The organism is Streptomyces sp. NPDC088354, assembly GCF_044753585.1.
Taxonomy (GTDB): domain Bacteria; phylum Actinomycetota; class Actinomycetes; order Streptomycetales; family Streptomycetaceae; genus Actinacidiphila.
Genome location: NZ_JBIVNJ010000018.1, coordinates 1 through 57671 on the forward strand (window position 1 = coordinate 1; position 57671 = coordinate 57671).

The following is a 57671-nucleotide window of genomic DNA, read 5'->3' on the forward strand; positions in this document are numbered from 1 at the left end:
GCGACCTGGGCCTGTCCGCCGTCCGCGGAGATCAGGGTGGAAAGGATCTTGACGGCGGTGGTCTTGCCCGCGCCGTTCGGCCCGAGCAGAGCGAAGATCGTTCCTTCCGGGACGGCCAGGTCGATCCCGTCGAGGACGGTCTTGTCGCCGTAGGACTTGCGCAGCCCGTTCGCCGCGATGGCCACGTTGGTCATGAGGGGTGCTCTCCTTTACAGGCTGCGGGCGGTGATGTCGCCGTAGGCGGTGGTCGCGTGGATGGTCAGGCCGGCGGTGCCGCCGTCGGTGTTCTTGAGCGTGTTGTGGATCCGCCCGTGGGCGGTGCCGGCGTCCAGGGAGGCGGAGACCCCGTGGGCGGCGCCGACCGAGATCTCGCCGTGCTCGGTGCGCAGGGTGACGGTGCCCTGGACGGCCTCGGTGATGTGGATGTCGCCCTGCTGGGCGCTGATCTCCGCGGGGCCGCCCAGGCGGCCGACCGAGATGTCGCCGGCGAGGACGGTGAGGCGGGCGCTCCCGGTCTCGTCGAGCTTGACCGTGGCCTGCTGGCCGTCGAGGACGACGTCGCCGAGCCGGCCGACGCCCCGGAGTTCGGCACTCGCCGCCTTCGCCTCGACGCGTGAGCCGGCGGGCAGTTGGACGGTCACCTCGACTGATCCGGAGGCGCCGAGGACCCGGTTGCCCGCGGCCCGGGCGTCGATGCGCAGGACGCCGTCGCCGTAGGCGACCTCGGTCCGCTCCGCCGCCTTCACGTCGCGGCTCTTGGAGGCGTCCGCGGGCAGGATCTCGACCGTGGTGTCGGACCGGTCGGCGGCGATGAACCGGACGCGTCCCGCGGGGACGTCGAGGACGACGGAGACGGGGGCGGGGGTGTCGAACTTCTGCATCGTGCGCTCCTTGATTCGCTGTTTCCGATGTGGGAAACGCTACGTTGCATTCATTAATTTTGCAATGAAGTTGTTGCACCAAATCGGCGTTGTTGCAGGTAAAGTCAGGGAAATTGTTGCAATGGATTTGATGTCAATGCAACGGGGTTGAGAGCACACTTGTTGCAATGGATGAGAAGTGAACGCTCTGCGCGGACCAGCCCTCAGGAGTGCAGCATGAGTCCGATGCCCGCGACGACCACCAGGGACGCGACGATCCGCGGGCGCCCGAGGCGTTCGCGGAAGAACACCGCGCCGATGACCGCGCCCGCGATGATCGACGTCTCGCGGAGGGCGGCGATGGGGGCCAGCTCGCCGCGGGTCTGGGCCCACAGGACGAGCCCGTAGGCGGAGACGGAGAGGGCGCCGCTGAGGAGGCCGCGCCCGGCGACGGGGCGCAGTTGGGGCAGCAGGGCCGCGCGGCGCACCGCGAAGGCGGTGCCGGCCAGCACGATGCCCTGGAGGAGCAGGAGCCACGCGACATAGCCGAGGGCGGTGCCGGAGGCACGGACACCCACGCCGTCGACGACGGTGTACGCCGCGATCGTCAGGCCGGTGCCGACGGCCGCGCCGAGCGCGGGCCAGTCGGGGCCGCGTCCGCGCATGCCCCACAGGGCGGTGCCGGCCAGCCCCGCGGAGGCGACGGCGACGCCCGCGGCCTGCCAGGCGTCCGGCACCTCGCCGATGAACACGGCCGCGAGCAGGGTCACCACCATGGGGGCGACGCCGCGGGCGACGGGGTAGACCTGCCCGAAGTCGCCCAGGGTGAAGGACTTCATCAGCAGGTACATGTAGGCGAGATGGATGCCCACCGACGCCAGGAGGCAGAGCCACGCCCCGGACGCCGGCACCGGCGCGAACAGGGCGATGAGGGCGGCGCACAGCCCGCCGCCCGCGCCGACGAGGGTGAAGGCGGCGAACCGGTCGCCGATGCCGTGGGCGAGGGCGTTCCAGGAGGCGTGCGTCACCGCGGCGACCAGGACGGCCGCCGCTATGAGGGGGGTCACGCGGGGCGTTCGCGGACGTCGGCCAGGGTGGCTCCGGCGTGCCGGACGAGGTCGCCCGGGGCCATCGGGAAGACGGTGTGCGGGGTGCCGGCGGCGGCCCACACGGTCTCGTGCCGCAGCAACTGCCGGTCGGCCAGCACGGTGGTGCGGGTCCGGTGCCCGAAGGGGGGTACGCCGCCGATGGCGTACCCCGTCGTCTCGCGCACCAGGTCCGCGTCGGCGCGGCGGACGGCCGTCGCGCCCAGCTCCGCCCGGACCAGCTCCACGTCGACCCGCGAGGCGCCGTCCATGAGGACGAGCACCGGGGCGCCGTCCGCCTGGAAGATCAGCGACTTGACGATCTGACTGAGCTCGCAGCCGATCGCCTCCGCGGCCTGCGCCGCGGTGCGGGTCGCGTCCGGGAAGGAACGTACGGGGACCTCGAGCCCGAGTCCGGCGAGGGCCTCGGCGAACCGGGGGTGGGCGGCGGTGGCGGGGGTCTGCATGCCCGGAACGCTAGCCCGGTACGGGGGCCGGACGCCAAACCGTTTACGAGGAGGCCTTGAGCACGGACGCCACGATCGGCCCGGCGGAATCGCCTCCGTGGCCGCCCTCCAGCACCATGCCGGCGGCTGCGACGTCGTTGCGGTAGGCGAGGAACCACCCGTTCGGCTTCTCCTGGCCGCCGACCTCCGCCGAGCCGGTCTTCGCGCCGACGTCCCCGTAGACGCCGCTCATCGCCCCGGCGGCGGTGCCGCTCGACGCGGTGAGCCGCATCATCGACTTGAGGTTGCTCCGCACGCCGTACGGCAGCGAGCTGCCGGCCTTGGCGAGCGGTTCGCCGATGAGGCCGGCGGAGACCAGCCGGGGCTGGCGGAAGGTGCCGGTGTCCGCGGTCGCCGCCACGGCGGCCATGTTGAGGGGGCTCATCTGGATCTGGCCCTGGCCGATCATCTCCTCGGTCATCTCGTCGCCGCTGCCTCCGGGCACGCGGCCGTCCCAGGCCGGGACGCCGACGTTCCAGGTCTGGCCGAAGCCGTAGTAGCGCTGGGCGACGGTGGGCACGGAGGACTCGCTGAGGTTGCCCGCGAGCTTGATGAAGCCGGTGTTGCAGGAGATGGCGAAGTCCCGCTGGAAGGTCGCCGAGGGGTCGGACGAACTCTCCACGTTGTGGAACATCTTGCCGTTGTCGTAATTGGCGGTCGCCGGGCACGGCGCGGCGGTGCCGGGGCTGACGCCCTTCTCCAGCAGGGCCGTCGCGGTGAGGACCTTGAAGGTGGAGCCGGGCGCCACCTGGGCGTTGAACGCGTTGTTGTTGTCGGTGGACGGGTTGTTGGCGAACGCCAGGATCTCGCCCGTGCTCGCCTGCACCGCCGCGACCGACGACTGCGGCTTGCCCTTGACGGCCTGTTCCGCGGTCGCCTGGAGCCGCGCGTCGAGGGTGGTCCGCAGCTTGGCCGGGGTGCCCTTGGTGATGGTGTGCAGGGTCTGCCCGGGGCCGTCGCCGCCGTTGACCCAGGTCTCGATACCGGCCTTGCCGCCGCTGAGCTTGCTGCCGTACCGCTCGCGCAGTTGCGGCAGGACGGAGGCGAGCGAGGGGAGCTTGGCGGCGTCCAGGGTCTTGCCGGACCGGTCCACCACGACCACCTGCGGGGAGGGGGCCTCCCCGGTCACCAGGGACTGGCCTGCCGTCAGTTTCGGGTTCAGCACCGACGGTTCCCAGTCCACCAGTGGCTTGTGGGTGGTGGCGCCGCGGAAGACCGTGAGCGCGGAGCCGTACTTCCACGTGGAGGTCTTGCCCTGGTACGAGAGCGTGGCGACGACATTGAAGGGCACCACGCGGTCCACCGGGGTGCCGGGCGTCAGCTTCACCCGGGTCACGTGGGCCTCGGTGCGGTAGGCGGCCAGGGCCTCGCTCGCCGCGGTGGCGTCGTTGGTCAGGCTCCCGGCGGCCGCGGTGTCGCCCTTGGCCCAGGCAGCCAGGAAGTCGGCCGCCGTCTTGCGTACCTCGGCCGCGGACGGCGGCCCCGTTTCGACAGGCGCGGCCTGGGCCGTGAAGCCCCCGCCGCCGCCGTTCAACCCCTGGTAGAGGTTGTACGCACCGTAGCCCGCGACTCCCACCATCCCCGCGAACACCGTGCCGATGATCCCCGCCTTCACGCCTCGGCGCATGGCCGACCCTCCCCGTGATCCTCCTGAACGCGTTCAAAAAGCTGTGCAGCAAGCGCACTCTACGCTTCGCGGGTGACAACCGGGGCTTCTATCGGGTCACAGGTTCACCATCCGTCGCACGCCGGTAGGGCTCGTACGGCCCGGCGGAGTGCCCTGCCGGTCGGGGCACCGGCGGGGACATCCTCAGCACGGCGGGCCGGTGTAGCCGGGCGGCAACTCCAGTTCCGCCCAGACGCTCTTGCCCTCGGGGAAACTGCGGACGCCGAACCGTGAGGACAGTGCCGCGGCGACGGCGACGCCGCGTCCGGACTCGTCGGCCGGGGACGCCTTGTGGTGCTGCCGCGGCATGGAGCATCCGTGGTCGAAGACCTCGCAGACCAGGACCCGGTCGCGGATCAGCCGCAGCCGCACCGGTGCCAGTCCGTGGAGCACGGCGTTGGCGAGCAGTTCGCCGACGATCTGCTCCGCTGCGGGCACCAGGCGTTCCAGGCCCCAGTCGGTGAGCGTCCGCACGGCCGCGGCACGCAGGCCCGCGACCGCCGCGGGGTCCCGCGGCACCTGCCAGGTGGCGAACCGGCTCGGGCACAGCGTCCGGGTGCGGGCGATCAGCACCGCCACGTCGTCGTCCTGGCGGTGGTCGCCGAGCGTGCCCATCGCCATGGCGCACAGGTCCTCCAGCCCGGTCCCGGGCGGCTGGGTGAGCGCCCGGCGCAGGCGCTGCAGGCCGTGGTCGATGTCGTGCTCCCGGGTCTCGACCAGGCCGTCGGTGTACAGGACGAGGACGCTGCCCTCGGGCAGCTGGTGCGCGACCGGCAGGAACGACCGGGTGCCGATGCCCAGCGGCGCCCCGGAGGGGATGTCGAGGAAGGACACCTCGCCCGACGCCGGGTCGATGACCGCGGGCGGCGGATGGCCCGCCCGCGCCCCGACGCAGTACCGGGTCACCGGGTCGTAGACCAGGTACAGGCAGGTCGCGCCCATGAGCGCGGTGGGCGGCGCCCGGTCGTCGGACTCCTCGGTGAGGCGCACGAACAACTCGTCGAGGTTGGTGAGCAGTTCGTCGGGCGGCTGGTCCAGGGCGGCGAGGGTGATCACCGCGGTGCGCAGCCGCCCCATGGTCGCCGCCGCGTTGATGCCGTGCCCGACGACGTCCCCCACCACCAGGGCCACCCGGGCGCCGGACACCGGGATCACGTCGAACCAGTCGCCGCCGACGCCGCCCTCCGCGTCCGAGGGCAGGTAGCGGGACACCACGTCGACGGCGTTCCCGCCGTCCGGGTTGCTCGGCAGCAGGTTCCGCTGCAGCGCCAGGGCCGCGGTGTGCTCACGGGTGTAGCGGCGGGCGTTGTCCAGGCTCAGCGCGGCACGGCTGACCAGCTCCTCGGCGAGCGTCCGGTCGTTCTCGTCGAAGGGCAGCGGGTTGTCGGTACGGACCATCACCGCGATGCCCAGGATCTCGTCGCGGGCGTGGATGGGCAGGATCAGCAGCGTGTGCATCCCGAGGGTCAGGATCCGCTCCCGGCGCCGCGGGTCGTGGTCGAGCCAGTTGCCGGGACCGGCGTCCAGGACGGTCTCCATATGGGACCGGCCCGAATGCAGGACCTCGATGAAGGGGGAGTCCGGCGGGACGAAGACGGCGCTCCCGCGCGGCCAGAGCGATTCCCGGAAGTCCTCGTGGATGGACATCTGCCCGGCGCGGAAGAAGGCCGGGACGTCCCCCTGCGCCGAGCCGAGCCGGGCGAGCGGGGCGTCGCCGAGCTCGACGGACTCCGCCAGGTCGACGGTGACGTAGTCCGCGAGCACCGGCACCAGCACGTCGGCCAGGTCCTGCGCGGTCTGCATGACGTCCAGGTGCGCGCCGATGCGCCGGCTCGCCCGGCTCAGCAGGGTCATCCGCTCCCGGGTCCGCCGGCTGCTGGTGACGTCCACATTGAGGGAGCAGACCCCCGGCCGGCCGTCGCGGGCGTTGGCGACGGGGAACACCGACAGCGCGTAGGCGCGGTGGCGGTAGTGGTCCAGCTGCTCCAGCTCGTGGTCGATCTCCGGTACGCCGGTGTCCAGCACCTTCTGCAGCAGCCGGGTGACCTCCCGGGTGTTGCGGTAGAGCGGCGACTCGTCCAGCCGCCGCCCGAGGCGCTGCTCGCGGGGCGTCCCGTAGGACCGGGCCAGGGCCTCGTTGAGCCAGGTCATGCGCAGGTCGGCGTCCCACACGGCCATCGGGAAGGGGCAGGCCTCGCCGACCGCCTCCAGCACCGAGGCCTCGGTGGTCGTCGTCGAGACCAGCCAGTCCACCTGCCCGTTCCGCCCTGGCAGCGGGGAGACCCGCAGCCCCACCGGGAACGGCCGGCCCTCGCGGTGCCGCAGCGCGACCGTGCCGGACCACCCGCCGGTGAAGTCGTGCGGCAGGTCGTCCACCTCGGCCAGCAGGTCGATGGCGGGGGTGCTCAGTACTTCCTCGGCCCGGTAGCCCAGCAGTCGGCGCGCGCTGTCGGTCCACCGGCTCAGGCGTCCGGCCGGGTCGATCACCGCCAGCGCGGTGCCGCCGCCGGTGTCGGCAGCGGCCGCATCGATTGCCTTGTCGTCGGGGCCTGTCATATGAGGTGGTCCAGTGGTCCCCGTGCCGGGGTTGAGCGCCTTTCCACGCTAGGGCGGCGGCGAGGGCGCCGCAAAACGGCCCGGCGCTGACCCGCTGGGGTGGGCGGGGGGCCGCTCCCGGTGTGGGAGATCAGTAAGACAGTCGGATTGTCGTACGTTCCCGGTCTCGATGGTCGCGCGAGGGCGCGCGCCGGTGTGACGGGAGTACGCATGCGGACCAGGCGGTCGTTGACGTGGGCACGTGGGGCGGACGTGGCGGCCCCCTTGGTGGTGGGCGCGCTGCTCTCGGCGTTCGTGCCGGGTACGGCGGGCGCGGCGGACGGCCCGGCCGCGCAGTGGATCGTGATGCTCAGGGCCACGGCGGGCGACGTCCGCACGCTGGCCGCCGAGCACGCCCGCCCGCACCACGCCACCGTCGGCCGGGTCTACGACGTCGCCGCCGCCGGCCGCACGCTGAAGGCGTACACGATCCGGGCGACCGCGGCACAGGCCGCGGCCCTCCGTGGGAACCGCCTGGTCAGCTCCGTCGTACGGGACGGGGTCGTGCACGCGCCCGAGCGCATGGGGCGGCCCGCGGTGGTCACGCCGCTGCCGCCCCGCGCCGCGGACCGGCCCGCGCCCGGCGAGGGGGGTGTCCTGCCCGGCAAGGACCGCGTGCCGCTCGCCGGGCCGGCCGGCGGGTGCGTGCCGAACGACCCGTACTACACCTCCGGCAACCAGTGGGGACTGCTCGCGGTCAAGGCCCCCACCTGCGGCGCCCGCAACGACGTCACCGTCGCCGTGCTGGACACCGGCATCGACGCGCGGCACGAGGACCTGGCCGGCGTGGTCGCCGGGTCGGTCAACTTCTCCGACAGCGCCACCGCCGACGACCACTACGGGCACGGCACCCACCTGGCCGGGATCATCGGGGCCGTCACCGACAACGGCATCGGTGTCGCCAGCGAGGCCATGGGCACCCGGCTGTGGAACGTCAAGGTCCTCGACGACAACGGAACCGGCTCCGTCTCCCAGGTCGCCGAGGGCCTGCTGTGGGTGGCCGCCAACGCCGCGACGCACAACATCGGCGTCGTCAACATGAGCCTGACCTCGCCCGACGACAGCCCGCTGCTGCACGCGGCCGTCCAGATCGCCGCCGCCTCCGGGGTCACCCTCGTCGGGGCCGCGGGCAACGACGGCACGACGGCCCGGGAGTACCCGTCCGGCTACCCCGAGGTGATCTCGGTCGCCGCGACCGGCTCCGACAACTCCCTGGCGTCCTTCTCCACGCGCGGCGACTGGGTCGACGTGGCCGCACCCGGGGTCGACATCGTCTCGACCTACGCCGGCAACACCTACGCGACTCTGTCCGGCACGAGCATGGCCACCGGCTTCGTCAGCGCCACCGCCGCGCTGTGCCGTACCGCCGGCGTGTGCACCGGCGCCCCCGGGCAGACCCTGGCCCGGCTCGGCGCGTGCTCCCAGCCCATCCCCGCGACCGGCCACGGCGTCCGCTACGGCCTCGTCCGGGCCGACCGCGCCGGCCTGGACTGCGGCGAGGGCTCCGCCGCCGCCCCGCGCGTCCCGTCCGGCACGGCCGCGCTCCGCCCCGCCGCCCGCCCCGAACCGGTCGTGAACGACGGCAATGGCAACGGCAACGGCGGCGGCGACGGGCAGGGCCGGGACGGCGGGAACGGCGAGGACCTGGGCACCGCGCCGATCGACTCCTTCACCGCCGTCCGCCCGGACCGGCCCGGCGACGACGGCACCGATCCCGTCGGCGAGTTCGTGGCCGCCCTCGTCGAGGACACCCTCCGCGACCTCGGCCCCTGGGGCCCCGACTGCTGACGGCCCGGCGCGCCGTGGCCCTGTGGGACCCCAGCAGCGGGGGCGAACCTTCGTGCCGTCCGGCGCAGTGACCGTCGCGGTCCCCGTCGGGCGGCTGCGCAAGGAGTCTTCGGAGGGCGTGTACGGCGACAGGGCCGCACGAGCGGAGCGCGCCGGCGGGGTCCTGACCGTCATGGTCCGCGTCGGGCGGGCTCCGCCGCGTCCGTACGTGCGCCGCGCCACAGCCCGCGAGGCCCCAGCAGCGCGGCGCACCTTCGGTCGCCCGTCACCGGAACCGGCACCGTCACGGGCGGTTGCGCCAAGGCTTGCGGGGCCCCGGCAGCGGGGCCGAACCTCCGTGCCGCCCGGCACGGTGACCGTCACCGGACCGGAACCGTCACCGACGGGCGGCTGCGCCGTGCCCCGGGCGGCCCCAGCAGCGGGGGCGGGCAATCGTGCCGACCGACAACGCCCGCACCCGCACCGGCACCCGCGCCGCCGAGGCCCGTCCCGCGGGCGGGTCAGATCCAGGTGTCGAGCCACATCCGCTGCCGCCAGGCGTCCAACGGGATGGTCTGGCCGGTGTAGAGCGGCCAGAAGTAGATGAAGTTGAAGACGATCAGCAGCACGAGAGTGCCGGCGCCCACGGCGCCCCACATGCGGCGACGCTCGCCCGCGCCCGGTGGGCCGAGGATCGCGCCCAGCATCATGGCCAGGGCGAGGCAGAGGAAGGGCAGGAAGACAACCGCGTAGAAGAAGAAGATCGTGCGGCCCTGGTAGAGGAACCAGGGCAGGTAGCCGGCCGCGACGCCGCACGCGATGGCCCCGGCCCGCCAGTCGCGGCGGAAGGCCCAGCGGTACAGCACGTACAGCAGGGCGAAGCAGGCGGCCCACCACAGCGCGGGCGTGCCGATGCCCAGGACCTCGCGCGCGCAGCCGCCGACGGCGGTGCAGCCGTCCTGGCCCTCCTTGGGGGATTCGTAGAAGTACGAGACGGGCCGGCCCAGCACCAGCCAGCTCCAGGGGTTCGACTGGTAGGTGTGCGGCGAGTGCAGGTTGACGTGGAAGTCGTAGACCTGGGTCTCGTAGTGCCACAGGCTGCGCAGCGCCGCCCAGGCGTCGGAGAGGAACCCACCGTCGCCCTTGGCCCAGTTCCGGTCGTAGCCCTTGTCGGTGGTGAACCAGCCGAGCCAGGACAGCAGGTAGGTGCCGAGGGCGACGGCCACCATGGAGAAGCCGGCCCACAGGCCGTCCAGCCACGACGCGGTCAGCCAGGGATGGCGGGCACCGGCGACGCGGCGGGCGCCGGCGTCCCACAGTACGGTGAGGACGCCGAAGGCGGCCAGGACGTACAGGCCGTTCCACTTGGTGCCGGCGGCCAGGCCCAGGCAGACCGCGGCCGCGATCCGCCACGGCCGCACGCCCAGCCACGCGAAGGACGCGACGCGGTCGTCCGGGCGCCCTTCGGGCAGCGCCGCCGCCAGGCGGGCGCGGGCCTTGTCACGGTCGATCAGCAGGCAGCCGAAGGCGGCCAGCACCCAGAACATCACGACGAGGTCGAGCAGGGCGGTGCGGCTCATCACGAAGTGCAGGCCGTCCACCGCCATGAGGCCGCCGGCCAGGCAGCCCAGCGCGGTGGAGCGGAACAGCCGCCGGCCGATGCGGCACAGCATGAGCACCGACAGGGTGCCCAGGACGGCCATCGCGAACCGCCAGCCGAACGGGTTCAGCCCGAAGATCCACTCGCCGGAGGCGATGACCCACTTGCCGACGGGCGGGTGGACGACGTACGACGGCGCCGCCGACAGCGGGATCGTCGGCGGGTGGGCGAGGATCTGGTCGTTGGCCTTGTCGGGCCAGCTGCCCTCGTAGCCGTACTGCAGCAGCGACCAGGCGTCCTTGGCGTAGTACGTCTCGTCGAAAATCACCGCGCGCGGTGAGCCCAGGTTCCAGAACCGCATCAGTCCCGCGAGGAGCGCCACCAGCAGCGGACCGCCCCAGGCCGACCAGCGGGCCAGCCGGTTCGCGAGCACCGGGCCCAGCCCGAGCGCCGACCAGGCGCGCGTCCCCGGCTCGGGGAACGGCGGGACCAGCCGCTCGCGCAGGCTCGTGCGCGGACGGTCCACGTGGCCGAAGCGGCGCAGCCGCCGCTGCCAGGAGTCCTGCTCCGCGGGCTCGGAGGAGGCGTTCTCGGCGCCCTCGGCCGGGTCTGCCTGCGTAGCGGTGTCACTCGTCACCGGGCCATCGTAGGGAAGCCGCTCGCGGATGCGCTGAGGACCGGGCCATCCGAGGGTCGGGCCGGGTCCGACCGGGTGGGAGACTGGGTCGGTGACCACATCGACCGGACCGGCGGACGCAGGCGTACTCGTGCTCGCGGGCACTCCCATCGGCGACGTCACCGACGCACCGCCCCGGCTGTCGGCCGAGCTGGCCGCCGCGGACGTCATCGCCGCCGAGGACACCCGGCGGCTGCGCCGGCTCACCCAGGCGCTCGGTGTGACGACCACCGCGCGGGTCGTGTCGTACTTCGAGGGCAACGAGTCGGCCCGCACCCCGGAGCTGGTCCGCGCCCTGGAGGACGGGGCGCGGGTGCTGCTGGTGACCGACGCGGGGATGCCCTCGGTGTCCGACCCCGGCTACCGGCTGGTCGCCGCCGCCGTCGAGCGGGACCTGCGGGTCACCGCGGTGCCGGGCCCGTCCGCCGTGCTCACCGCGCTGGCGCTCAGCGGCCTGCCCGTCGACCGCTTCTGCTTCGAGGGCTTCCCGCCCCGCAAGGCGGGCGAGCGCCGGGCCCGGCTGGCCGAGACCGCGGCCGAGCGGCGCACGCTGGTGTGGTTCGAGGCCCCGCACCGGCTCGCGGAGACGCTGACCGCGATGGCCGAGGTCTTCGGCGCGGACCGGCGCGCCGCCGTCTGCCGCGAACTGACCAAGACCTACGAGGAGGTCCGCCGCGGGCCGCTGAAGGAACTGGCGGCCTGGGCCGCCGACGGCGTGCGCGGAGAGATCACGATCGTCGTCGAGGGCGCCCCGGAGACCGGCCCGCAGGAGCTGGACCCGGCCGAACTGGTACGCCGGGTGCAGCTGCGCGAGGAGGCGGGGGAGCGGCGCAAGGAGGCGATCGCCGCCGTCGCGGCGGACGCGGGGCTGCCCAAGCGCGAGGTCTTCGACGCCGTGGTGTCCGCCAAGCACGCCGCGGCGACGAACCCCCCCACAAAGGGCTAAACACGGCGTCGGCAAAGTACTGTCGTGGGGTAGGGAAAGGGTGTTGGCCGCTCTGTCGGCCCCGCGTCACATACTTCCCAAAACTGGCTCAAGAAAGGGCACCCCCGCTGTCACCGCCGCCTTCGCGGGCGTTCTCTGTAGTGGGAAGTCCCGCTCCGGACGCCTCGTCCGGAGGGCAACAGGAGCTGCCATGAGCGAGACCATCGGAACCGATGGCACGGTTCGTGAGGCGTACGCCTTCGTCTGCATCAGCTGCGGTCGCGGCTGGGAGCAGGCGTACGAGATAGAGCACCACGTCGACGCCCAGGGCCGCGAACTCGTCTGGTACATGGTCGAGGGCAAGCGGGTCCCGTCCCCGCTGACCCGCCCCACGTGCGTCGAGTGCGAGGGCCACAAGGTCCGCATCATGCGGGCCGGACAGGTGTCCGATGTGACCGGTACGTGGTCCAGCACCGCGACCGCCGGCCCGCTTCCCTGCGCCGCCCCCCGGCGCCCGGTCGCCGCCGCCACCCCCGCCGAGGGCACCGAGCGCCGCGGCCGGCACTGGTCGCCGCTGCACCTGCTCCACCGCAGGAGGGGCCAGGCGTAGCCGTCACGGCCGCCGCCTAGGATCTGGGGCATGCCCCAGAAGCCCGAACGCCAGCAGAAGGACCAGCGCAAGGACGGGTCCGCCGCCCCTCCCCTCCCGGAACCGCTCGCGGTCCCGGTGGCGGACTCGCACACCCACCTCGACATGCAGGAAGGCAGTGTCGAGGACGCGCTGGCCAAGGCGGCCTCCGTCGGTGTCACCACCGTCGTGCAGGTCGGCTGCGACGTGAACGGTTCCCACTGGGCGGCCCGCACGGCCGCGGCGTACGACACCGTCTGGGCAGCCGTCGCGCTGCACCCCAACGAGGCGCCGCGGATCGTGCACGGGGATCCTGGGGGAGGGGGGTCCCGTCAGGGGGCCCGCGAAGGGGGCGGCACCGCCGCGCTGGACGCCGCGCTCGCCGAGATCGACGCGCTGGCCGCGCTGCCGCACGTACGCGGTGTCGGTGAGACCGGCCTGGACTACTACCGCACCGGGCCGGAGGGCGTGGAGGCCCAGCACTACTCCTTCCGGCGCCACATCGACATCGCCAAGCGGCACGGCAAGGCCCTGGTCATCCACGACCGCGAGGCCCACGCCGACGTCCTGCGCATCCTCGACGAGGAGGGCGCGCCGGACACCGTGGTCTTCCACTGCTACTCCGGCGACGAGGAGATGGCGCGGACCTGCGCGGACAAGGGCTACTACATGTCCTTCGCCGGCAACATCACCTACAAGTCCGCCCAGAACCTGCGCGACGCGGTCGCGGTGGCCCCGGCCGAGCTGCTGCTGGTCGAGACCGACGCCCCTTTCCTGACCCCGGTTCCGTACCGCGGTCGGCCTAACGCTCCGTATCTCGTTCCGATAACGGTGCGTGCCATGGCGGAGGCGCGGAAGGCGGCAGAGGACGAGGTCGCGGCGGCGATCGGCGCCAACACGGCGCGCGCCTTCGGTTACTGATCCGCGACACGGGGTCACCACGCAGCGATGGATCGCGACGAATGTCGGTTATGGTCCCGGTTCGGTTCCGACCGGACCCGCCGGAGGTACGTCGTGAGTCATTCGTATGCCGAAGCCGGGCTGTACGGCAGCGGGCTGCCGCTGCAACGCCCGGCGCCCGCCGTGGGCGGCCGCGCGGCCGCCCGGATCGCCGCACGCGCGGAGGCCCGCAGGCGGCGCGCGGCCGAGCGCCCCGACGCGCTGGCCAGGCTGCTGCCCCGCGCGCTGGTCGTCGCCGTCCTCGCCGGCGGCACCGGTGCCTACGTGACGGGCGGCAAGGCGGTCCAGCTGTCCGTCGACGGCCAGGTGCGCACCCTGCACACCTACGCCGGGGACGTCGGGGAACTGCTGCGCCGGCAGGGCGTCCGGGTCGGCGACCACGACATCGTCGCCCCCGGCCGGCACGCCGAACTGCACGACGGCGACAGCGTCGCCGTCCGCTACGGCCGCCCCGTCTCGCTCACCCTCGACGGCCGCCCGAAGCGGCTGTGGACCACCGCCCGCACCGTCGACGAGGCCCTGGGCCGGCTCGGCGTGCGCGCCGACGGGGCGTACGTCTCCACCTCGCGCTCCGAGCCGATCGGGCGCCGCGGCCTGGACCTGAACGTACGGACCGAGCGGCAGCTGACCTTCCTCGTGGACGGCAAGGAACGCACCGTCCAGACCAACGCCGCCACCATCGCCGAGGCCGTGCGGGACGCCGGCATCCGGCTGAGCGGCGAGGACACCACCTCCGCCGCCCCCGACAGCTTCCCCCGGGACGGCCAGACCATCTCCGTCATGCGCATCCGCGGCCGCGAGGAGACCCGCGAGCAGCCGATCCCCTACGAGGTCGTGCGGCGCGAGGACCCCCGGCTCTTCCAGGGCACCACCGCCGTCGACTCCCGGGGCCGCAACGGGCTCCGGCGCGTCACGTACGCCTACCGCACGATCAACGGGGTCCGGCAGAAACCCGAGCCCATCGCCGAGGAACTGGTGCGCGAGCCGGTCCAGGAGGTCGTGCGGGTCGGCACCAAGCGCCTCCCCGAGTCCGTCGACGGCGCCGACCACCTCAACTGGCAGGCCCTGGGCAAGTGCGAGGCGGGCGGCAGGCCCAACGCGGTCGACTCCAGCGGCACCTACGGCGGCCTGTACCAGTTCGACCGCCGGACCTGGCACGCCCTCGGCGGCAGCGGCCGCCCTCAGGACGCGCCGGCGAAGGAGCAGACCTACCGCGCCAAGCGGCTCTACATCCAGCGCGGCGCCACTCCGTGGCCGGTCTGCGGCCGCAAGCTCTACCGCTGACGCGGGTGGCCGTGGGGTAGGTTTTTTCCCCGCCCGCCCTCCCGTGTGCCCTGTGAAGTCAGTGACCCCGGCGCGCGTTTCGTGGGGGCCGGGTGCGGGGCCTCCGGGGCTGGCCATTCTGGACAGCACATTTAGGTGCCTCGGGCGCTCTCAACTGATCACCCCGGGTCATGCACCCAAATATGCTCCACAGTCCAGAACGCCCACCCCTACGACCCCGCCCCCTCCGTAGGTTGTCGCGCCTGATCCCCGGTGGGGGGTAGGAGCGGCACCGTGCCTGGGGCCGCCCGCTGGCGCAGCGCGGTCCGAGGGGGCCAGCGCTCGCGCGGCAGGCCGCGGGGGCAAGAGTGAGGCGACCGCGGTCACCCCGGACCGCCCCCACCCCCTCCGGTGCGGTCCGCGGGGCCAGCGCTCGCGCGGCAGGCGGGCGGGGCGGAGTGAGGCAACCGCGGTCACCCGGACCGCCTCTTCACCCCCCTCCGGGGATCAGGCGCATATGGAGACGGAGGGGGCGGGGTCGGAGGGGTGGATGTTCTGGACGGTGCGGGATATTTGTGCGCGCCATCCGGGCAGGGACGGGATGAGCAGGTGCTGGAAAGGCGCGTAAATATCCCAGTCCAGGACGTGCAGCCCCGGAGGCCCCGCACCCGGCCCACCCCGCACGCGCGTCGGGGCGCCCTGACTTCACGGGCGGGCGGGCGGGGAAAGAGCCTGCCCGGTCGCGCCGTCAGGCGCGGATAGGCTGGGACGGTGAGCGAGACCGACCGTAACGATCATCAAGACGACGCACTGCTGGGGCCCGGGGACGTGAGGGCGCTCGCCGCAAGGCTGGGCGTACGCCCGACCAAGCAGCGCGGGCAGAACTTCGTGATCGACGCCAACACCGTGCGCCGTATCGTCCGGACCGCGGACGTGCGGCCGCAGGACGTGGTGGTGGAGGTCGGGCCGGGGCTGGGCTCACTGACGCTGGCGCTGCTGGAGGCCGCGGACCGCGTGACGGCCGTGGAGATCGACGACGTGCTGGCCGCGGCGCTCCCGGACACCGTCGCCGATCGTCTGCCCGGCCGGGCGGACCGCTTCACGCTGGTGCACAGCGACGCGCTGCGGGTGGCGGAGCTGCCCGGGCCGCCGCCGACCGCGCTGGTGGCGAACCTGCCGTACAACGTGGCCGTGCCGGTGCTGCTGCACATGCTGGCGACGTTCCCGACCATCGACCGGACGCTGGTGATGGTGCAGGCGGAGGTAGCCGACCGCCTCGCCGCGAGCCCCGGCTCCAAGGTGTACGGCGTGCCGTCGGTCAAGGCCGCCTGGTACGCGGAGGTCAAGCGGGCCGGCGCGATCGGCCGCACGGTGTTCTGGCCCGCGCCGAACGTGGACTCCGGTCTCGTCTCGCTCGTGCGCCGCACCGAGCCGCTGAAGACGACCGCGACCCGCGAGCAGGTCTTCGCCGTCGTGGACGCGGCCTTCGCGCAGCGCCGCAAGACCCTGCGGGCCGCGCTGTCCGGCTGGGCGGGCTCGGCCGCGGCCGCGGAGGAGGCCCTGGTGGCCGCCGGGGTGTCGCCGCAGGCGCGCGGGGAGTCGCTGACGGTGGAGGAGTTCGCGGCGATCGCCGAGCACGGCGCCCAGCGGTAGCAGAAGGCACAATGGGGGCCGCCGCCGTGCGGCCCCGTCCCGTTCCCCGAGGAGAACCACGCCCGTGACCAGCCGATCCGTGACCGTCCGCGTCCCCGCCAAGGTCAACGTCCAGCTCGCGGTGGGCGGTCCGCGCCCGGACGGTTTCCACGACCTGGCCAACGTCTTCCTGGCCGTGGGCCTGTACGACGAGGTCACCGTCACCCCGGCCGACGGGCTGCGGATCACCGTCGAGGGCCGCGACGCGGACCAGGTGCCGGCGGACGCGAGCAACCTCGCCGCCCGCGCGGCGCTCGCGCTGGCCGCGCGGCGCGAGGGCGTGACGCCGGACGTGCACATCCACATCGTCAAGGACATCCCCGTCGCGGGCGGCATGGCGGGCGGCAGCGCCGACGCTGCCGCCGCCCTGCTCGCGTGCGACGCGCTGTGGGGGACCGGGGCCGGCCGTGAGGAGATGCTGGAGATCTGCGCGGAGCTCGGCAGCGACGTGCCGTTCAGCCTGGTCGGCGGCGCCGCCCTCGGCCGGGGCCGCGGCGAACTGCTCACCGCGCTGCCGGTCGGCGGCGCCTTCCACTGGGTCTTCGCGGTCGCCGACGGCGGCCTGTCGACCCCGGCCGTCTACCGCGAGTGCGACCGCCTGCGCGGCGACGCCGCGGTGCCCGAACCCGAGCCGGCCCCGGCCCTGCTGGACGCACTGCGCACCGGCGACCCCGTGGCGCTCGCCGCCTCGCTGGTCAACGACCTCCAGGCCGCCGCGGTGTCCCTGCGCCCCTCGCTCGCGGCCACCCTGGCCGCCGGCACCGACGCGGGGGCGCTGGCCGGTCTCGTCTCCGGCTCCGGGCCGACCTGCGCGTTCCTCGCCAAGGACGCGGAGTCCGCGCGGTCCGTCGCCGCCGCGCTCAGCGCCTCCGGCACCTGCCGGGCGGTCCGCGTCACCTCGGGACCGGCCGAGGGAGCGACCGTCGTCCGGCAGTCGTAGGTACGCGTACTCAGCGACCCCGTACGGGAGTTGAGTAGCCCGCCGCTGCCGGGCCACGGCCGTCCGGCGGCATCGTGGGCCGCATGGTGGAGACGAACGCCGCGGCACTGGCCGCGGCCACGCCCGCGAGCCGGGACCGGTACGTGGACTTCCTGAGGGTGGCATCGCTGGCCACGGTCGTGCTGGGGCACTGGCTGATGGCGGCGGTCACCACCCGCGACGGCGGCGGCATCGAGGTCGGCAACCTGCTGGCCGTACGCCCCGCTCTCCAGCCGCTGACCTGGGTGCTCCAGGTCATGCCGGTCTTCTTCTTCGTCGGCGGCTTCTCGCACGCCCTGTCGTACCGCTCGGTGGTGCGCGCGGGCGGCGGCTACGCGGCGTTCCTGCGCGCCCGGTCGCACCGGCTGCTGCTGCCGACGGCGGTCTTCACCGTCGTCTGGGGCGCCGCGGCACTGCTGCTGTCCGTGCCGGACGCCGCGGCACGGCTGGTGGCGCAGCCGCTGTGGTTCATCGGGGTCTACCTGGGGATGGCGGCCTTCACGCCGCCGCTGCTGCGGCTGCACGACCGGTACGGGTGGGGCGCGTTCGCGGCCCTGTGCGGTGCGGCCGCGGCCGTGGACGTGCTGCGCTTCGCCGCCGGGGTGCCCTTCGTGCCGTTCCTGAACTTCGCCTTCGTATGGCTGGCGGTGCACCAGCTGGGCTTCCTGCGGGCCGACGGCCGGCTGCGGCGGCCCGCGGTGATGGCGGTCGGCGGGTCGGCGGCCGCGGCGGCGCTGGTGGCGCTGGGCCCGTACCCGCTGTCCATGGTGGGGATGCCCGGCGAGCGGATCTCGAACATGGCGCCGCCCACGCTCGCGCTGCTCTGCCACGGCGTGTGGCTGGTCGGCGCCGTCGAGCTGCTGGGCGGCCCCGCCGGACGGTGGCTGCGGCGGCCGCGCGTGTGGCGGGGAGTGGTCGCGGCGAACGGCGTCGCCATGAGCGCCTTCCTGTGGCACCTCACGGCCATGCTCGCGGTCTACGGTGCGCTGATCGCCCTCGGCGGCGACCTGCCCGCCCCCGCATCCGCCGCGTGGTGGGCCCAGGTCCCGCTGCGGATCGCCGTCGCGGCGGCCCTGACCGCCGCCTTGGTCGCCGTCTTCCGCCGCGCCGAGCGCCCGCCCGCGCCCCGCCCGCCGGCGGCCCCCGGCCGGCTCGGCGGCCCCGGCGCCGCCCTGGGTGCGGCCCTCGCCCTCCTCGGCGTCCTGGGCCTGTCCACGGTGGGCTTCGGCGGCCTCCTCGACGGGCACTCCGCCGTCCTCGTCGCCGTCCGCCTCACCGCCCCGGCCGCGATCCTCATGGCCGCCGCCGGCTGGGCCCTGGTGGAACGCGCGGGCCGGAGCCGGGGGTGAGGCCTCACTTCACCCGGCCGACCTCGAGGACGACCACGGTGACGGCTCGCTCATCAGGATCAGAGCGGCGGCGGGTTTGCCGTATTCGCTGATGAGGACGGGTTCGTGCCCGTGCCGGAGGCGGCCGACGAGCGGCCCGGGCGGGTTGCGGGCTTCGACGAGCGGATACGCCTCCAGGGGGAAACCGCGCAGACCTGCGGCCGCGTACCGTGCCCGACATGCCGGATTCGGCCATCGGGGGCGGGGAGCCCGAGGCGCCCGCGCCGTGCGGGCGGACGCCGGAGCCCGATGGGCGTATTCGGGGGCGGCAGGCGGCAGCACTACTCTGGGAGGTCGTTCTTCCGTATCGACAGGAGTCCCATGGCCGTCAATCTGGTCAACGTCGAGTCCGTCAGCAAGGTGTACGGCACCCGTACCCTGCTGGACGGGATCTCGCTCGGCGTATCGGAGGGCGACCGCATCGGGGTCGTCGGCCGCAACGGGGACGGCAAGACGACCCTGATCCGGATGCTGGCCAAGCTGGAGGGCCCGGACAGCGGCCGGGTGACCCACACCTCCGGGCTGCGGCTGGGCGTGCTGACCCAGCACGACAGCCTGGACCCGGCGGCGACCGTACGCCACGAGGTGATCGGGGACCGGCCCGACCACGACTGGGCAGGCGACGCGAAGATCCGGGACGTGCTGACCGGCCTGTTCGGCGGGCTGGACCTGCCCGGCTTCCCGCAGGGCCTGGAGACGGTGATCGGTCCGCTCTCCGGTGGCGAGCGCCGCCGCATCGCGCTGGCGAAGCTGCTGATCGCCGAGCAGGACCTGATCGTGCTCGACGAGCCCACCAACCACCTCGACGTCGAGGGCATCTCGTGGCTCGCGGGCCACCTGCGGGCGCGCCGCTCGGCGCTGGTGTGCGTCACCCACGACCGCTGGTTCCTGGACCAGGTCTGCACGCGGATGTGGGACGTGCAGCGCGGTGACGTCCACGACTACGAGGGCGGCTACAGCGACTACGTCTTCGCCCGCGCCGAGCGCGAGCGGATCGCCGCGACCGAGGAGGTCAAGCGGCAGAACCTGATGCGCAAGGAGCTGGCGTGGCTGCGCCGCGGCGCCCCGGCGCGCACCAGCAAACCGCGCTTCCGCATCGAGGCGGCCAACGAGCTCATCGCGGACGTGCCGCCGCCGCGCGACAACGCCGAGCTGATGAAGTTCGCCACGACCCGGCTCGGCAAGACCGTCTTCGACCTGGAGAACGTGACCGTGCAGGCCGGTCCCAAGGTGCTGCTGAAGCACCTGACCTGGCAGCTCGGCCCCGGCGACCGGGTCGGCCTGGTCGGCGTCAACGGCGCGGGCAAGACCTCGCTGCTGCGGGCGCTGGCCGACGCCGCCACGAGCGACGGGGAGAAGCAGCCGGCGGCGGGCAAGGTCGCCGTGGGCAGGACCGTGCGCCTGGCCTACCTGTCGCAGGAGGTCGCCGAACTCGACCCGGCGATGCGTGTGCTGCAGGCCGTGGAGTCGGTGCGCGGCCGGGTGGACCTCGGCAAGGGCCGAGAACTGACGGCAGGTCAGCTGTGTGAGAAGTTCGGCTTCACCAACGAGAAGCAGTGGACGCCCGTCGGCGACCTGTCCGGCGGCGAGCGCCGCAGGCTCCAGTTGCTGCGGCTGCTGATGGACGAGCCGAACGTGCTCTTCCTCGACGAGCCCACCAACGACCTGGACATCGAGACGCTGACCCAGCTGGAGGACCTGCTCGACGGCTGGCCGGGCTCGATGGTCGTCATCTCCCACGACCGGTACTTCCTGGAGCGGACCACCGACCGCACCTTCGCCCTGCTCGGCGACGCGACGCTGCGCATGCTGCCGCGCGGCATCGACGAGTACCTGGAGCGGCGTCGCGCCGTCGTCGAGGCCGCGGCCCCCGCGCCCGCCCCGGCCAAGCCCAAGGGCGGTGGCGACAGCCGTGCCGCCAAGAAGGAACTGCAGCGCATCGAGCGGCAGCTGGACAAGGTCGGCGAGCGGGAGTCCAAGCTGCACACCGCCATCGCCGAGAACGCGACCGACTTCGAGAAGGTCGCCGAACTCGACATGGAGCTGCGTTCGCTGAGCGCGGAGCGTGAGGAACTGGAGATGCGCTGGCTGGAGTTGGCCGACGAGGCGTGACGTGGGAACGGGTGTAGCAGTGCCGTAACGGTCGCCGGGCGCGAGCTCGGAACGGTGTGTCACCGGTGGTACAAAGAGGGTCACCGTCCGCCCCCGCACGTCTGTGCCCGAAAGGTGCCCGCTGATGTCGCAGCCGCCGCCCCCGCCCGGCCACCAGCCCGGTTTCGGGCCGCAGCCGCCCCAGTACGGTTACCCGCCCGCGCAGCCGAACCCGTACGCCGCACCGGTTCCGCCGCCACCTCCGGGCCCCGGTCCGTACGGACCCCACCCGTACGCGCAGGCGCCGACCCAGCCCGTACCGCCGTACGGCTACCCGCAGTTCCCGCCCCCGCCGCCGCCCCGGAAGGGCAACGGCAGGCTGGTCGCCGTCGTGGCGGCGGCGATCGCGGGCGTCCTGGTCGTCGGCGGCGGTGTGTTCGTGGCGCTCAACGCCGGCGGGGGCACGGGCAAGCCCGGCACGCCGTCGGACAGCCGCGGCGGCAGCGGCGGCCAGGACGGCCGTGGCGGCGGCGCGATCCAGGCGAAGGCGCTGTGGGACAAGGACGGGGTGCGCCCGCCCAAGTCGGAGATCCTGGCGGCGATTCCCGACGCCTGGTTCACCGGCAACGCGGTGGTGAAGACGACGCCGGACGCGGTGCGCTCCTACGACATCGGCAGCGGCAAGGAGAACTGGTCGGTCCCGCTGTCCGGCGAGTCCTGCCCGGCCTCGCGCGAGGCGTCGGGGGACCGCGTGGTCGTCACGTACGGCACGGACTGCGGCCAGGTGATGGCGATCGACATCGCCAAGGGCGTGAAGCTGTGGGACAAGCAGCTGCCGGACCAGAACGGCCAGACCTCGCACGACTACACGCAGGTCGCCGTCACCGGGGACACCGCCGCCCTGGCGTGGCTGGGCGGCTCGGTCGGCTACCGGATCGGCAGCGGCGAGGTCCTGTGGACCCCGAAGGCCGGTTCCGACTGCAACGACAAGGGCTACAAGGGCGGTACGAAGCTGGTCGCCGTCGTCCAGTGCGGCGGCTACAACGGCGACATCTACGTCCAGGGGCTGAGCGAGAGCGGCCGCAAGCAGTGGTCCTGGCAGGTGCCCACGGGCAGCGACGTGCAGAACATCCTGTCCACCGACCCGGTCGTGGTCGGGCTGTCGGCCGGTGCGAGCGGTCTGATGACGGATCTGGCGTACCTGGAGGACGGCAGGATGAAGAGCCGCATCTCCCTGGGCGCCGGCGGCTACCAGGGCACGTACGCGGTCTCCTGCCCGCCCAACGGCGAGGCGCACTGCTCCAACTTCGCGATCGACGGCACCACGATCTACCTGCCCACCAAAAGCCATGCCGGCACCGGCGACTCGTACACGCAGACCAACGAGATCGCGGCGCTCGACCTGCGGACCGGCAAGCCCCAGTGGCTGGCGGAGCCCGGCGAGGAGCGCGAGATGAAGGTCGTCGGCATGAGGGACGGCAAGGTGATCGCCTACCAGCGCAACACCTACGACAAGCCGGGCCGGCTGGTCTCCCTGGACCCCGGTACGCGCAGGACGACGGACTTCATGGAACTCCCCGCCGGCGGCAAGGAACTGGAGAACCAGTTCCTGGACGGCAGTTCCTACTACTGGCTCTACAAGGACCACTTCTTCGTCAACCCCGCCAGCATCTCGGCCAACACCAGCCTCACCGGCAAGGCGATCGCGGCCTTCGGCTGAGCGGTCGATTCCTGGGTATGTACGGTACGGAACGAGCGGTTTCGGGTGAGAAGCAGCCAGGAACGCCGGTCATTTCGGAATTGCTGGAGGCATCTGGCCGGTAGGGGGCGCGCCGCGTCGAACAAGCGTGTACCTTCCCGGGCATGACCCGGACCGCTGTGGGCCACTGTGGGGGTACGCGCGGGACGCCGGGCCGTGGCCGCGCTACGGCATGTGAGGGGGGACCGGCTTGGACTCGGTGGGCAGGCCCGCACCGGTCCATGGGGGGATGAGGGGGACGCCCATGGGCGTACGGCTCGTCGTCGTCGACGACCATCGTCTGCTGGCCGAGGCGCTCGCCTCGGCCCTGAAACTGCGCGGGCACCGGGTGCTCGCCGCGGCCGCGCCCGCGTCGGGAGCGGCCGATCTGGTCCTGAGCCGGGCACCCGAGGTGTGCCTGATCGGCACCGCCGCCCCGGCCGAGCCGGGCGCCTTCGACGCCGTCGCGCGGATCAAGCGCGAGCGGCCGGGGGTGGCGGTGCTGGTCCTGGGACCGGTGCCCAACCCGCGTGGCATAGCCGCCGCGTTCGCCGCCGGCGCCTCGGGCTACGTCCGGCACGACGAGCGGATCGAGGGGGTCGAACGGGCGATGGCCAAGGCCCGGGCGGGCGAGGTCGCCGTGGCCCCCGCGCTGCTCCAGGGGGCTTTCGCGGAACTGCTCAACCCCGTGGTGGAGCCGGACGACGAGGGCACACGGCTGCTTCAGATGCTCACCCCGCGCGAGGTCGAGGTGCTGATGCGGGTCGCGGAGGGGGAGGACACCCGGCTGATCGCCGCGGGAATGGCGATCGCGCCGAGCACCGCCCGTACGCATGTGCAGCGGGTGCTGATGAAGCTGGGCGTCGGGTCGCGACTGGAGGCGGCCGCGCTGGCCGCCCGCACCGGACTGCTGGACCGCGTCACGCACCGCCCTCCGGGCGGGGTCGTGATTCCTCAGCAGGTGTCGGGTCCGGGGACGGCGGGGGAGGGGGCGGGCTGAGCCTCATCCACAGCAGGAAGGCCAGCCCCAGCACCAGCATGCCGATGCCGGCCCAGAGGTTGATGTTGATGCCCTGGGCCTTGGCGATGTCGGCGTCGGAGGCGGTGATCCCGGCGATGGTGACGAGCACCCCGTAGACGACGAAGAGACCGCCGATGACGCGGCGTACGTCGAACAGCCGGGCCGCGGTGGCCGACTTGCGCTCCAGGCTCCCCATGTCGTCCTGGAACTCGGACTCGTTCCCGAAACTGGTCACGACAGGTCACCTCACAGGGAGAAGGGGATGTAGCACAGGGCGGCGAGGACGACCGCGCCCCAGCCCAGCAGGGCGGGCCTGCGGTACCAGGCGTCGTCGCCCTTGGCGGGCGGCTCGGCCATGCCGGGCGAGGTGGTCCCGTAGACCAGGCCGGCCAGCGACTCGGTGGGCTTGGGCCGGGTGAACCACGAGACCAGCACCATCACGACGCCGCCCACGACGAACGCGGCGATGGCGGAGACGAAGTTGGCGCCCTGGTCGCTGGGGATGGAGATCAGGCCGCCCTTGTAGAACCAGAAGTAGTTGATCATCGCGGCCACCGTGCCGCTGAGCAGTCCCCAGAAGCCCGCCGCCGCGGTCGAGCGCTTCCAGAACATGCCGAGGATGAAGACGCAGAACAGCGGCACGTTGAAGAACGAGAAGAGCGTCTGCAGGTAGTTCATGATGTTGCTGAAGGACGAGGCGATGAAGGCCGTGCCCATGCCGATCAGCACGCCGATCGCCGTCACCACGCGACCGGTGGTGACGTAGTACGCGTCCGGCCGGTCCCGCCGCACGTAGCGGCCCCAGATGTCGTACGTGAAGACGGTGTTGAACGACGAGACGTTGGCCGCCATGCCGGCCATGAAGGCGGCCAGCAGGCCGGTGACGGCGATGCCGAGGACGCCGTTGGGCAGCAGGTCGCGCATGAGCACCGGGATCGCGTCGTTGTACTGCAGTCCGCTGCCGTCCTTGCCGATGTCCGGCTCCATGACGAGCGCGATCAGCCCGGGCAGGACGACGATCAGCGGGATGAAGATCTTGGGGTACGCGGCGATCAGCGGGGTGCGCTGGGCCGCCGAGAGGTTCTTGGCCGACAGGGCGCGCTGCACCTCGGCGAAGTTGGTCGTCCAGTAGCCGAAGCTCAGCACGAAGCCGAGACCGAGCACGATGGTCAGCCAGTTGGCGCCGAGCGGGTTCTGCGAGCCGATCCCGGTGTCCTGCCAGGCGGAGAGGAACGCCGGGGAGTGCGAGTCGGTCAGCGAGTCCCGCAGGCCCGACCAGCCGCCGACCCGCTTGAGGCCGACGACGGTGAGCGGGATGAGCGCGGCGAGGATGACGAAGAACTGCAGCACCTCGTTGTAGATCGCCGAGGACAGTCCGCCGAGGGTGATGTAGAAGAGCACGAAGAGCCCGGCGACGACGATCGCCACCCACTGCGGCCAGCCGATCAGCGCCTCCAGCACGATCGCCATCGCGTAGAGGTTGACGCCCGCGATGAGCAGCGCCGAGACCGCGAAGATGATCGAGCTGAGCAGGTGCGAGGACGGCCCGAAGCGGTGCAGCAGGAACTCCGGCACGGAGCGGACCTTGGAGCCGTAGTAGAAGGGCATCATCACCAGGCCGAGGAAGACCATGGCCGGAATGGCGCCGATCCAGTACCAGTGCACGGTGTACACGCCGTACTGTGCGCCGTTGGCCGCCATGCCGAGGATCTCGGTGGCGCCCAGGTTGGCGGCGATGAACGCCAGGCCGGTGACCCAGGCCGGCAGCGAGCGCCCCGACAGGAAGAAGTCCAGGCTGGTCTTCACGGAGCGGCGGGCCGCGAAGCCGATGCCCAGGACGACGACGAAGTAGATCGCGAGGATCGAGTAGTCGAGGGCGTTGGTCGGCAGCCGTAGGCCCTCTGCCAGCAGGTTCATGGTGTGATCACTCCCCGCAGCGCCTCATTCGTTGACGTTGCTGTTTCGTTGTGGTTCATTGTGTTCGGTTCTGTTGGTTGGGGTGTGTGTGAGGAGCCCGCAGGGTGAAGAAGACATCGACCCGGCTCGCCGACGGGCGCGAGCTGATCTACTACGACACCCGGGACGACGCGGTGCACGACGCCGTCGACCGGCGCCCGCTGGATCCGGTGTCCTCGGTCTCCGAGATCCGTCACGACGTCCTGCTGGGCGACTCCGTCGCCGTCGCCTCGCACCGCCAGGCCCGTACGTACCACCCGCCCGTGGACGAGTGCCCGTTGTGTCCCACGCGTGACGGTCACCTCACCGAGATCCCCGACGACCACTACGAGGTCGCCGTCTTCGAGAACCGCTTTCCCTCACTCTCCGGAGAACATGGCCGTTGCGAGGTGGTCGTCTTCACCGACCACCACGACACGTCGTTCGCGGGTCTGAGCCCCGAGCGGGCGCGGCTGGTGCTCGACGCGTGGACCGACCGCACGCGCGAGCTGTCGCAGCTCGCCGGGGTCGAGCAGGTCTACTGCTTCGAGAACCGCGGCGAGGAGATCGGCGTCACCCTCGGCCACCCGCACGGCCAGATCTACGGCTACCCCTTCGCGACCCCGCGCACCGAGCTGATGCTGCGGTCGCTGGAGCGGCACAGCGAGGCCACCGGCGGGCGCAACCTCTTCGACGACGTCGTGGAGCGCGAGCGCGAGGACGGTTCGCGGATCGTCCTCGAGGGCGAGCACTGGACCGCCTTCGTCCCCTACGCCGCCCACTGGCCGTACGAGGTGCACCTCTACCCGCGCCGCCGGGTCCCCGACCTGCTCGGTCTGGACGAGGAGGCGCGCGCCGAGTTCCCGGCGGTCTACCTGGAACTGCTGCGCCGCTTCGACCGGATCTTCGGTCCGGAGGAGCCGCCGACCCCCTACATCTCGGGCTGGCACCAGGCACCCTTCAGCAGTCCGCTGCGTCGGGAGTTCGCGCTGCACCTGGAGCTGTTCACGATCCGCCGCACCAAGGGGAAGCTGAAGTTCCTGGCCGGTTCTGAGTCCGGCATGAGCGTCTTCATCAACGACGTGCCGCCGGAGGCCGCCGCGGCCCGTCTGCGCGAGGTCGCCACCCCATGAGGCCCTCCACGGCATGCGCGCGGCACGCCCTCGTCCGTCCCCACTACGGTTGCTCCGAGACGGACCCGAGAAAGGCTGAGACCTCATGAGCGACACCCCCAGCGCCGGTGCCCCCGAGACCGGCGGGAAGAAGGTCCTGGTGACCGGCGGCGCCGGTTACGTGGGCAGCGTCGTGGCGGCCCACCTGCTGGAGGCAGGGCACCGGGTCACCGTGCTGGACGACCTGTCCACCGGCTTCCGGGCCGGCGTGCCCGGCGGCGCCACGTTCGTCGAGGGCCGCGTCCAGGACGCGGGCAAGGTGCTCGACTCCTCGTACGACGCCGTGCTGCACTTCGCGGCCAGCTCCCAGGTCGGCGAGTCCGTGGTCAACCCGGAGAAGTACTGGCGCAACAACGTCGCGGGCACCCTGGAACTGCTGGGCGCCATGCGCGAGACGGGGGTGCGCCGGCTGGTCTTCTCCTCCACGGCGGCCACCTACGGCGAGCCGAAGTCCGTCCCGATCACCGAGGACGACCCGACCCTGCCGACCAACCCGTACGGCGCGTCCAAGCTCGCCGTCGACCACATGATCACCAGCGAGGCCGTCGCGCACGGCCTGGCGGCGGTGTCCCTGCGCTACTTCAACGTGGCCGGCGCCTACGGGGAGTTCGGCGAGCGGCACGACCCCGAGTCGCACCTGATCCCGCTGGTCCTCCAGGTCGCCCAGGGCCGCCGCGAGGCGATCTCGGTCTTCGGTGACGACTACCCGACCCCCGACGGCACCTGCATCCGCGACTACATCCACGTCACCGACCTCGCCGAGGCGCACCTGCTCGCCGTCGACGCCGCCACCCCGGGCGAGCACCTGATCTGCAACCTGGGCAACGGAAACGGCTTCTCGGTCCGCGAGGTCGTCGAGACCGTACGGCAGGTCACCGGCCACCCCGTCCCCGAGGTCGTCGCCCCGCGCCGGGCCGGCGACCCCGCGGTCCTGGTCGCCTCCGCCGAGCGCGCCAAGGAGCGGCTGGGCTGGCGGCCCTCACGCACCGACCTCGCGGAGATCGTCCGCGACGCCTGGACCTTCACGCAGGCCCTGCAGAACCGGGAGTAGAGCGACAGTGACAGCGGACGCCTTCCGAACGACGTACGGCACCGGGCCCGAGGGCGTGTGGGCCGCCCCCGGGCGGGTCAACCTCATCGGTGAGCACACCGACTACAACGACGGCTTCGTGATGCCCTTCGCGCTGCCGCACACCACCGTCGCGGCGGTGGCCCGCCGCGCCGACGGGCGGCTGCGGCTGCACAGCGCCTCGCCGGACGTCGACGGCGGCGTGGTCGAACTGCACGTGGACGAACTGGAGGCCGGCGGCGGCGCGGGCTGGGCCGACTACCCCGCCGGGGTGGTGTGGGCGCTGCGCGACGCAGGCCACGCGATCACCGGCGCCGACATCCACTTCGAGAGCACCGTCCCGACCGGTGCGGGCCTGTCGTCCTCGGCCGCGCTGGAGGTGGTGACGGCCGTCGCGCTCAACGAGCTGTACGGGCTGGGCCTGGAGCCCTGGCGGCTGGCCCGGCTGTGCCAGCGCGCCGAGAACGTCTACGTGGGCGCCCCCACCGGCATCATGGACCAGACCGCCTCGGCGTGCTGCACCGAGGGGCACGCGCTGTGGCTGGACACCCGCGACCTGTCGCAGCGTCAGATCCCGTTCGACATGGCCGCGCAGGGCCTGCGGCTGCTCGTCGTCGACACCCGGGTCACCCACGCCCACAGCGAAGGCGAGTACGGCAAGCGCCGGACCGGCTGCGAGCGGGCGGCAGCCGTACTGGGCGTCGAGGCGCTGCGCGACATCCCCTACGACGGTCTCGACGCGGCCCTGGAGCAACTGGCCGGCGAGCCCGAACTGCGGCCGCTGGTACGGCACGTGGTGACCGAGGACCGGCGCGTGGAGCGGGTCGTCGGGCTGCTGGAGGCGGGCGACGCCCGTGCCATCGGGCCGGTCCTGACCGAGGGGCACGCCTCGCTCCGCGACGACTTCCGGGTCTCCTGCCCCGAACTCGACCTCGTGGTCTCCGCGGGCAACGAGGCCGGAGCGCTCGGCGCCCGCATGACGGGCGGCGGATTCGGCGGCTCGGCCATCGTGCTGGTCGAGGAGCCGGCCGCGGAGAAGGTCGCCGACTCGGTGGTGGCCGCCTTCGCCGACGCGGGGTACCGCGAACCCCGCGTCTTCACGGCGGTGCCCTCGGCGGGCGCGCGGCGGCTCGCGTAGCGGAACGACCCCCGGCGCACGGGACACGCCGCGCACCGGGGGTCACACCCGCGGACCCGGGCCGGCAACTGGGGCCGCCCAGTTTTTCCATTCGGGCGCCTTTGTCTGCTCCTGCCCCTAGGCTCTTGAACACCGCCGGTGGGGGCCGGTGGCATCAGGGGGCGAGACACAAGGGTTCGGCACCTGGCGGAGGACGACGGCTAGCCCGGCGGCATGCGGCGTCCGCTCCAGGTGCCGGGCCTCAGTGCACCTCAACCTCGTCCGTTGGGGGGAAACCGCCTAATGCCGGGAGTGGGGCCCGTGGGACGAATCCGTGTTCTCGTCGTGGACGACCACCGCATCTTCGCCGAGTCGCTCGCCGCGGCCCTGGCCGCGGAATCCGATGTGGACGTGTCGGCGGCCGGCAGTGGCGCGGCCGCCCAGCGCTGCCTCGAACGCGCGGCGGCGGACGGCCGCCGCTACGACGTACTGCTGGTGGACGCCGACCTCGGGTCGGCCGCGGGCGCGGCGGGCGTGCGCACGCTGAACGCCGTGGACACCAACGGCTCCGCAGCCGTCGTCTCCGGCGGTCCCGCCGCTCCGGGCGGCACGCCGCCCGGTGTCGACGGCATCGCGCTGGTGGAACGCGTCAGGAACGAACACCCCGCCACTCGCACGGTGGTGCTCGCCGAGCGTGACGACGCGCGCCGCGCCGCCCGCGCGTTGCAGGCCGGCGCCTCGGGATGGGTGGCCAAGGACTGCTCGCTGTCCCGGCTGCTGGCGGTCATGCGCGGGGTGCTGAGGGACGAGACCCACCTGCCGCCCGCCCTGCTCACAGGTGTGCTGCGGGAGTTGACCGCCGCTCGCCGCCACCGCACCGAGAGCGAACAGCTGGTGGAGTCGCTCACCCCGCGCGAGCAGGAGGTCCTGCGCTGCATGGTGGCGGGGCTGGGCCGCAAGGCGGTGGCCGAACGGCTCTACCTGTCCCCGCACACCGTCCGCACCCATATGCAGAACGTGCTGGGCAAGTTGGGTGTGCACTCGACGCTGGCCGCGGTGGCGCTTGCCCGGCGGGCGGGGGTGCCTCCGGTGGAGGGCGACGGCGGCCGGGTGGGCTCGGCGGCCCCTGCATGACGCGACGGCGGCCCGCCCTCCCCGGAACCGGGAGGACGGGCCGCCGCATCATCGCGATGTCCTAGCGACCACGGCCGCCTTCGCCGCCACGGCCGCCGCCCTCGCCGCCGCGACCGCCGCCTTCGCCGCCGCGACCGCCGCCTTCGCCGCCACGGCCGCCGCCGCCACCGTAGTTGCCGTCACGGCCGCCGCCTTCGCCGCCGCGACCGCCACCGCCGCCGCGGCCGTCGTCGCGGCCTCCGCCGCCACCGCCGCCGTAGCAACCGCCGCCACCGCCGCCGTAGTTGCCGCCGCCACCACCGTAGTTGCCGCCACCGCCGCCGCCACCGTAGTTGCCGCCGCCGCGACCGCCGCCTTCGCCGCCGCGACCGCCACCGCCGCCGCCACGGCCGCCGTAGTCGCCGTTACGGCCGTCGTCGCCGAAGCTGAAGCCACGGCCACCGCCGCCGCCTTCACCGCCGCGACCGCCGCCCTCGCCGCCACGGCCGCCGCCTTCGCCGCCACGGCCGCCGCCTTCGCCGCCGCGACCGCCACCGCCGCCGCCACGGCCGTCGTCGCGGCCTCCGCCGCCGCCGCCGCCACCGCCGTAGCAGCCACCGCCGCCACCACCGATGCCGCCACCGCCGATGCCGCCACCGCCGATGCCGCCGATGCCGCCGATGCCGCCACCGCCGATGCCGCCGACGCCACCACCGCCACTGAGCTCACTGGCGTTGCAGACACGCGGCGACGCGCCGACGTTGGCGATGTAACGCCCTGCCGACCATGCGTAGAGGTTCTGGGCCAGGCGGTACCAACGCGGATTACCACCGATGTCCTGGCCATTGGTCTTGCAGACAATCGAGACCAGAGCGTTGTACGGGAGCACGCCCACCGAGCTGAACTGCGTGCCCGGGCCGCTGCGAACGCGCAGACCGATCCGGGCGATGACACGGCCCTGGTAGAGGGCGCTGTTGGGGCCGTCCGCCGCTGCGGACGCGATCTCGCCGGACAGGTCCGGGAGGTCCTCGCCGGCGCCCACGCTTTCCGTGTTCCCCGAGGGAGCCGGTGCGGCCTTCGGCGCGCCGGGTGCAGCGATCTCGTTGGCGAACGCGGTGCCCATCGTGCCAATGGCAAGGGTGCCGGCCAAGGCGCCGGTCACCGCTGTCGCGGCTATCTTGCTTGCGCGGGTGTGCAGAGTCATCTGCATCTCCAAGGTGGAGCGGGACCCGACAGGGTCCAGGGATTGGAAGCCGGCGCGGCTCGGCGCCTTTCAAAAAATGGCGCCGGTGCTCGGGTGCGCCGGCAGCCGCAAAGGTGGCCATCCGGGCCTTTATGCGGCGTTCACGTAGATCACGCTAAATCTGCCACTTTGGGTGCGCAACCGGTGGCAGAGCGTGGCCGTTTGTGATCTTCCCTGGGTGATTACGCCGGGTAATCGGCCTCAGCTCGGGATGTTGTCGAACGGCGCCGTCAACTGGCGCAGAAGGTCGGCGAGTTCTCCGCGCTGGCGGCCGGAGAGCTCGCCGAGGATGGCTCGTTCCTGCGCGAGCAGTCCCGCCAGGGCCTGGTCGGCACGGTCCCGGCCCTCCGGAGTGAGCCGTACGAGGACGCCGCGCCGGTCCGAGGGGTCGGGGAGTCGTTCCACCAGACCCTTCTTGGTGAGCCGGTCGATGCGGTTGGTCATCGTCCCGGACGTCACGAGCGTCTGGGTGAGCAGTTGCCCCGGGGAGAGCTGATAGGGCGCGCCCGCGCGGCGCAGCGACGTGAGGACGTCGAACTCCCATGGCTCCAGGCCGTGCTCCGCGAACGCCAGGCGACGTGCCCGGTCCAGGTGCCGCGCCAGCCGGCTGACCCGGCTGAGTACCTCGAGCGGTTCGACGTCGAGGTCGGGGCGCTCCCTGCGCCACGCCGCGACCAACCGGTCGACCTCGTCCTCCATGGGGATCAGTGTAGTGGTTCTGTCGACATGAAGTCTCTTGACATCAAGAGATTAGGTGCGGAACCTTGTGGGCAAGGTCGGCCGCAGGAAGAGATCCAACCTTCGCCAGGGAGTTCGAGACATGCCCGCAGCATCGTGGGACCCGCAGCAGTACCTCCGGCATTCCACCCACAGGACCCGTCCCTTCCACGACCTTCTGGCCCGGATACCGGAGCTCCCCGGCCCGTCCCCGCGCATCGCCGACATCGGCTGCGGCCCCGGCAACGTGACGGCCCTGCTCGCGGACCGCTGGCCTGCCGCGCGCATCACCGGCCTCGACAGTTCCGCCGACATGCTGGAGGCCGCGCAGGCCCATGCGGGCGTCACCCCCGGGGGCGGCAGCCTGGACTTCAGGGCCGCCGACGCCGCGCACTGGGTGCCGGAGGAGGACTACGACCTGATCGTGTCCAACGCCGCCCTGCAGTGGGTCGAGGGCCACGCCGAGCGCTTCCCCGAGTGGACCGCGCACCTGGTGCCCGGCGGGGTGCTCGCCTTCCAGGTGCCGGGCAACTTCACCTCCCCCAGCCATGCGCTGCTGGGCGAGCTGTGCGACTCCCCGGCCTGGCGCCACCGGCTGGGCGACGGCCACGGCCGCCGCTACGTCCACATCCTGGAGCCCGCCGCCTACCTGGAACGCCTCATCGACATTCCGGACGTCGACGTGGACGTCGACGTCTGGGAGACCACCTACGTCCAGCTGCTCCAGGGCGAGGACCCGGTCCTGGAGTGGACCAAGGGCACCGCGCTGCGCCCGGTGCTCACCGAACTGGCCGACGACCCCGCCGCCGCCGCGGAGTTTCTCGGCCAGTACCGCGACCTGCTGCGCAAGGCCTACCCCGCGGGCCCGCACGGCACCGTCTTCCCGTTCCGGCGGATCTTCGCCATCGCACGAAAGGCCCGCTGACCCCGTGATAGCCGCGCTCGACCACGTCCAGCTCGTCGCGCCGCCCGGTTGCGAGGAACGGCTGCGCGCCTACTACGCCGGCGTGCTCGGTATGACCGAGGTGCCCAAGCCGCCCGTACTGGCCGCCCGCGGCGGATGCTGGTTCACCTCCGGCGCCGCGCAGATCCACATCGGGGTGGAGGAGGACTTCCGCCCCGCGCGCAAGGCCCACCCGGGCCTGCGGGTGCGCGGCATCCGCGCCTACGCCGAGACGCTGGAGTCCCGGGGCGCGACGGTCGTCTGGGATCACGACCTGCCGGGCCACCACCGCTTCTACTCCGAGGACCCGGTCGGCAACCGCCTGGAGTTCCTGGAGCCCGAGGGGGCCTGAGCGGGCCGGAGCGCCGGGGGTGGCGGGCCTACAGCGTGAGGAACGCCGCCCCCAGCAGCGCCGCCCCGGCGATCCCGGCCACCCAGGCGGTGCGGGTCCACCGCAGACCGCCCGCCAGCACGAGTGCCGCCAGCAACAGCGCGCCCCCGAACGGGATCCAGGTGTGCAGCACGCCCGCCGTGCCAATCCGCACCACCGTGTCCGTGCCGGGCTCGACGGCGACGGGGATCCGCTCGCCGACACGGTGCGTGACCGCCTTGTCGATCGTCACCTTCGCCCGGATGGAGCCGAGCCCGGTCGGCACGAAGGGTCCCGTGCAGGTGTCGGCGGCGCAGGCGGAGACCGTCATGGTGCCCCGCTCGCGCCCCTTGGTGAGCATCGCGTGCTGGGCGGTCTTCCACGAGGTCCACACCCCGGCCGCCAGGATCACCAGGACGAGCGCGCTCAGCACCACGATCCGGGCGACCAGCACCAGACCCCACGTGCTCTCTGCGGTGCGGCGGGCAAGACTCCGTTTGGCCATGCGGGCGATCCTTGGCCATTGCCTGCCACTCGGTCAACTTCGCAGGCAGGTCAGCTGTTGTAGGTGCCCTGCGCCCGTTCCAGGCCCTCGCAGACCAGTGCCTCCACGGCGTCGGCCGCCCGGTCCACGAACCAGTCCAGCTCCTTGCGCTCCGTGCCGGAGAAGTCCTTGAGCACGAAGTCCGCCACCTGCATCCGTCCCGGCGGGCGCCCGATGCCGCAGCGCACCCGCAGGTAGTCCGGGCCGAGCGACTTGGTGATCGACTTCAGGCCGTTGTGGCCGTTGTCGCCGCCGCCCTTCTTGAGCCGCAGCGTCGCGTAGTCGATGTCCAGTTCGTCGTGGACGGCGATGATGTTGCCGAGCGGCACCTTGTAGAAGTCGCGCAGCGCGGTCACCGGTCCACCCGAGAGGTTCATGAACGTCATCGGCTTGGCCAGGACCACCCGGTGACCGCTGATGCGCCCCTCCACCACCTGCGAGCGGCTCTTGTGGGTCTTGAAGCGCCCGCCGATCCGGTCGGCGAGCAGATCGGCCACCATGAAGCCGATGTTGTGCCGGTTGCCGGCGTACTCCGGTCCGGGGTTGCCCAGTCCGGCCACCAGCCAGGGCCCCTCGGGGGCGCTATCCGCTGCGCTCATGCTCATGGCGTCCATTCAACAGGACCGCCGTCCCGCTCCTGACGGAGCGGGACGGCGGTCGTGAGAAGCGTGCTGCGTGCCGCTGATTACTCGGCGGCGGCCTCGGCGCCCTCGGCGCCCTCGCCCTCCTCGCCCTCACCCTCGGCGGGGGCCTCGGCCTGGGCGGCGACGACCTGCAGGACGACGGTGTCCTCGTCCACGGCCAGGGTGGTGCCCTTGGGGAGCGGGATGTCCTTGGCGAGGATGGAGGTACCGGCCTCCAGGCCCTCGACGGAGACGGTGACGCCGTCGGGGATGTGGGTGGCCTCGGCCTCGACCGGGAGCGCGTTGAGCACGTGCTCCAGGAGGTTGCCGCCGGGGGCGAGCTCGCCCTCGGTGCTGACCACGATCTCGACGGTGACCTTCTCGCCGCGCTTGACCGCGAGCAGGTCGACGTGCTCCAGGAAGCCCTTCAGCGGGTCGCGGGAGACGGCCTTGGGGATGACGAGCTCCTTGCCGTCACCCTCGATGTCCAGGCTGATCAGGACGTTCGGGGTGCGCAGGGCGAGCAGCAGCTCGTGACCCGGCATGGAGACGTGCTTGGGCTCCTGGCCGTGGCCGTAGATGACACCGGGAACCTGGTGCGCGCGGCGGATGCGGCGGGCAGCGCCCTTGCCGAACTCGGTGCGCAGCTGGGCGGCGATCTTCACTTCGGACATGGGAATCACACTCCTCGTAGTGACGACGGGACTTCTGTCTGGTCGCCCAGCCCACGACGGGCCGTTCCACTTACGAGGAGCGCGTCGATAACGGAGTCCGCCGCCCAAACGGCAACGGCCTCCCTCGCCGAGCAACTCGGTGAGTCTACCCGGCGGGGAGGCCGCCCCGGAAATCGATCAGCGCGTGATCAGTGCGAGTCCTCGAAGAGGCTCGTCACGGACCCGTCCTCGAAGACCTCGCGGACCGCGTTGGCGATGGTCGGAGCGATGGACAGCACCGTGATCTTGTCCAGCTCCAGCTCGCCCGGCGTGGGCAGCGTGTCGGTGAAGACGAACTCGCTCACCTTGGAGTTCTTCAGCCGGTCCGCGGCCGGGCCGGAGAGCACACCGTGGGTGGCGGTCACGATGACGTCCTCCGCGCCGTTGGCGAACAGGGCGTCCGCCGCGGCGCAGATGGTGCCACCGGTGTCGATCATGTCGTCCACCAGGACGCAGATGCGGCCGCGCACGTCACCGACGACCTCGTGCACGGTGACCTGGTTGGCGACGTCCGGGTCGCGCCGCTTGTGGACGATCGCCAGCGGCGCGCCGAGCCGGTCGCACCAGCGGTCGGCCACCCGGACGCGGCCGGCGTCGGGGGAGACCACGGTCAGCTTGGAGCGGTCGACCTTGGCGCCCACGTAGTCGGCCAGCAGCGGCAGCGCGAACAGGTGGTCCACCGGTCCGTCGAAGAAGCCCTGGATCTGGTCGGTGTGCAGGTCGACCGTGAGGATGCGGTCGGCACCCGCGGTCTTGAGCACATCGGCGATGAGCCGCGCCGAGATGGGCTCGCGGCCGCGGTGCTTCTTGTCCTGCCGGGCATAGCCGTAGAAGGGCACGACCACGGTGATGCGCTTGGCGGAGGCCCGCTTCAGCGCGTCGATCATGATCAGCTGCTCCATGATCCACTTGTTGATGGGCGCGGTGTGGCTCTGGATGACGAAGGCGTCCGAGCCGCGTGCCGACTCCTCGAAACGGACGTAGATCTCACCGTTCGCGAAGTCGAAGGCCTTGGTCGGCACAAGGGAGACGCCCAGCTCGCGTGCCACCTCCTCCGCGAGTTCGGGGTGTGCGCGGCCGGAGAAGAGCATCAGCTTCTTCTCACCGGTCGTCTTGATCCCGGTCACTGCACCGTCTCCTTGGTGTTCAACGCAGCTTCGCCCACGGTCGGCTAGCCGGCGGAATTGTGTGCACCTCACACGGTACGCGCTGCTGGGAGCACCCGCGCACGTGAGAATGGCCTCTTCCGGTTCGCCGCGGGTCCGGTCAGGCGTCCTGGTCGTCCTGCTGGGCGCGTTCGGCGGCGTGCGCCGCGGCGCTTCCCGGACGCTTCCGGGCCACCCAGCCCTCGATGTTGCGCTGCTGGCCGCGCGCGACGGCGAGCGAACCGGCGGGCACGTCCTTGGTGATGACCGAGCCCGCGGCGGTGTAGGCGCCGTCCCCGACTGTGACGGGAGCCACGAACATGTTGTCCGAGCCGGTGCGGCAATGGGAGCCGATGCTGGTGTGGTGCTTGTGCTGTCCGTCGTAGTTGACGAAGACGCTGGCCGCGCCGATGTTGGTGTACTCGCCGATGGTCGCGTCGCCGACGTACGACAGGTGCGGCACCTTGGTGCCCTCGCCGATCGTGGCGTTCTTCATCTCCACGTACGTGCCGGCCTTGGACTTCGGGCCGAGCCGGGTACCCGGGCGCAGGTAGGCGTACGGGCCCACGCCGGCCGCCTCGCCGATCTCGGCGCCGTCGCAGACCGCGTTGACCACGCGGGCGCCGGGGCCTACGACGGTGTCGGTCAGGGTGCAGTTGGGGCCCACCTCGGCGCCGGCGGCGAGCCGGGTGGCGCCGTACAGCTGGGTGTTCGGCAGCACGACCGTGTCGGGCTCGAACTCCACGGTGACGTCCACCCACGTGGAGGCCGGGTCCATGATCGTCGCGCCTTCGAGCATCGCCCGTTCCAGCAGGCGGTCGTTGAGCAGCCGGCGGGCCTCGGCGAGCTGAACGCGGTTGTTGATGCCGGCGATCTCGCGGTGGTCGGCGGCCACGGAGGCGCCGACGCGGTGACCGGCCTCGCGCAGGATGCCCAGGGTGTCGGTCAGGTACTCCTCGCCCTGGGCGTTGTCGGTGGTCACCTTGGCCAGCGCGTCCGCCAGCAGCGCCGCGTCGAACGCGAACACCCCGGAGTTGATCTCGCAGATGGCGCGCTGCTCGACGGTGGCGTCCTTCTGCTCCACGATCGCCAGCACCGAGCCGTCGTCGCCGCGCACGATGCGGCCGTAGCCCGTCGGGTCGGGGACCTCTGCGGTGAGTACGGTCACCGCGTTGGCGTCGGCGGCGTGCGCGGCGATCAGGCCGCGCAGCGTGTCGGGGGTGAGCAGCGGGGTGTCGCCGGCGGCGATCACCACCGTGCCGCTGAGCTCGGGGAGTTCCGCGAGCCCGACGCGGACCGCGTGGCCGGTGCCGTTCTGCTCGTGCTGGACCGCGGTGCGGATCGACGGGTCGATCTCGCCGAGGTGCGCGGTCACCTGGTCGCGGGCGTGGCCGACCACGACGAGCAGGTGCTCGGGGTCCAGGGCGCGCGCGGCGGCGACGACATGCCCCACCAGGGAACGGCCACTGATCGCGTGCAGGACTTTGGGGGTTGCCGACTTCATGCGGGTGCCCTCACCCGCGGCAAGGACGATGACAGCAGCCGGGCGGTGGGCGCTCACGGAAGGGGCTCCTCGGCGTGGGGTGACATTCACCCGCAGGATACCGGGGCGTAACGGACCAGGGGCACGGAAGCCGACGTGACCCCGGGGAGGTGCTCCGCTGCCAGGATTCGAACCCGGACTTAAGGGACCAAAACCCTCAGTGCTGCCGTTACACCACAGCGGATGGCACAAGCCGTCGTACCGGACGCCCCTGCCGGGGTGCCCGTTCGGCCTCCCCCACTATGCCGCACCGAGGCCCCCCAATGCGACGACAAAGATCGGCACTTCTCTTTCCCCGATCGTGGGTACACGTGTCAAGAGCCGTATTCCGGGTCGACACGCGCGCCCGGTTCGCCTGTCACTTGGAGTTGCCGGAATTACGGCACCGTAGGTTACGGTTGCGTAGCTCCCCGACATCGTGAGGGACCCCCATGACCACACAGACCGACGTGATCACCGAGTCCCCGGAACCCGGGCCCGGCGACGGCACGTCGCTTCCGCGCGCCACCCTCGGCGCGGACCGGAAGCAGTCACTTGAACAGATCACCCTCGGGCTCTTCATCGCCGTCCCCTTCCTCGCGCTCGTCGCGGCGATCCCGTTCGCGTGGGGCTGGGGCCTGAGCTGGCTCGACCTCGGCCTGATGGTCGGGATGTACTTCCTGGGCTGCCACGGCATCACCATCGGCTTCCACCGCCACTTCACCCACGGATCGTTCAAGGCCAACCGGCCGCTCAAGATCGCCCTGGCGATCGCGGGCTCCATGGCCGTCGAGGGGCCGGTCGTGCGCTGGGTCGCCGACCACCGCAAGCACCACCGGTACTCCGACGCCGAGGGCGACCCGCACAGCCCCTGGCGCTACGGGGAGACCCTGCCCGCCCTGCTGAAGGGCCTGTGGTGGGCGCACATGGGCTGGCTCTTCGACGAGGAGCAGACCCCGCAGCAGAAGTACGCCCCGGACCTGATCAAGGACCCGGCGATCCGGCGGGTCAGCCGCGACTTCTGGCTCTGGACGACGGTCTCGCTGGCGCTGCCGCCGCTCGTCGGCGGTCTGGCCACCATGTCCTGGACCGGCGCCGCCACCGCCTTCTTCTGGGGCTCCCTGGTGCGCGTCGCGCTGCTGCACCACGTCACGTGGTCGATCAACTCGATCTGCCACGCGGTCGGCAAGCGCCCCTTCCGCTCCCGCGACAAGTCCGGCAACGTCTGGTGGCTGGCCGTCCTGTCCTGCGGCGAGTCCTGGCACAACCTCCACCACGCCGATCCGACCAGCGCCCGGCACGGTGTGCTGCGCGGCCAGATCGACTCCAGCGCCCGGATCATCCGCTGGTTCGAGATGCTCGGCTGGGCCACGGACGTGCGCTGGCCGACCGCTGACCGTATCGCGGCCCGCCGTAAGGAAAGCGTCAGCGAAGCGGCATGATTGACGGGTGAGCGACGGCAGCAGTAGCAGCAGAGGGAGCGAGGGCACGTCGTCCCGGCGTGCCCGCAGGGTGCGCATGACCGGCAAGGAGCGCCGCGAGCAGCTCCTCGACGTGGGGCGCACGCTCTTCGCCGAGCGCGGCTACGAGGGCACCTCGGTCGAGGAGATCGCGCACAAGGCGGGCGTCTCCAAGCCCGTGGTGTACGAGCACTTCGGCGGCAAGGAAGGCCTCTACGCCGTCGTCGTGGACCGCGAGATGCGCCAGCTGCTGGACATGGTCACCGGGGCGCTCACCGGCGGTCATCCGCGCGAACTGCTGGAACAGGCCGCCTTCGCGCTCCTGGACTACATCGAGCAGTTCACCGACGGCTTCCGGATCCTCGTACGGGACTCCCCGGTCGCGCAGTCGACAGGCACCTTCGCCTCACTGATCAGCGACATCGCCACCCAGGTGGAGGACATCCTCGGCATGGAGTTCAAGCAGCGCGGCTTCGACCCCAAGCTCGCCCCGATGTACGCGCAGGCCCTGGTCGGCATGGTCGCGCTCACCGGCCAGTGGTGGCTGGACGCCCAGAAGCCGAAGAAGGCCGACGTCGCCGCGCACCTGGTCAACCTCTCCTGGAACGGGCTGTCGGGCCTGGAGCCCAGACCCCGGCTGATCGGCCACCGCAAGAACTGAGCGCCCCCCGACCTGTACGGCGAAGGCGCCGCACCCGAGTGGGGTGCGGCGCCTTCGCCGTGCCGTGCCGGCGCGATCAGCCGGTGTTGCGCAGGCCGGCCGCCACGCCGTTGACGGTCAGCAGCAGCGCGCGGGCGAGCAGCGGGTCGGGCTCCTCCCCGCGGGCGGCGGCCTCCCGCTGCCGGTGCAGCAGGGCGACCTGGAGGTAGGAGATCGGGTCCAGGTAGGCGTCGCGGATGTGGAAGGTCTGCCGCAGCGCCGGCTGCGCGTCCAGCAGCTCCGCCTCGCCGGTGATCCGCAGCACCTCGGCGACCGTCAGCTCGTGCTCCGCCCGGATGGTGTCGAAGACGTGCTTCAGCTCCTCCGGCACCAGGGTGTCCACGTAGTGCCGGGCGATCCGCAGGTCCGTCTTGGCCAGCGTCATCTCGACGTTGGACAGGAAGTTGCGGAAGAAGTGCCACTGCTCGTACGCCTCGGCGATGTCCGCCTCCCGGCCCGCCTCGCGCGCGGCCTTCAGCCCCGAGCCGACGCCGAACCAGCCGGGCACGATCTGCCGCGACTGCGTCCAGCCGAACACCCACGGGATCGCCCGCAGCCCGTCCAGACCCGCGCCGCTGTCCGGGCGGCGGGAGGGACGGGACCCCAGGTGCAGCTCGGCGAGCTGGTCGACCGGCGTGGAGGCGAAGAAGTACGCCGGCAGGTCCGGGTCCTCCACCAGCCGCCGGTAGGTGGCGTGCGCGGCGTCGGAGACCACGTCCATGGCGGCGTCCCAGCGGGCCAGCGCCTCGTCGGACTGGCGCGGGGCGGTGTGCAGGGCCGAGGCCTGCAGCGTGGCCGCCACCGTCAGCTCCAGGTTCTCCCGGGCCAGCGACGGGATCAGGTACTTGTCCGAGATGACCTCGCCCTGCTCCGTCACCTTGATCTCGCCCTCCAGCGTGCCCCAGGGCTGCGCCAGGATCGCGTCGTGGGTGGGGCCGCCGCCCCGGCCCACCGTGCCGCCGCGGCCGTGGAACAGCCGCAGCCGCACCCCGTGCCGGTGCGCCACGTCGCGCAGCCGCCGCTGCGCGCGGTGGATCTCCCACTGCGAGGTGGTGATGCCGCCGAACTTGGAGCTGTCGCTGTAGCCGAGCATCACCTCCTGCACGTCCCCGCGCAGCGACACGAGCTTGCGGTAGGAGGGGTCGGAGAGCATCTCGTCGAGCAGCCTGTCGGCGACCTTCAGCTCGTCGGTGGTCTCCAGCAGCGGCACGATGCCGATCCTGGCGACATCCCCGTGCAGGTCGATCAGCCCGGCCTCGCGCGCCAGCACCGCCGCCGCGAAGACGTCGTCGGAGCCGAGGCACATCGAGATGATGTACGACTCCACGACCTCCGGCCCGAAGCGCTCGAAGGCCTCGGCGATGGTGTGGAAGACACCCAGCGTCTTCGCGCCGGCCGCGTCCAGCGGCGCCGGGGTGGGCGCCAGCGGGCGGCGCGAGCGCAGTTCCTTGGCGAGCAGCTTGCGGCGGTACTCGCGCGGCATGTCCGCGTACCGCCAGGACTCCTCGCCGAGGCGGTCGAAGAGCTGACCGAGGGCGTGGTGGTGGGCGTCCGCGTGCTCACGGACGTCCATCGTGGCCAGCTGCAGACCGAAGGCCGACAGCGTGCGGATCGTGCGGTCCAGGCGGCCGTCGGCGATCAGCTCGCCGCGGTTGGCGCGCAGCGAGTCCTGGATCAGGCGCAGGTCGGCCAGGAGCCCGCCGGTGCCCAGGTAGTCCCTGCCGGGGACGTGCGGGGTGCCGGTGGCCAGCCGCTCGCGCGTGTTGAGCAGCTTCTGCCGGATGCAGGTGGCCTTGAGCCGGTACGGCTCCTCCGCGTTCAGCCGCTTGTAGCGCGGGCTGATCCCCGGGAGCCGGCTGAGGTCCTGCTCCAGGTCGGCGAGCAGCTCCGGGCTGGCGCCGGAGTTGCGGATGGAGTTCGACAGCATCGCCCGCAGGTCGTCGACCATCTCCAGGGCGTCGGTGATGCCGTGCTCGTGCTGCAGGATCAGCACGTCCCAGGTGACCTGCGGTGTGACGTTCGGGTTGCCGTCCCGGTCGCCGCCGATCCAGGTGCCGAAGGTCAGCGGGCGGGTCTCCGGCGGCAGCGGCACACCCACCCGCTCCAGCTCGGCGGCCAGGTCCTCCAGGACGTCGCCCACGGCGCGGGCGTGCAGCTCGTCCAGGTAGTAGATGGCGTTGCGCGCCTCGTCCGCGGGCTCGGGACGCACCACGCGCAGCTCGTCGGTCTGCCACAGCAGGTCGATGTTCTCCGCCAGCCGCACGTCGGTGCGGCGGCGGTCGGCGTCCTGCGGCTTGTCCAGCAGGGCGGCGATGCGGCGCAGCTTGTTCAGCACGCTGCGGCGGGCCGCCTCGGTCGGGTGGGCGGTGAAGACCGGCCGCACGTTGAGGTTGCGCACGGACTGGCGCAGGTGCTCGGGATCGGCGTCCTTCAGCAGGTCAGCCGTACGGGTCAGCAAGCCCCCGTCGGTGGCCCGGCGGGCCTGCAGCTCACGGCCGCGGTGCACCTGCTCGGTGACATTGGCGAGGTGGAAGTAGGTGGAGAAGGCGCGCACCAGTTTGGCGGCGGTCTGCAGATCTGTGTCGCCGAGAAGGGCGGCGGCGGCCTCGCCGTCGCTGCGGGTCAGCGCCCGCACCTTCTCCACGAGGTCGAGGAGTTCCTGGCCTTCCTGCCGTACGAGCGTCCCGCCGAGGAGGTCGCCCAGGCGGCGGATGTCCGCGCGCAGGGGTGCGCTCTCGGTGGTGTTGTCGGCGCTGCTCACAGGTGCGGCTCCTAGTGCAGTGGTATGGATCGCGGCAAGAAACGCGTGGGCCCCGCACGGCGGGTCGTCCGGTCGTGAGGGGACGGGAGAGGCGGACCGCGCTGTCCGACGCCACCAGGATAGAAGGGCCGCCCGCCCGCGACCGGGGCTGACCGCCAGGCGGACAGTGCCGCGTCTAGGCTGGGCCGTATGAGTACGACGGGGGAGTACGTACCGGACGGAGCTGGAGGACGGAGCCGGGGGGCCGCCGGGCCGTGGTGGTGGGCCCGGCGGCGGAGCATGGTGCTCGACGTGGTGCTGGCCGCCGTCTCGGCGCTGGAGTGCCTCGTCGAGGGCGTCGCCTTCGCGGAGAAGACCGGGGTGTCCCCGGTCGTCGCGGGCGTCTTCGGTCTGCTGGTCGGCTCCCTGCTGGTGCTGCGCAGGCGGTGGCCGGTGGCGGTGGTCCTCGTGTCCATCGCGATCACGCCCGCCCAGATGGGCATCCTGCTCAGCGTCGTCGGCCTCTACACCCTGGCCGCCTCCGACGTGCCCCGGCGCATCATCGCGGTGCTCTCCGGGATGACCATGCTCGGCACGCTGATCGTCACCTTCCTGCAGATGCACGGCGACCTCAGCTCCGGCACCTACCACGCGCCGCTCGCGGCGGTCGCCCTCACCTCCGTGCTCGCGGCGATCGGCGTGACCGCGCCGCCGGTGCTCCTCGGGCTCTACGCGGGCGCCAGGCGGCGCCTGGTGGAGTCGCTGCGCGAGCGGGCGGACGGCCTGGAGCGGGAGCTGTCCCTGCTGGCGGAGAAGGCCTCCGAGCGCGCCGAACGGGCCCGCATGGAGGAGCGCACCCGTATCGCCCGCGAGATGCACGACGTGGTCGCGCACCGGGTGAGCCTCATGGTCGTCCACGCGGCGGCGCTCCAGGCGATCGCCGTCAAGGACCCCGAGAAGGCCTCCGCGAGCGCGCAGCTGCTGGGCGACATGGGACGCCAGGCCCTCAACGAGCTGCGCGAGATGCTCGGCGTCCTGCGGACCGTCCCGGGGCCCGGGCCGGCGGTGCCGGCGGTGACCGCCCCCGTTGCGGAGCCCGCCCCCGCCGCGCCCGCGCCCTCGGACGTCCACGAGGACTCCGGGCCCTGCCTCGCGGAACTGCACGCGCTCGTCGAGGAGTCGCGGGCGGCGGGCATGCACGTGGAGTTCACGGTGGAGGGGACGGAGCGGTCCCTGGCGGCGCGCGTGGAGACCACGGTCTACCGCGTGGTGCAGGAAGCCCTCACCAACGTCCACAAGCACGCCCCGGGCGCCCGCGCGCGCATCCGGCTGGCGTACCGCGAGGCGGAGATAGCCGTCCTCGTCCAGAACGGGCCCTCCGACGGGGCGGCGGCCATCGCGCTGCCCAGTGGGGGGAACGGGCTCATCGGCATGCGGGAGCGTGTCACCGCGCTCGGAGGCGGTTTCGCCGCCGGGACCACGACGGAAGGCGGCTTCCGCGTCTCGGCGCTTCTGCCTGCGTAGCTGTGGGGTTTTTTCCCCGCCCGCCCTCCCGGGTGCCCCAGGAAGTCTGGGCGCCCCGGCGCGCGTTGTGTGGGGTGCCGGGTGCGGGGCCTCCGGGGCTGGGCATTCTGGACAGCACATTTCGGTGCCTCGGGCGCTCTCAACTGATCACCCCGGGTTGTGCACCCAAATATGCTCCACAGTCCAGAACGCCCACCCCTACGACCCCGCCCCCTCCGTAGGTTGTCGCGCCTGATCCCCGGAGGGGGGTAGAAGCGGCACCGTGCCTGGGGCCGCCCGCTGGCGCAGCGCGGTCCGAGGGGGCCAGCGCTCGCGCGGCAGGCCGCGGGGGCAAGAGTGAGGCGACCGCGGTCACCCCGGACCGCCCCCACCCCCTCCGGTGCGGTCCGCGGGGCCAGCGCTCGCGCGGCAGGCCGCCGGGGCAGAGTGAGGCGACCGCGGTCACCCGGACCGCCCCCACCCCCTCCGGCGCGGTCCGCGGGGCCAGCCATCGCGCGGCAGGCCGAAGGGGCGGAGTCAGGCAACCGCGGTCACCCCGGACCGCCTCCATACCCCCCACCGGGGATCAGGCGCGACAGCTCACGGAGGGGGCGGGGTCGGAGGGGTGGATGTTCTGGACGCTGCGGGATATTTGTGCGCACCATCCGGGCAGGGACGGGATGAGCAGGTGCTGGAAACGCGCGTAAATATCCCAGTCCAGGACGTGCAGCCCCGGAGGCACCGCACCCGGCCCACCCCGCACCCGCGCCGGGGTCACTGACTTCACAGGGCTGCGGGCACCCCCGGCCGAAGGTTGGGGGAGGGAGGGCGGGAGGGAAAAAAACCTGCCCGCACAGCAACCCGGGGTCACGTCGTGAGGCGGTGGGGGCGCACGCCCGCCGTGAGCGTGCACAGCGCAGCGTCGATCGTCGGGCCCAAGTAGTAGTCCCCGGTGTGGTCCACGCAGTAGACGCGCCCGAGCGCATCGACGCCGAGATGTCCCTGCCCGGAGGACTCCACCCCGAGCGGCGCGACCTCCGTGTCGAGCGCGGAGCCGAGATCGCCCCAGGTGCGGGCGAGGTGCAGGCCCTGGAGGGGGTCGATGAGGACCCCGCTCGGCGCGACCTGGGGGCGGCCCGGGGCGGAGACCGCGGGGACGGTCAGGCCGCCGAACTCGGCCCAGGCCTCGACCGCGGCGGGGAAGACGCTGTGCCGGTGGCCGCCGGGGGAGACGTAGGCGCGCAGGGTGTCGGCCCAGACCTCGGCCTGGCGGATGTCCCACTGGCCGGGCTGCCAGCCCGCGGAGCGCAGCGCGGCGTCGACGCCGACGGGGAAGCGCGTCGAGGTGGTCCGTGCGTTGAGGGCGTCGCTCGCGCTCACTCGGCCTCGGCCCCCGGATCGAAGGGCCGCACGCCGAAGTGCGCGAGCAGCGGCAGGCAGGAGCGGCACGGCGGCGCGTAGCCGCCGTGCGCCGGGTCGCCGTCCTCACGTATGTGACGGGCCGTCACTTTCGCGCCCTTGAGCGCCTTGCGGGCCTCGGCGTGGGTGAGCGGCTTGCGCGCGGCGCGCTTGCTGCGCCCCGCGTCGGCCTGGGTGAGCCAGCGCGACAGCAGTACGGGCTCCGGGCACCGCCCGGTGAAGCGCTCACGCTGTGCGACGGGCAGGGTGTCGAGCGCGTCCTGGACCAAGGGGTGCAGTTCGGGCGGCTGTTCGCCCTTGCTCCCGGTACAGGTGAGCACCTCGTCCTTGACCGACAGCGCCGCGGCGACCGCCGGCAGGATGCCGTCGCGGCGGTGGCGCAGCACGGGCGGTGGCGGCGCTTCCTCACTTCCCCAGGTCAGCCGCGGGTCCGCGGCACCTCTCGTCAGCATGTTCCTACGGCCCTCCGATCCGTCCTCCGAAGAGGACGTCCCCCTTATCTGCGCAAGACTGCCAATTGATCGCGCGTTACGGAAGTCGGTTGTGAGGTGAGAGGTTTACTTTGTGCCGGATGTCACGGCACTGTGGGGAGATGGGTATCGCAGTCCGATGTGCCACCGCTCTCGTCGTCCTTGTGTTGGCCACTGGTTGTACGGATAGTAGCGCCGGGCCGGACGCGAAGGGCGGGAAGGTCGTCGATTCGGGGGTTCCCGTCGCTTCGGACGATCACGAGCCGCTGAGTTCTCCCCAGTTGAGGGCCGCACTCGTCATCAACGCCGATGTGCCCGGTTATGTGGTGACCGGTACCGCGGGGACCGGCGCGATGAGTCCACATCAGGTGCTCACCGCCGGCCGCGCCGAATGCCGCCCGCTGTCCGACCCCGTCAGCGCCCGGCCCGCCCACCGGCGCACCGCGTACGCCTCCACGACGTTCACCTCGAAGGAGGCGGCCGGGGGCAGCGGCGAACTCGACATGCTGCTGCTGTCCGCGCACGCGCCGGGCGACGCGCGGAAGATCATGGGCGGTCTCGCCTCCGCCTTGCGGAAGTGCCGCACCTTCGAGGCGACCGACGGCGGCGGCCGCGCCACCGCCTTCGCCGTCCGTCCCGCCGAGGCGCCCACGGCCGGGGACGATGCGGTCGCGTACGTCCTGACCGACACCGCCGCGCCCTCGGACGGGGCCGCCACCGTCACCGTCGTCCGCACCGGCGGCAGCACCGCCACCTATGTGACCGTCCAACTGTCCGGCGGCACCGGCGGACCGCCCGCCGCGGTCGTGCGCACGCAGGACGCGAAACTCCGCCGCGTTGCCGCCGAGCAGTGACCGGAACCAGCCGAAGCACCTGCCGCCCCACCCCCTAGGCTGTGCCCAACACCAGATCCAGCATGGGGGCATCCGCAATGACGACAGGTCGGCTCGGGCACCGGGCCGCGCCACCGAACGCGGCCTACGCCGGTCAGATCGTGCACTTCCCCGACCCGGTGCGCCGCGCCCGCCATCCGCAGGGCGTCCGCGTGGACGACCACGGCTTCCCGGACTTCACGCCCTACGCCCGTGCCGCCGCCGAGATCGCCGAGCCGCCGGACGGCTTCGGCATCGACGAACTGCGGCTCACCGACTACGTGTCCGCCAACGCCGCCCAGCACGCCGCCGGTCACGAACTGTGGGGCAGCCTGTCGCCGGTCGCCACCCCGCACGGCTGGACGTGGCACCATGTCGCCGGCTCGCGCCGCCTGGAACTGATCCCCGCCGAGGTCAAGTCGCTGCTGCGGCACCACGGCGGCCTCGCCACGACCGCCTCCGCGGACCACGACAAGCGCGGTACGCGACCGCTGCAGGACACCCGGCCCGCGCACTTCGCCGTGGGAACGGGCCGGAACGCCGCCGCGGCCGTCACCGAGCAGCAGGTGCGCGACGTCGAGGAGGAGCTCGGCTACCGGCTCCCCGGCGCCTACCGCAGCTTCCTCAAGGCCGCCGGCGGCTGCGCCCCGCGCGGCGTCGCCCTGCTGCCCCTGCTGGGACTCCTGGTCGACCAGCCCTTCTTCACGGTGCGCGACGAGTCGGCGGTCAACGACCTCGTCTACGTCAACAAGTGCCTGCGCGACCACCTCACCAAGGACTACCTCGCGATCTCCTACGTCCAGGGCGGGGTGCTCGCGGTCAAGGCGCGCGGCGCCGACCTCGGTTCGATGTGGCTGTGCGCCTACGACGACGTACGGGACACCGACGGTGCCTTCGCCTCCACCGAGGAGCGGGTGGCCGCGCTGCTGCTGCCCTGCGGCGAGGACTTCGACGCCTTCCTCGCCGCGCTCGCCGGCGACCCGCCGGAACTGGACACGGTCGCGAACCTGATGGTGGACGGCGGCTTCGCCCGCGCCGTCCCGTTGGAGGGGTGAGGCTGCAGATGGTCACGTTCGCGGAGGCGCAGGAGCGCGCCGAGCGGTGGATCAACGCCGGTGTCCCGGCGTACCTCGTCCGCGAGGTGCGGGTACGGGAGTTCGGCCAGGGCTTCGTGGTGTGGTCCGAGCCCCGCGACGGGGGCCCCATCGGCGACGAGGGCGAGACCCGCGTGGTCATCGCCAAGGACAGCGGGGAGGCCACGCTGTGGCCGGCGCTGCCGGTCGGCGAGATCATCCGCCACTGGGAGGAGGCGTACGGGGGCGCGGCCGGTGCGGTCGCGGACGCCGTCCCGGAGCCGCCGAAGCGGCTGGACCTGGAGGCGACCTCCTTCCTGCTCAGCCCGCCCCAGTGGCTGCAGGACGCGGCCGACCGGCTCGGCATCCCGGACCGCCGGCCGCCGGCCGATGCCGTGACGCCGTCCGACGCCCTGACCGTGGCGGACACCGGCGCGGGGACGCCCACCCCCGCGCCCACGCCCTTCGACGGGCCGCCGCCCCCGTTCGTCCCGACGCCGACGCCGGTGATGCCACTGCCGTACGACCGGTCGCCGACGCCGCCGCCCTCGGCGTGGCGGGACACCAACAACGGCGACGCGGGCCGTGCCGTGCCCCCGCCCGCGACGGTCTACGCACCGCCGATCACCGACTCCGACGACGCCCACACGCCGCCGCCGAGGAGCAGTGCCGAGGCGAGCACCGAGCGGCTGCCGGGTGTGCCGGAGACCGGCACCCCGCTGCCGCCCGGCGGCTACGGCTACCCGGGCGGCGCGGCCACGCCTCCGCCCCCGCCGCCCGCCGTGCACCGTGCCGCGACGATGCTGTCGCGTCCCGACGCCCCCGCGCCACCGCCCCCGCCCGGAGTACCGGGCGCCGGGGCGCCGCGGCAGGGCGCGGCGGACCTGGCCGGTGCCGAGACCTCCAAGGCCGGACCGCCCCCGCCGCCCGGCCCCGGGGTGCCCGGGACCCCGGGCGCGGGCTATGTGCCGACCCAGCTGGTGCAGGCGCTGCCCGCGAACCAGCCGCCGCCCGCCCCGCCGGGGCCCCAGGCGCCGGACGCGCACCACGCCGCGACGATGCTGTCCCGCCCCGACGGCCCTCCGCCGCCCCCGCCCGGACCCGCTCCGGCGCCCATGGCGCAGCCGCAGCCGCAGCCGCAGGCCGGGTACGGCTATCCGCAGCCCCCCGCCCCGCCGCAGCCGGCCGCCGGCGTGCCCACGATCGGCCCGGGCTACATGGCCGTGCTCCGCTACCGCGCGCAGGACGGTTCGGAGCAGCAGCTCATCCGCCGCTCCGCGCCGGGCACCCCGCACCCGGAGTGGCAGATCCTGCACGAGCTGCGCGCCCTCGGCGTGCCGCCGCAGGCGGTGCTGGAGCTGCACACCGAGCTGGAGTCGTGCGACCTGCCCGGCGGTTACTGCGCCCGCATGATCCGGGAGACCTGGCCCCAGGTCCGGATCAGCAGCACCGCCCCGTACGGCAAGGACCGGGCCGGCCGCCGGGCCGGCGTCGAGCACCTGCTGACGCACCTCGGCGAGCTGCACCAGGTGGCGAGCGCCCCGGCGCCCGCCCGCCCGCACCGGGTGCCGTTGCCCGAGCCGCACCGGATCCAGCGGGTCCCCGCGATCCCGCTGGACGCGATCGGGCACGAGCTCGCCCAGTCCTTCGGGCCGCAGGGCGTGTTCCGTTTCGACCAGCGCGCGGTCGCCCGTCAGGGCGTGCCGGACATCGTCGCGCAGACGCTGACGTGGTCGGGCCTGCCGGTGGACTTCGGGCCGTTCTTCTGGGCGCAGGCCCAGCCGGGCCGCCCGGTGCCGACCCTGGCCGAGCTGGCCGCCGAGCGCGGCGTGCAGCCGGCGCCGGACGCCGGCTCCTACCTGGTCATGGGCAATGACTTCGGCCGCCAGCTGTGCGTGCAGTACGGCACGGCGCACATCGTCGCGGTCCCGCTGGAGGCGGGGCCGGGCGGTGGGACGGCGGTGCCGCAGTTCGTCAACTCCAGCCTGCCGGAGTTCGTCCGCTGCCTGGCGCTGCTCGGCAAGATGTGGCGCTGGCGGCTGGGGCTGACGCCGGAACAGGCGGGCCGCTGGACGGTGGACTTCCAGGCGCAGATCGCCGCGCTCGACCCGGCGGCCGTCGCGTCGCCCGAGCACTGGTGGTCCGTGCTGATCGAACAGATGTGGGACGGCATGCTGTAGTCGCCGCTGCACTCCGGTCGCACGCGGCCGGAGTGTCGCATGGTGTGTAAATAGGGCAAACCCAGGAATATGGGGGTATGAGTACGGCATACCCCTACGGCTTCGCCATGGTCCGCGGCCGCGGATACCGCACCGACCAGGTGGACCGCTTCCTCGAGGAGCTGTCCGAGGACCGCGACGCCGCCTGGGAGCGTGCCGCGCGGCTCACCGTCCTCGCGAACGAGATGGACGCCGAGTGCGCCGCCCTGCGGGACGTCGTCGCCGGCCTCGCCCCGCCCACCTTCGAGTCCCTCGGCGGCGGCGCGCAGGAACTGCTGCGCCTGGTGGAGGAAGAGGCCGCCGCCGTGCGCGACCGCGCGGAGGAGGAGGCCCGGACCGCGCACGACGCGGCCGAGGCCGCCCGGCGCACCCTGCTGGACGAGTCCCGAGCCGCCGCGCACGCCCGCCGCACCAGCGCCGACGTCCAGGCCTCGGGCACCCTCGACGAAGCCCGCTCCACCGCCTCCGAACTCCTCGGCGTGGCCCGTCGCGAGGCCGCCCACCTGCGCGACGACGCCGCGCGGCGTCTGGACGCGCTGCGCCAGGACACCGAACGCGCCTTCGCCGCGCAGGAGAAGGAGCGGCGCGAGCGCCGCGACGCCCAGGAGCACGAGCTCGCCGAACGCGAGGCCGGCCTCGACGCGCGCCTGGCCGAACTCACCCACTACGCCGAGAACATGGTCGAGGAGGCCCGCCGCGCCCTGGCGGCCACCGAGGAGGCCGCGCGCCGCCGGGACCAGGACGCCGAGGCGGCCGCGGCAGAACTGCTCGCCCAGGCCCGCGTCCGCGAGGAGCGCATCCGGCTGGCCGCCGAGCGCGAACTGCGCCAGCACGAGGTCCGCCGCGACGAGATCCGCGAACACCTCGCCCATGTCCGCAGCAGTCTGGCCGCCCTCACCGGCGGTGAGGTCCCCGCCCCGGACGACGACCCCGGTAGCGCCGAGGTGCCGCCCCCGGCCACGGCCGAGGACGCCGGCGACGCCAAGGGCACCGGCGACGCCCCGGCCGCCGGGGACGACACGCGCGGGGAGCCGTAGTCCCGCAACGCCCCGGCCGGCTCACCGCGGCTGCGGGTCCTCCTCCAGGACCGGGAAGCGGCGCGGGGCCACCAGGAGCACGGCGAGCAGCGCCAGGACGGCGGCCAGCGCCGACCCCGCGTAGACGTGGTCGACCGCGGCGGCGACCGCCCGGCGGACCGGCTCGCTCAGGTGCGCGGCACCGGTGACCGCGTCGAGGTCCGTGCCGGAGCCGTGCAGGCGGGAGGCGAGGGTCGCGTTGGCGACGGCGCCGAAGACCGCCGCCCCGACGCTCTGCCCCACCTGGCGGCAGAAGAGGATGGACGAGGTCGCGGTGGCCCGCTCGCGCCAGGGCACCGTGGACTGCACGCCGACGATGAGCGGCAACTGGAAGAGGCCGAGCGCGGCACCCAGCAGCAGCATGACGAGCGTGGGCTGCCAGGCCGGGCCGGCGTACGGGAGCATCACCAGCGCGACGAGGACGACCACGGCGGCGGCCATGCCGAGCGCGGCGGTGTTGCGGAACCCGATGCGCAGGTAGACGCGGTTGCTCAGGGCGGCCGACAGCGGCCAGCTGATGGTCATCACCGACAGCACGAAACCCGCCTGTATCGGCCCGAGACCGAGCACGGTCTGCGCGTACGTCGGCAGGAAGACGGTCGGCGCCACCATCAGCACGCCGAGCATGCCGAGCGCGAGGTTGACCGAGACGATCGCGCGCCGCCGCCACACCCAGCCGGGGATGATCGGCTCGGCCGCGCGGCGTTCGATCCAGAAGGTCGTGACGCCGAGCACGACGCTGCCGCCGAGCAGCCACGGCCGCAGCGGGCCGCTCTGGACGAGGCCGCTGATGAGCAGCCCGCCGGACAGGAACAGGCCGAGCGCCCCGGGCCAGTCGACGCGGTGCCGGGTGCGGCGGGTGACCGACTCGCGCAGGTGGCGTGAGATGAGCAGGAGTGCGATCGCCCCGATGGGCAGGTTGATCAGGAAGATCCAGCGCCAGCTGGCGTATCCCGACAGCACCCCGCCGCACAGCGGGCCGACCACGGCGGATACCGCCCACACCGTGGAGATCGCCGCCTGGATGCGCCCGCGCTCCTTCAGCCCGTACAGATCGGCGGCCACGGTCTGCACCGTGCCCTGGATGGCGCCGCCGCCGAGCCCCTGCACGATGCGGAAGGCGATCAGGCCGGCCATGTTCCACGCACCGGCGCACAGCAGGGACCCCAGCAGGAAGATCGCGATCCCGACGAGCAGCACCGGCTTGCGGCCGAAGGTGTCGGCGAGCTTGCCGTACACCGGCAGCGTCACCGTGACCGCGAGCAGGTAGCCGGAGAACAGCCAGGAGAACACCGAGAAGCCGCCGAGGTCGCCGACGATCTGCGGGACGGCGGTGGAGATGATCGTGGAGTCCATCGCCGCCAGCGCCATCGCCAGCATCAGCGCGGCCACCACCGGGCCGCGGCGGATCGGCGGGGCGGTCGCGGCCGCCGCTGTCGTGCTCTGGTCGGTGCCCTGCACGGGAGAACCCCCCTGGATCTGTGTACGACACACTTTTTCATGGCCGCACCGCCGCCGCACAGGGGGTTCCCGCAGGCCGGACACCCGTGCTTGAGCCTCCCGCGGCGGGAGGGTGCAGCATCGACCCCGAGCCGGGTCACCCGAAAGTCGCAGTCCCCCTAGGGGGCGTACCGAGTTTTCTCCTACCCCCGGTTCGTACCGGCGGAGGACGAACCACCCCTCATCGGCTCCCTAGCCTTCTGGTGGGGCTAGCCCCCGGGTCGATACGGAGACCCGCACCATCGTCCAGGCCCCCGTCCGGCAGCCAGTCTGTACAGGCGATGGCGCACGTCCGCACGAGCCATGACATTCACGACGAAGCAGGAGAGACCAGTGACAACGGCAGTATCGATTCCCAAGTCCGGGGGCAGCGGAGAACGTACGGCCGTTGCCGCCAGTGCCCGCGGCGTGACCAAGGCGTACGGTTCCGGCGAGACCCGGGTCGTGGCCCTCGACGCGGTGGACGTCGACATCGAGCGCGCACGGTTCACCGCGATCATGGGGCCGTCCGGCTCCGGCAAGTCGACCCTCATGCACTGCCTCGCCGGTCTCGACACCGTCACCGAGGGGCAGATCCTCGTCGGCGACATCGAGATCACCAAGCTCAAGGACAAGAAGCTCACCCAGCTGCGCCGGGACAAGATCGGCTTCATCTTCCAGGCCTTCAACCTGCTGCCGACCCTGAACGCCGTCGAGAACATCACGCTGCCCATGGACATCGCCGGCCGCAAGGCCGACCCGCAGTGGCTGCAGCGCGTCGTGGAGACCGTGGGCCTGGCCGACCGCCTCAAGCACCGGCCCGGCCAGCTCTCCGGCGGCCAGCAGCAGCGCGTCGCCGTGGCCCGCGCCCTCGCCGCCCGCCCCGAGATCATCTTCGGCGACGAGCCCACCGGAAACCTCGACTCCCGCGCCGGCGCCGAGATCCTCGGCTTCCTGCGCCGCTCGGTCGACGAACTCGGCCAGACCATCGTCATGGTGACCCACGACCCGGTCGCCGCCTCCTACGCCGACCGCGTCCTCTACCTCGCCGACGGCCGGATCGTCGACGAGATGCGGGACCCGACCGCCGACTCCGTCCTGGAGCGCATGAAGGACTTCGACGCCCGCGGGAGGACCTCGTGACCGTCGTCAAGACCTCCCTGCGCAACTTCGTCTCGCACAAGGGCCGCATGGCGCTCTCCGCCATCGCCGTCCTGCTGTCGGTGGGCTTCGTCTGCGGCACGCTCGTCTTCACCGACACGATGACCTCCACCTTCGACAAGCTCTTCGCGGCCACCGCGTCGGACGTCACCGTCACGCCCAAGGGCGCGCCCGGCAACGACGACATGCAGATGACGGCGAAGGCCACCACCGTCCCGGCCTCCGTGGTCCAGCGGCTCAAGGGCGTCAAGGGCGTCAAGGACGCGACGGGCGAGGCCAACAGCCAGACCCTGACCGTCACCGACAGCGGCAACGACAGCCTCAGCCCCACCTCCGGCGCCCCCACCATCGGCACCAACTGGGACTCCACCGAGGAGCGTTCGGTCGACCTCACCTCCGGCCACGCCCCGCGCGGCCCCACCGAGGTCATGGTCGACGCCGACACCGCCGACAAGCACCACCTGAAGATCGGCGACGAGATCCGCGTCATCGCCATCCCCGGCGAGTTCCGCGCCCGGATCACCGGCATCGTCACCTTCAAGGTCACCAACCCCGGTGCGGCCGTCTTCTACTTCGACACCGCCACCACCCAGACCAAGCTCCTCGGCGCCAAGGACGTCTTCAGCAGCATCGGCCTGACCGCCGCACCCGGCGTCAGCGACGACCAGCTGAAGAAGAACGTCGCCGCGGAACTCGGCACCTCCGCCGGGTACAAGATCCAGACCCAGGCCGAGTGGACCGCCGAGAACAAGAAGGACATCGCGGGCTTCCTCGACGTCATCAAGTACGCGATGCTCGGCTTCGCCGGGATCGCCGTCCTCGTCGGCGTCTTCCTGATCGTCAACACCTTCTCCATGCTGGTCGCCCAGCGCACCCGCGAGATCGGCCTCATGCGGGCCATCGGCGCCAGCCGCCGCCAGGTCAACCGCTCCGTGCTCATCGAGGCGCTGCTCCTCGGCGTCGTCGGCTCCGTCCTCGGCATCGGCGGCGGCGTCGGGCTCGCCGTGCTGCTGATGAAGCTCATGGGCAGCATGGGCATGAACCTCGACACCTCCTCCCTGACCGTCAAGGCCACCACGCCCGTCGCCGGTCTGGTCCTCGGTGTCGTCGTGACCGTTCTCGCCGCCTACCTGCCCGCCCGCCGGGCCGGGAAGGTCTCCCCGATGGCCGCCCTCCGCGACGCCGGCATCCCGGCCGACGGCCGGGCCGGCCGGGTGCGCGCCGTGATCGGCGTGGTCCTCACCCTGGGCGGTGCCGCCGCCCTCGTGGCCGCCGGGCGGGCCACCAAGGCCGCCGAAGGCTCGTCCTTCCTCGGCCTCGGCGTCCTGCTGACGCTGGTCGGCTTCGTCGTCGTCGGCCCCCTGCTCGCCGGCTTCGTGGTCCGCGTCATCAGCGCGGGCGTCCTGCGGATCTTCGGCTCCGTCGGCCGCCTCGCCGAACGCAACGCGCTCCGCAACCCGCGCCGGACCGGCGCCACCGCCGCCGCCCTCATGATCGGCCTCGCCCTCGTCGCGGGCCTGTCCGTGGTCGGCTCCTCCATGGTGGCGTCGGCCAGCGACCAGCTCGACAAGTCGGTCGGCGCGGACTTCATCATCGCCTCCGACAGCGGCCAGCCCATCACCCCGCAGATCGAGAAGGCCATCAAGGCCGCGCCCGACCTCGCCCACGTCACCGACTACAAGTCGCTCGACGCGAGGATCACCACCCCCGACGGCGCGGTCTCCGACACCAGCATCTCCGCCGCCGACCCCACTTACGCCCAGGACCTCCAGGTCAAGGCCGTCGCCGGCGAACTCTCCGCCGCCTACGGGGCCGACGCGATGTCGGTCGGCGAGAGCTTCGCCGACAAGCACCACGTCAAGCTCGGCGACACCCTCACCGTCCGCTTCACGGCGGGCGACACCGCCAAGCTCAAGGTCACCGCGATCACGACCAAGGACACCGCCTTCGACGGCGGCGCGATGTACACCAACATCACGACCGCGGCCCACTACATCCCCGCCGACCGGATGCCGATCAACGACATCATGTTCGCCGCGGCCAAGGACGGGCGGCAGGACGCCGCGTACGCCGGACTCAAGAAGGCCCTGCACGACTTCCCGCAGGTCCAGGTCCGCAACCAGGCCGACTACAAGCAGCTGCTCAAGGACCAGATCGGCCAGCTGCTCAACCTGATCTACGGCCTGCTCGCGCTGGCGATCATCGTCGCGATCCTGGGCGTGGTGAACACGCTCGCCCTGTCCGTCGTCGAACGCACCCGGGAGATCGGCCTCATGCGGGCGATCGGCATGTCCCGCCGCCAGCTGCGCCGCATGATCCGCCTGGAGTCCGTCGTCATCGCCCTCTTCGGCGCGATCCTGGGCCTCGGCCTGGGTATGGGCTGGGGCGCCACGGCGCAGAAGCTGCTCGCCCTCCAGGGCCTCGGCATCCTCGAGATCCCCTGGCCGACGATCATCACGGTCTTCATCGGTTCCGCCTTCGTCGGCCTCGTCGCGGCCCTGGTCCCGGCGTTCCGCGCGGGTCGCATGAACGTCCTCAACGCGATCGCGACGGACTAGCGCGCGCGGGGAGGGGGGCGGGGTTTCCCCGCCCTCCCGCCCGTGTGCCCCAGGAAGTCAGTGACCCCGGCGCGCGTTTCGTGGGGTGCCGGGTGCGGGGCCTCCGGGGCTGGGCATTCTGGACAGCACATTTCGGTGCCTCCGGTACCTGCCGTTGATCACCCCGGGTCATGCACCCACATATGCTCCACAGTCCAGAACACCCACCCCTACGACCCCGCCCCCTCCGTTTCGTATCGCGCCTGATCCCCGGTGGGGGGTAGAAGCGGCACTGTGCCTGGGGCCGCCCGTTGGCGCAGCGCGGTCCGGGGGGGCCAGCGCTCGCGCGGCAGGCCGCCGGGGCAGGAGTGAGGCGACCGGGGTCACCCGGACCGCCCTCACACCCCCCTCCGGTGCGGTCCGCGGGGCCAGCGCTCGCGCGGCAGGCTGCCGGGGCAGGAGTGAGGCGATCGGGGTCACCCGGACCGCCCTCACACCCCCCTCCGGTGCGGTCCGCGGGGCCAGCGCTCGCGCGGCAGGCCGCGGGGGCAGGAGTGAGGCGATCGGGGTCACCCGGACCGCCCTCACACCCCCCTCCGGCGCGGTCCGAGGGGGCCAGCGCTCGCGCGGCAGGCCGCCGGGGCGGAGTCAGGCAACCGCGGTCACCCGGACCGCCCCGACACCCCCCTCCGGCGCGGTCCGAGGGGGCCAGCGCTCGCGCGGCAGGCCGCCGGGGCGGAGTCAGGCAACCGCGGTCACCCCGGACCGCCTCCATACCCCCCACCGGGGATCAGGCGCGACAACCTACGGAGGGGGCGGGGTCGTAGGGGTGGGCGTTCTGGACTGTGGAGCATATTTGGGTGCATGACCCGGGGTGATCAGTTGAGAGCGCCCGAGGCACCTAAATGTGCTGTCCAGAATGGCCAGCCCCGGAGGCCCCGCACCCGGCCCACCCCACACGCGCGCCGGGGCGCCCAGACCTTGCCGGGCACACGGGCGGGCGGGCGGGGAAAAAAATCAACGGGCACACGACGCGGCACCGGGTGTCAGCGGAGCGTCGTACGCTTGGGACACCCCGGCTCGTTCCACGTGTCGGGCTGTTCGCGTTGCCTGCCTGCCTTGGGACGGAAAGCCTCATGAGCCTGAACGGTCTGCTGGACATCGTCGTGAGCGACCCCGCGCTCGCGGAGGCCGTACGTGCCGCCACCGACGGCAACCGCCCGCACGTCGACCTCGTGGGCCCGCCGGCGGCCCGCCCGCTGGCGCTGGCCGCGCTCGCGGCCCGCACGGGCCGCA

47 protein-coding genes and 1 tRNA gene (1 of these 48 running past the window's edge) are annotated in these 57671 nt (G+C 72.7%); 27 read left to right on the top strand and 21 right to left on the bottom strand.

Features of this window, described 5'->3' with window-relative positions; genetic code table 11:
• The 6 genes from ACIP98_RS24430 to ACIP98_RS24455 all read right to left on the bottom strand — a co-directional run.
• Positions 1-194: ATP-binding cassette domain-containing protein (locus tag ACIP98_RS24430; protein WP_401977923.1), on the bottom strand; the 194-nt coding region annotated here is incomplete at its 3' end.
• A 15-nt stretch (positions 195-209) separates the two neighbouring features.
• The gene (locus ACIP98_RS24435; RefSeq protein ID WP_401977925.1) at positions 210-881 is read right to left on the bottom strand and encodes a DUF4097 family beta strand repeat-containing protein; all 672 of its coding nucleotides are present in this window, start codon (positions 879-881) and stop codon (positions 210-212) included.
• Between the two features lie 203 nt (positions 882-1084).
• Positions 1085-1927, bottom strand: coding sequence for a DMT family transporter (locus tag ACIP98_RS24440; protein WP_319661734.1), 843 nt, complete (start codon positions 1925-1927; stop codon positions 1085-1087).
• On the bottom strand, positions 1924-2412 hold the full coding sequence (locus ACIP98_RS24445; RefSeq protein WP_401977926.1) for a YbaK/EbsC family protein: 489 nt from the start codon (positions 2410-2412) through the stop codon (positions 1924-1926). Before ACIP98_RS24445 ends, ACIP98_RS24440 begins: the two co-directional genes overlap by 4 nt.
• Before the next feature lie 43 nt (positions 2413-2455).
• Positions 2456-4078 carry a penicillin-binding transpeptidase domain-containing protein gene (locus ACIP98_RS24450; protein ID WP_319661732.1) on the bottom strand — a complete coding sequence of 541 codons (1623 nt, stop codon included), beginning with the start codon at positions 4076-4078 and terminating at the stop codon, positions 2456-2458.
• A gap of 183 nt (positions 4079-4261) precedes the next feature.
• Positions 4262-6673, bottom strand: a complete 2412-nt coding sequence (locus tag ACIP98_RS24455; protein ID WP_319661731.1) for a SpoIIE family protein phosphatase — start codon at positions 6671-6673, stop codon at positions 4262-4264.
• A gap of 252 nt (positions 6674-6925) precedes the next feature.
• On the opposite strand from ACIP98_RS24455, the gene ACIP98_RS24460 reads away from it, so the two are divergent.
• Positions 6926-8500: a S8 family serine peptidase gene (locus ACIP98_RS24460; protein ID WP_401977928.1), complete on the top strand. Its 1575-nt coding sequence runs from the start codon at positions 6926-6928 to the stop codon at positions 8498-8500.
• 500 nt (positions 8501-9000) lie between these two features.
• Here ACIP98_RS24460 and ACIP98_RS24465 read toward each other — a convergent pair whose 3' ends face one another.
• Entirely contained in the window at positions 9001-10716 is a 1716-nt protein-coding gene (locus ACIP98_RS24465; protein WP_319661729.1) for a phospholipid carrier-dependent glycosyltransferase, read from the bottom strand.
• Between the two features lie 91 nt (positions 10717-10807).
• Between ACIP98_RS24465 and rsmI the strand changes: the two genes are divergently transcribed.
• The 10 genes from rsmI to ACIP98_RS24515 all read left to right on the top strand — a co-directional run bounded on the left by rsmI (position 10808) and on the right by ACIP98_RS24515 (position 23419).
• Positions 10808-11701, top strand: coding sequence for a 16S rRNA (cytidine(1402)-2'-O)-methyltransferase (rsmI, locus tag ACIP98_RS24470; RefSeq protein ID WP_319661728.1), 894 nt, complete (start codon positions 10808-10810; stop codon positions 11699-11701).
• 190 nt (positions 11702-11891) lie between these two features.
• On the top strand, positions 11892-12290 hold the full coding sequence (locus tag ACIP98_RS24475) for a hypothetical protein (RefSeq protein WP_319661727.1): 399 nt from the start codon (positions 11892-11894) through the stop codon (positions 12288-12290).
• Between the two features lie 30 nt (positions 12291-12320).
• Positions 12321-13229 carry a TatD family hydrolase gene (locus ACIP98_RS24480; RefSeq protein WP_401977931.1) on the top strand — a complete coding sequence of 303 codons (909 nt, stop codon included), beginning with the start codon at positions 12321-12323 and terminating at the stop codon, positions 13227-13229.
• Positions 13230-13256: 27 nt separating this feature from the next.
• Complete coding sequence (locus tag ACIP98_RS24485) at positions 13257-14552, top strand: ubiquitin-like domain-containing protein (RefSeq protein ID WP_401977933.1); 1296 nt, start codon at positions 13257-13259, stop codon at positions 14550-14552.
• A 750-nt stretch (positions 14553-15302) separates the two neighbouring features.
• Positions 15303-16184 carry a 16S rRNA (adenine(1518)-N(6)/adenine(1519)-N(6))-dimethyltransferase RsmA gene (rsmA, locus tag ACIP98_RS24490; protein ID WP_319661725.1) on the top strand — a complete coding sequence of 294 codons (882 nt, stop codon included), beginning with the start codon at positions 15303-15305 and terminating at the stop codon, positions 16182-16184.
• Between the two features lie 64 nt (positions 16185-16248).
• Complete coding sequence (locus ACIP98_RS24495) at positions 16249-17163, top strand: 4-(cytidine 5'-diphospho)-2-C-methyl-D-erythritol kinase (protein ID WP_401977935.1); 915 nt, start codon at positions 16249-16251, stop codon at positions 17161-17163.
• A gap of 83 nt (positions 17164-17246) precedes the next feature.
• The gene (locus ACIP98_RS24500) at positions 17247-18551 is read left to right on the top strand and encodes an acyltransferase (protein WP_401977936.1); all 1305 of its coding nucleotides are present in this window, start codon (positions 17247-17249) and stop codon (positions 18549-18551) included.
• A 360-nt stretch (positions 18552-18911) separates the two neighbouring features.
• Complete coding sequence (locus ACIP98_RS24505; protein ID WP_319661722.1) at positions 18912-20702, top strand: ABC-F family ATP-binding cassette domain-containing protein; 1791 nt, start codon at positions 18912-18914, stop codon at positions 20700-20702.
• A gap of 124 nt (positions 20703-20826) precedes the next feature.
• Entirely contained in the window at positions 20827-22401 is a 1575-nt protein-coding gene (locus tag ACIP98_RS24510; RefSeq protein WP_319661721.1) for a PQQ-binding-like beta-propeller repeat protein, read from the top strand.
• A 283-nt stretch (positions 22402-22684) separates the two neighbouring features.
• Positions 22685-23419, top strand: a complete 735-nt coding sequence (locus tag ACIP98_RS24515) for a LuxR C-terminal-related transcriptional regulator (protein WP_319661720.1) — start codon at positions 22685-22687, stop codon at positions 23417-23419.
• Here ACIP98_RS24515 and ACIP98_RS24520 read toward each other — a convergent pair.
• On the bottom strand, positions 23340-23636 hold the full coding sequence (locus ACIP98_RS24520) for a hypothetical protein (protein WP_401978008.1): 297 nt from the start codon (positions 23634-23636) through the stop codon (positions 23340-23342). The two genes, ACIP98_RS24515 and ACIP98_RS24520, sit on opposite strands and share 80 nt — an antisense overlap.
• 50 nt (positions 23637-23686) lie before the next feature.
• Positions 23687-25357, bottom strand: a complete 1671-nt coding sequence (locus ACIP98_RS24525; RefSeq protein ID WP_319661719.1) for a sodium:solute symporter family protein — start codon at positions 25355-25357, stop codon at positions 23687-23689.
• A 104-nt stretch (positions 25358-25461) separates the two neighbouring features.
• Here ACIP98_RS24525 and galT point away from each other — a divergent pair, with 104 nt between their 5' ends.
• The 4 genes from galT to ACIP98_RS24545 all read left to right on the top strand — a co-directional run bounded on the left by galT (position 25462) and on the right by ACIP98_RS24545 (position 29867).
• The gene (gene galT, locus ACIP98_RS24530) at positions 25462-26508 is read left to right on the top strand and encodes a galactose-1-phosphate uridylyltransferase (protein WP_319661718.1); all 1047 of its coding nucleotides are present in this window, start codon (positions 25462-25464) and stop codon (positions 26506-26508) included.
• Positions 26509-26593: 85 nt separating this feature from the next.
• Positions 26594-27598, top strand: coding sequence for a UDP-glucose 4-epimerase GalE (gene galE, locus ACIP98_RS24535; protein WP_401977939.1), 1005 nt, complete (start codon positions 26594-26596; stop codon positions 27596-27598).
• A 7-nt stretch (positions 27599-27605) separates the two neighbouring features.
• Positions 27606-28754: a galactokinase gene (gene galK / locus ACIP98_RS24540; protein ID WP_319661716.1), complete on the top strand. Its 1149-nt coding sequence runs from the start codon at positions 27606-27608 to the stop codon at positions 28752-28754.
• 300 nt (positions 28755-29054) lie between these two features.
• Positions 29055-29867, top strand: coding sequence for a response regulator transcription factor (locus ACIP98_RS24545; RefSeq protein ID WP_319661715.1), 813 nt, complete (start codon positions 29055-29057; stop codon positions 29865-29867).
• A gap of 61 nt (positions 29868-29928) precedes the next feature.
• Here the strand turns inward: ACIP98_RS24545 and ACIP98_RS24550 are convergent, their stop codons facing one another.
• Complete coding sequence (locus ACIP98_RS24550; RefSeq protein WP_401977942.1) at positions 29929-31050, bottom strand: SH3 domain-containing protein; 1122 nt, start codon at positions 31048-31050, stop codon at positions 29929-29931.
• A gap of 240 nt (positions 31051-31290) precedes the next feature.
• Entirely contained in the window at positions 31291-31788 is a 498-nt protein-coding gene (locus ACIP98_RS24555; RefSeq protein WP_319661713.1) for a MarR family transcriptional regulator, read from the bottom strand.
• 121 nt (positions 31789-31909) lie between these two features.
• On the opposite strand from ACIP98_RS24555, the gene ACIP98_RS24560 reads away from it, so the two are divergent.
• Both ACIP98_RS24560 and ACIP98_RS24565 read left to right on the top strand, forming a co-directional pair.
• Positions 31910-32731, top strand: a complete 822-nt coding sequence (locus tag ACIP98_RS24560) for a trans-aconitate 2-methyltransferase (protein ID WP_401977944.1) — start codon at positions 31910-31912, stop codon at positions 32729-32731.
• 4 nt (positions 32732-32735) lie between these two features.
• Positions 32736-33101 (top strand): VOC family protein, encoded by a 366-nt coding sequence (locus tag ACIP98_RS24565; protein ID WP_319661711.1) that lies wholly within the window; start codon positions 32736-32738, stop codon positions 33099-33101.
• 28 nt (positions 33102-33129) lie between these two features.
• On the opposite strand, the gene ACIP98_RS24570 is transcribed toward ACIP98_RS24565, so the two are convergent.
• From ACIP98_RS24570 to ACIP98_RS24595, 6 genes are all read right to left on the bottom strand, one after another.
• Entirely contained in the window at positions 33130-33624 is a 495-nt protein-coding gene (locus ACIP98_RS24570) for a hypothetical protein (RefSeq protein ID WP_319661710.1), read from the bottom strand.
• Positions 33625-33674: 50 nt separating this feature from the next.
• Complete coding sequence (pth, locus tag ACIP98_RS24575) at positions 33675-34262, bottom strand: aminoacyl-tRNA hydrolase (RefSeq protein WP_319661709.1); 588 nt, start codon at positions 34260-34262, stop codon at positions 33675-33677.
• A gap of 86 nt (positions 34263-34348) precedes the next feature.
• Positions 34349-34960: a 50S ribosomal protein L25/general stress protein Ctc gene (locus ACIP98_RS24580; RefSeq protein WP_401977947.1), complete on the bottom strand. Its 612-nt coding sequence runs from the start codon at positions 34958-34960 to the stop codon at positions 34349-34351.
• A gap of 188 nt (positions 34961-35148) precedes the next feature.
• On the bottom strand, positions 35149-36126 hold the full coding sequence (locus ACIP98_RS24585) for a ribose-phosphate diphosphokinase (protein WP_319661707.1): 978 nt from the start codon (positions 36124-36126) through the stop codon (positions 35149-35151).
• Positions 36127-36265: 139 nt separating this feature from the next.
• Positions 36266-37705: a bifunctional UDP-N-acetylglucosamine diphosphorylase/glucosamine-1-phosphate N-acetyltransferase GlmU gene (glmU, locus tag ACIP98_RS24590; RefSeq protein ID WP_401977949.1), complete on the bottom strand. Its 1440-nt coding sequence runs from the start codon at positions 37703-37705 to the stop codon at positions 36266-36268.
• A 95-nt stretch (positions 37706-37800) separates the two neighbouring features.
• Positions 37801-37871, bottom strand: a tRNA-Gln gene (locus ACIP98_RS24595).
• 247 nt (positions 37872-38118) lie between these two features.
• Here ACIP98_RS24595 and ACIP98_RS24600 point away from each other — a divergent pair.
• Positions 38119-39108: a fatty acid desaturase gene (locus tag ACIP98_RS24600; protein WP_319661705.1), complete on the top strand. Its 990-nt coding sequence runs from the start codon at positions 38119-38121 to the stop codon at positions 39106-39108.
• Positions 39109-39184: 76 nt separating this feature from the next.
• Positions 39185-39787 (top strand): TetR/AcrR family transcriptional regulator, encoded by a 603-nt coding sequence (locus tag ACIP98_RS24605; protein WP_319661813.1) that lies wholly within the window; start codon positions 39185-39187, stop codon positions 39785-39787.
• 76 nt (positions 39788-39863) lie between these two features.
• On the opposite strand, the gene ppc is transcribed toward ACIP98_RS24605, so the two are convergent.
• On the bottom strand, positions 39864-42587 hold the full coding sequence (gene ppc / locus ACIP98_RS24610) for a phosphoenolpyruvate carboxylase (protein ID WP_319661704.1): 2724 nt from the start codon (positions 42585-42587) through the stop codon (positions 39864-39866).
• Between the two features lie 189 nt (positions 42588-42776).
• Here ppc and ACIP98_RS24615 point away from each other — a divergent pair, with 189 nt between their 5' ends.
• Positions 42777-44090, top strand: a complete 1314-nt coding sequence (locus ACIP98_RS24615; protein ID WP_401977951.1) for a sensor histidine kinase — start codon at positions 42777-42779, stop codon at positions 44088-44090.
• Positions 44091-44936: 846 nt separating this feature from the next.
• Here the strand turns inward: ACIP98_RS24615 and ACIP98_RS24620 are convergent.
• Positions 44937-45449 (bottom strand): SUKH-3 domain-containing protein, encoded by a 513-nt coding sequence (locus tag ACIP98_RS24620; protein WP_319661701.1) that lies wholly within the window; start codon positions 45447-45449, stop codon positions 44937-44939.
• The gene (locus ACIP98_RS24625; protein ID WP_319661700.1) at positions 45446-45940 is read right to left on the bottom strand and encodes a YwqJ-related putative deaminase; all 495 of its coding nucleotides are present in this window, start codon (positions 45938-45940) and stop codon (positions 45446-45448) included. Before ACIP98_RS24625 ends, ACIP98_RS24620 begins: the two co-directional genes overlap by 4 nt.
• Positions 45941-46239: 299 nt before the next feature.
• Between ACIP98_RS24625 and ACIP98_RS24630 the strand changes: the two genes are divergently transcribed.
• From ACIP98_RS24630 to ACIP98_RS24645, 4 genes are all read left to right on the top strand, one after another.
• A complete protein-coding gene (locus ACIP98_RS24630; RefSeq protein ID WP_401977953.1) occupies positions 46240-46812 on the top strand; it encodes a hypothetical protein in 573 nt (190 codons plus the stop codon).
• 77 nt (positions 46813-46889) lie between these two features.
• Positions 46890-47885 (top strand): HNH endonuclease, encoded by a 996-nt coding sequence (locus tag ACIP98_RS24635; protein WP_401977955.1) that lies wholly within the window; start codon positions 46890-46892, stop codon positions 47883-47885.
• An 8-nt stretch (positions 47886-47893) separates the two neighbouring features.
• Entirely contained in the window at positions 47894-50083 is a 2190-nt protein-coding gene (locus ACIP98_RS24640) for an SUKH-4 family immunity protein (protein ID WP_401977956.1), read from the top strand.
• 77 nt (positions 50084-50160) lie between these two features.
• Positions 50161-51159, top strand: coding sequence for a DivIVA domain-containing protein (locus ACIP98_RS24645; protein WP_401977957.1), 999 nt, complete (start codon positions 50161-50163; stop codon positions 51157-51159).
• A gap of 21 nt (positions 51160-51180) precedes the next feature.
• Here the strand turns inward: ACIP98_RS24645 and ACIP98_RS24650 are convergent, their stop codons facing one another.
• Positions 51181-52659 carry an MFS transporter gene (locus ACIP98_RS24650; RefSeq protein WP_401977959.1) on the bottom strand — a complete coding sequence of 493 codons (1479 nt, stop codon included), beginning with the start codon at positions 52657-52659 and terminating at the stop codon, positions 51181-51183.
• Positions 52660-53031: 372 nt separating this feature from the next.
• On the opposite strand from ACIP98_RS24650, the gene ACIP98_RS24655 reads away from it, so the two are divergent.
• The 3 genes from ACIP98_RS24655 to mfd form a co-directional block, all read left to right on the top strand.
• Positions 53032-53820, top strand: a complete 789-nt coding sequence (locus ACIP98_RS24655; RefSeq protein ID WP_401977960.1) for an ABC transporter ATP-binding protein — start codon at positions 53032-53034, stop codon at positions 53818-53820.
• On the top strand, positions 53817-56396 hold the full coding sequence (locus ACIP98_RS24660) for an ABC transporter permease (protein ID WP_401977962.1): 2580 nt from the start codon (positions 53817-53819) through the stop codon (positions 56394-56396). Before ACIP98_RS24655 ends, ACIP98_RS24660 begins: the two co-directional genes overlap by 4 nt.
• 1115 nt (positions 56397-57511) lie before the next feature.
• On the top strand, positions 57512-57671 hold the beginning of the coding sequence (gene mfd / locus ACIP98_RS24665; RefSeq protein WP_319661693.1) for a transcription-repair coupling factor. The gene runs 3389 nt beyond the window's last position; only the first 160 of its 3549 coding nucleotides appear in the window; its start codon is at positions 57512-57514; the stop codon falls past the right edge of the window.

What these genes read in the sequence shown, in the direction of transcription:
- ACIP98_RS24550 (WP_401977942.1), bottom strand. Translation starts at nt 31,050, where the DNA reads ATGACTCTGCACACCCGCGCAAGCAAGATAGCCGCGACAGCGGTGACC.
- ACIP98_RS24445 (WP_401977926.1), bottom strand. Translation starts at nt 2,412, where the DNA reads ATGCAGACCCCCGCCACCGCCGCCCACCCCCGGTTCGCCGAGGCCCTC.
- ACIP98_RS24605 (WP_319661813.1), top strand. Translation starts at nt 39,185, where the DNA reads ATGACCGGCAAGGAGCGCCGCGAGCAGCTCCTCGACGTGGGGCGCACG.
- ACIP98_RS24485 (WP_401977933.1), top strand. Translation starts at nt 13,257, where the DNA reads ATGGATCGCGACGAATGTCGGTTATGGTCCCGGTTCGGTTCCGACCGG.
- ACIP98_RS24455 (WP_319661731.1), bottom strand. Translation starts at nt 6,673, where the DNA reads ATGACAGGCCCCGACGACAAGGCAATCGATGCGGCCGCTGCCGACACC.
- ACIP98_RS24480 (WP_401977931.1), top strand. Translation starts at nt 12,321, where the DNA reads ATGCCCCAGAAGCCCGAACGCCAGCAGAAGGACCAGCGCAAGGACGGG.
- ACIP98_RS24450 (WP_319661732.1), bottom strand. Translation starts at nt 4,078, where the DNA reads ATGCGCCGAGGCGTGAAGGCGGGGATCATCGGCACGGTGTTCGCGGGG.
- ACIP98_RS24520 (WP_401978008.1), bottom strand. Translation starts at nt 23,636, where the DNA reads ATGGGGAGCCTGGAGCGCAAGTCGGCCACCGCGGCCCGGCTGTTCGAC.
- ACIP98_RS24510 (WP_319661721.1), top strand. Translation starts at nt 20,827, where the DNA reads ATGTCGCAGCCGCCGCCCCCGCCCGGCCACCAGCCCGGTTTCGGGCCG.
- ACIP98_RS24525 (WP_319661719.1), bottom strand. Translation starts at nt 25,357, where the DNA reads ATGAACCTGCTGGCAGAGGGCCTACGGCTGCCGACCAACGCCCTCGAC.
- ACIP98_RS24625 (WP_319661700.1), bottom strand. Translation starts at nt 45,940, where the DNA reads ATGCTGACGAGAGGTGCCGCGGACCCGCGGCTGACCTGGGGAAGTGAG.
- ACIP98_RS24560 (WP_401977944.1), top strand. Translation starts at nt 31,910, where the DNA reads ATGCCCGCAGCATCGTGGGACCCGCAGCAGTACCTCCGGCATTCCACC.
- ACIP98_RS24600 (WP_319661705.1), top strand. Translation starts at nt 38,119, where the DNA reads ATGACCACACAGACCGACGTGATCACCGAGTCCCCGGAACCCGGGCCC.
- ACIP98_RS24500 (WP_401977936.1), top strand. Translation starts at nt 17,247, where the DNA reads ATGGTGGAGACGAACGCCGCGGCACTGGCCGCGGCCACGCCCGCGAGC.
- ACIP98_RS24515 (WP_319661720.1), top strand. Translation starts at nt 22,685, where the DNA reads ATGGGCGTACGGCTCGTCGTCGTCGACGACCATCGTCTGCTGGCCGAG.
- galE (WP_401977939.1), top strand. Translation starts at nt 26,594, where the DNA reads ATGAGCGACACCCCCAGCGCCGGTGCCCCCGAGACCGGCGGGAAGAAG.
- ACIP98_RS24580 (WP_401977947.1), bottom strand. Translation starts at nt 34,960, where the DNA reads ATGTCCGAAGTGAAGATCGCCGCCCAGCTGCGCACCGAGTTCGGCAAG.
- ACIP98_RS24645 (WP_401977957.1), top strand. Translation starts at nt 50,161, where the DNA reads ATGAGTACGGCATACCCCTACGGCTTCGCCATGGTCCGCGGCCGCGGA.
- ACIP98_RS24555 (WP_319661713.1), bottom strand. Translation starts at nt 31,788, where the DNA reads ATGGAGGACGAGGTCGACCGGTTGGTCGCGGCGTGGCGCAGGGAGCGC.
- ACIP98_RS24505 (WP_319661722.1), top strand. Translation starts at nt 18,912, where the DNA reads ATGGCCGTCAATCTGGTCAACGTCGAGTCCGTCAGCAAGGTGTACGGC.
- pth (WP_319661709.1), bottom strand. Translation starts at nt 34,262, where the DNA reads ATGAGCGCAGCGGATAGCGCCCCCGAGGGGCCCTGGCTGGTGGCCGGA.
- ACIP98_RS24570 (WP_319661710.1), bottom strand. Translation starts at nt 33,624, where the DNA reads ATGGCCAAACGGAGTCTTGCCCGCCGCACCGCAGAGAGCACGTGGGGT.
- ACIP98_RS24635 (WP_401977955.1), top strand. Translation starts at nt 46,890, where the DNA reads ATGACGACAGGTCGGCTCGGGCACCGGGCCGCGCCACCGAACGCGGCC.
- ACIP98_RS24475 (WP_319661727.1), top strand. Translation starts at nt 11,892, where the DNA reads ATGAGCGAGACCATCGGAACCGATGGCACGGTTCGTGAGGCGTACGCC.
- ACIP98_RS24615 (WP_401977951.1), top strand. Translation starts at nt 42,777, where the DNA reads ATGAGTACGACGGGGGAGTACGTACCGGACGGAGCTGGAGGACGGAGC.
- ACIP98_RS24640 (WP_401977956.1), top strand. Translation starts at nt 47,894, where the DNA reads ATGGTCACGTTCGCGGAGGCGCAGGAGCGCGCCGAGCGGTGGATCAAC.
- ACIP98_RS24435 (WP_401977925.1), bottom strand. Translation starts at nt 881, where the DNA reads ATGCAGAAGTTCGACACCCCCGCCCCCGTCTCCGTCGTCCTCGACGTC.